The organism is Advenella incenata (assembly GCF_004217095.1).
In the GTDB taxonomy this organism is placed as follows: Bacteria; Pseudomonadota; Gammaproteobacteria; order Burkholderiales; family Burkholderiaceae_B; genus Advenella; species Advenella incenata.
Genome location: NZ_SHKO01000002.1, coordinates 115,343 through 173,013, shown reverse-complemented (window position 1 = coordinate 173,013; position 57,671 = coordinate 115,343). Strand labels below are relative to the sequence as shown.

The 57,671-nt window shown below is 57.0% G+C and carries 48 protein-coding genes (2 of these 48 running past the window's edge); 16 read left to right on the top strand and 32 right to left on the bottom strand.

Annotation, left to right across the window (positions count from 1 at the left end; all coding sequences use genetic code 11):
- A protein-coding gene (locus EV681_RS12005; RefSeq protein ID WP_130304143.1) for an FGGY-family carbohydrate kinase crosses the window boundary here: on the bottom strand, positions 1 to 1,086 show its 5' portion. The gene continues 471 nt to the left of window position 1, outside the view; the window shows 1,086 of its 1,557 coding nt (coding positions 1-1,086); its start codon is at positions 1,084 to 1,086; the stop codon falls past the left edge of the window.
- Between the two features lie 167 nt (positions 1,087 to 1,253).
- Here EV681_RS12005 and deoC point away from each other — a divergent pair, with 167 nt between their 5' ends.
- The 8 genes from deoC to EV681_RS11965 all read left to right on the top strand — a co-directional run bounded on the left by deoC (position 1,254) and on the right by EV681_RS11965 (position 10,869).
- Positions 1,254 to 2,246, top strand: a complete 993-nt coding sequence (deoC, locus tag EV681_RS12000; RefSeq protein WP_242612235.1) for a deoxyribose-phosphate aldolase — start codon at positions 1,254 to 1,256, stop codon at positions 2,244 to 2,246.
- A gap of 4 nt (positions 2,247 to 2,250) precedes the next feature.
- Complete coding sequence (locus EV681_RS11995) at positions 2,251 to 4,644, top strand: aldehyde dehydrogenase family protein (protein WP_130304142.1); 2,394 nt, start codon at positions 2,251 to 2,253, stop codon at positions 4,642 to 4,644.
- A 30-nt stretch (positions 4,645 to 4,674) separates the two neighbouring features.
- Entirely contained in the window at positions 4,675 to 5,130 is a 456-nt protein-coding gene (locus tag EV681_RS11990; RefSeq protein ID WP_128393243.1) for an RbsD/FucU family protein, read from the top strand.
- A gap of 24 nt (positions 5,131 to 5,154) precedes the next feature.
- Positions 5,155 to 6,090, top strand: a complete 936-nt coding sequence (gene rbsK, locus EV681_RS11985) for a ribokinase (protein WP_128393244.1) — start codon at positions 5,155 to 5,157, stop codon at positions 6,088 to 6,090.
- Positions 6,091 to 6,093: 3 nt separating this feature from the next.
- Positions 6,094 to 7,104, top strand: coding sequence for an ABC transporter permease (locus EV681_RS11980; RefSeq protein WP_128393245.1), 1,011 nt, complete (start codon positions 6,094 to 6,096; stop codon positions 7,102 to 7,104).
- Positions 7,105 to 7,182: 78 nt separating this feature from the next.
- Positions 7,183 to 8,187, top strand: coding sequence for a substrate-binding domain-containing protein (locus tag EV681_RS11975; protein WP_128393246.1), 1,005 nt, complete (start codon positions 7,183 to 7,185; stop codon positions 8,185 to 8,187).
- Positions 8,188 to 8,254: 67 nt separating this feature from the next.
- Complete coding sequence (locus EV681_RS11970) at positions 8,255 to 9,817, top strand: sugar ABC transporter ATP-binding protein (RefSeq protein WP_130304141.1); 1,563 nt, start codon at positions 8,255 to 8,257, stop codon at positions 9,815 to 9,817.
- Positions 9,818 to 9,852: 35 nt separating this feature from the next.
- Positions 9,853 to 10,869, top strand: a complete 1,017-nt coding sequence (locus EV681_RS11965) for an ABC transporter permease (RefSeq protein ID WP_242612234.1) — start codon at positions 9,853 to 9,855, stop codon at positions 10,867 to 10,869.
- Positions 10,870 to 10,987: 118 nt separating this feature from the next.
- On the opposite strand, the gene EV681_RS11960 is transcribed toward EV681_RS11965, so the two are convergent.
- From EV681_RS11960 to EV681_RS11900, 13 genes are all read right to left on the bottom strand, one after another.
- Positions 10,988 to 11,692, bottom strand: a complete 705-nt coding sequence (locus tag EV681_RS11960; RefSeq protein WP_130304140.1) for a DeoR/GlpR family DNA-binding transcription regulator — start codon at positions 11,690 to 11,692, stop codon at positions 10,988 to 10,990.
- Between the two features lie 80 nt (positions 11,693 to 11,772).
- Positions 11,773 to 12,705 (bottom strand): delta(1)-pyrroline-2-carboxylate reductase family protein, encoded by a 933-nt coding sequence (locus EV681_RS11955; RefSeq protein ID WP_128393250.1) that lies wholly within the window; start codon positions 12,703 to 12,705, stop codon positions 11,773 to 11,775.
- Positions 12,698 to 13,297: a helix-turn-helix domain-containing protein gene (locus tag EV681_RS11950; protein WP_128393251.1), complete on the bottom strand. Its 600-nt coding sequence runs from the start codon at positions 13,295 to 13,297 to the stop codon at positions 12,698 to 12,700. Before EV681_RS11950 ends, EV681_RS11955 begins: the two co-directional genes overlap by 8 nt.
- Position 13,298: 1 nt before the next feature.
- Positions 13,299 to 14,018, bottom strand: a complete 720-nt coding sequence (locus EV681_RS11945; protein WP_128393252.1) for an ABC transporter ATP-binding protein — start codon at positions 14,016 to 14,018, stop codon at positions 13,299 to 13,301.
- Positions 14,019 to 14,020: 2 nt separating this feature from the next.
- Entirely contained in the window at positions 14,021 to 14,845 is an 825-nt protein-coding gene (locus tag EV681_RS11940; protein WP_130304139.1) for an ABC transporter ATP-binding protein, read from the bottom strand.
- Complete coding sequence (gene livM, locus EV681_RS11935) at positions 14,845 to 16,332, bottom strand: high-affinity branched-chain amino acid ABC transporter permease LivM (protein ID WP_128393254.1); 1,488 nt, start codon at positions 16,330 to 16,332, stop codon at positions 14,845 to 14,847. Before livM ends, EV681_RS11940 begins: the two co-directional genes overlap by 1 nt.
- Positions 16,332 to 17,249, bottom strand: a complete 918-nt coding sequence (locus tag EV681_RS11930; RefSeq protein ID WP_128393255.1) for an ABC transporter permease subunit — start codon at positions 17,247 to 17,249, stop codon at positions 16,332 to 16,334. Before EV681_RS11930 ends, livM begins: the two co-directional genes overlap by 1 nt.
- 136 nt (positions 17,250 to 17,385) lie before the next feature.
- Positions 17,386 to 18,513 carry a branched-chain amino acid ABC transporter substrate-binding protein gene (locus EV681_RS11925; RefSeq protein ID WP_128393256.1) on the bottom strand — a complete coding sequence of 376 codons (1,128 nt, stop codon included), beginning with the start codon at positions 18,511 to 18,513 and terminating at the stop codon, positions 17,386 to 17,388.
- Between the two features lie 94 nt (positions 18,514 to 18,607).
- Positions 18,608 to 19,786 carry an NAD(P)/FAD-dependent oxidoreductase gene (locus EV681_RS11920; RefSeq protein WP_130304138.1) on the bottom strand — a complete coding sequence of 393 codons (1,179 nt, stop codon included), beginning with the start codon at positions 19,784 to 19,786 and terminating at the stop codon, positions 18,608 to 18,610.
- A gap of 227 nt (positions 19,787 to 20,013) precedes the next feature.
- The gene (locus EV681_RS11915) at positions 20,014 to 20,916 is read right to left on the bottom strand and encodes a transglutaminase family protein (RefSeq protein WP_128393258.1); all 903 of its coding nucleotides are present in this window, start codon (positions 20,914 to 20,916) and stop codon (positions 20,014 to 20,016) included.
- Positions 20,916 to 23,504 carry a circularly permuted type 2 ATP-grasp protein gene (locus EV681_RS11910; RefSeq protein WP_165393041.1) on the bottom strand — a complete coding sequence of 863 codons (2,589 nt, stop codon included), beginning with the start codon at positions 23,502 to 23,504 and terminating at the stop codon, positions 20,916 to 20,918. Before EV681_RS11910 ends, EV681_RS11915 begins: the two co-directional genes overlap by 1 nt.
- Before the next feature lie 207 nt (positions 23,505 to 23,711).
- A complete protein-coding gene (locus tag EV681_RS11905) occupies positions 23,712 to 24,659 on the bottom strand; it encodes an alpha-E domain-containing protein (protein WP_130304136.1) in 948 nt (315 codons plus the stop codon).
- A gap of 100 nt (positions 24,660 to 24,759) precedes the next feature.
- The gene (locus EV681_RS11900) at positions 24,760 to 26,193 is read right to left on the bottom strand and encodes a circularly permuted type 2 ATP-grasp protein (RefSeq protein WP_130304135.1); all 1,434 of its coding nucleotides are present in this window, start codon (positions 26,191 to 26,193) and stop codon (positions 24,760 to 24,762) included.
- Between the two features lie 624 nt (positions 26,194 to 26,817).
- Here EV681_RS11900 and amaB point away from each other — a divergent pair.
- Both amaB and EV681_RS11890 read left to right on the top strand, forming a co-directional pair.
- A complete protein-coding gene (amaB, locus tag EV681_RS11895; protein WP_128393262.1) occupies positions 26,818 to 28,323 on the top strand; it encodes an L-piperidine-6-carboxylate dehydrogenase in 1,506 nt (501 codons plus the stop codon).
- Between the two features lie 236 nt (positions 28,324 to 28,559).
- The gene (locus EV681_RS11890; RefSeq protein WP_130304134.1) at positions 28,560 to 29,774 is read left to right on the top strand and encodes an aminotransferase-like domain-containing protein; all 1,215 of its coding nucleotides are present in this window, start codon (positions 28,560 to 28,562) and stop codon (positions 29,772 to 29,774) included.
- A 70-nt stretch (positions 29,775 to 29,844) separates the two neighbouring features.
- Here the strand turns inward: EV681_RS11890 and EV681_RS11885 are convergent, their stop codons facing one another.
- The 13 genes from EV681_RS11885 to rpsL all read right to left on the bottom strand — a co-directional run bounded on the left by EV681_RS11885 (position 29,845) and on the right by rpsL (position 43,783).
- Positions 29,845 to 31,530 carry a DNA recombination protein RmuC gene (locus tag EV681_RS11885; protein WP_130304133.1) on the bottom strand — a complete coding sequence of 562 codons (1,686 nt, stop codon included), beginning with the start codon at positions 31,528 to 31,530 and terminating at the stop codon, positions 29,845 to 29,847.
- 428 nt (positions 31,531 to 31,958) lie between these two features.
- Complete coding sequence (locus EV681_RS11880) at positions 31,959 to 33,527, bottom strand: GMC family oxidoreductase (RefSeq protein WP_130304132.1); 1,569 nt, start codon at positions 33,525 to 33,527, stop codon at positions 31,959 to 31,961.
- 52 nt (positions 33,528 to 33,579) lie between these two features.
- Entirely contained in the window at positions 33,580 to 34,161 is a 582-nt protein-coding gene (locus tag EV681_RS11875) for a gluconate 2-dehydrogenase subunit 3 family protein (RefSeq protein ID WP_128393266.1), read from the bottom strand.
- A 363-nt stretch (positions 34,162 to 34,524) separates the two neighbouring features.
- Complete coding sequence (locus EV681_RS11870) at positions 34,525 to 34,872, bottom strand: ribbon-helix-helix domain-containing protein (protein WP_128393267.1); 348 nt, start codon at positions 34,870 to 34,872, stop codon at positions 34,525 to 34,527.
- A 225-nt stretch (positions 34,873 to 35,097) separates the two neighbouring features.
- Positions 35,098 to 35,493: a VOC family protein gene (locus EV681_RS11865; protein WP_130304131.1), complete on the bottom strand. Its 396-nt coding sequence runs from the start codon at positions 35,491 to 35,493 to the stop codon at positions 35,098 to 35,100.
- 359 nt (positions 35,494 to 35,852) lie between these two features.
- On the bottom strand, positions 35,853 to 36,641 hold the full coding sequence (locus tag EV681_RS11860) for a MetQ/NlpA family ABC transporter substrate-binding protein (RefSeq protein ID WP_128393269.1): 789 nt from the start codon (positions 36,639 to 36,641) through the stop codon (positions 35,853 to 35,855).
- 18 nt (positions 36,642 to 36,659) lie between these two features.
- The gene (locus EV681_RS11855; RefSeq protein ID WP_128393270.1) at positions 36,660 to 37,319 is read right to left on the bottom strand and encodes a methionine ABC transporter permease; all 660 of its coding nucleotides are present in this window, start codon (positions 37,317 to 37,319) and stop codon (positions 36,660 to 36,662) included.
- The gene (locus tag EV681_RS11850) at positions 37,316 to 38,326 is read right to left on the bottom strand and encodes a methionine ABC transporter ATP-binding protein (protein ID WP_128393271.1); all 1,011 of its coding nucleotides are present in this window, start codon (positions 38,324 to 38,326) and stop codon (positions 37,316 to 37,318) included. Before EV681_RS11850 ends, EV681_RS11855 begins: the two co-directional genes overlap by 4 nt.
- 608 nt (positions 38,327 to 38,934) lie before the next feature.
- Positions 38,935 to 39,246: a 30S ribosomal protein S10 gene (gene rpsJ, locus EV681_RS11845; protein WP_014752595.1), complete on the bottom strand. Its 312-nt coding sequence runs from the start codon at positions 39,244 to 39,246 to the stop codon at positions 38,935 to 38,937.
- A 99-nt stretch (positions 39,247 to 39,345) separates the two neighbouring features.
- Positions 39,346 to 40,536 (bottom strand): elongation factor Tu, encoded by a 1,191-nt coding sequence (tuf, locus tag EV681_RS11840; RefSeq protein WP_128393272.1) that lies wholly within the window; start codon positions 40,534 to 40,536, stop codon positions 39,346 to 39,348.
- 88 nt (positions 40,537 to 40,624) lie between these two features.
- On the bottom strand, positions 40,625 to 42,730 hold the full coding sequence (gene fusA, locus EV681_RS11835; RefSeq protein ID WP_128393273.1) for an elongation factor G: 2,106 nt from the start codon (positions 42,728 to 42,730) through the stop codon (positions 40,625 to 40,627).
- Positions 42,731 to 42,745: 15 nt separating this feature from the next.
- The gene (rpsG, locus tag EV681_RS11830) at positions 42,746 to 43,216 is read right to left on the bottom strand and encodes a 30S ribosomal protein S7 (protein WP_128393274.1); all 471 of its coding nucleotides are present in this window, start codon (positions 43,214 to 43,216) and stop codon (positions 42,746 to 42,748) included.
- 189 nt (positions 43,217 to 43,405) lie between these two features.
- Positions 43,406 to 43,783, bottom strand: coding sequence for a 30S ribosomal protein S12 (rpsL, locus tag EV681_RS11825; RefSeq protein ID WP_014752599.1), 378 nt, complete (start codon positions 43,781 to 43,783; stop codon positions 43,406 to 43,408).
- Between the two features lie 932 nt (positions 43,784 to 44,715).
- Between rpsL and EV681_RS11820 the strand changes: the two genes are divergently transcribed.
- The 3 genes from EV681_RS11820 to EV681_RS11810 are packed head-to-tail and all read left to right on the top strand — an operon-like array spanning position 44,716 to position 48,959.
- A complete protein-coding gene (locus EV681_RS11820; protein WP_128393275.1) occupies positions 44,716 to 45,465 on the top strand; it encodes a response regulator transcription factor in 750 nt (249 codons plus the stop codon).
- Entirely contained in the window at positions 45,462 to 46,580 is a 1,119-nt protein-coding gene (locus tag EV681_RS11815; protein ID WP_130304130.1) for a FecR domain-containing protein, read from the top strand. Before EV681_RS11820 ends, EV681_RS11815 begins: the two co-directional genes overlap by 4 nt.
- A 15-nt stretch (positions 46,581 to 46,595) precedes the next feature.
- The gene (locus EV681_RS11810) at positions 46,596 to 48,959 is read left to right on the top strand and encodes a CHASE2 domain-containing protein (protein ID WP_130304129.1); all 2,364 of its coding nucleotides are present in this window, start codon (positions 46,596 to 46,598) and stop codon (positions 48,957 to 48,959) included.
- On the opposite strand, the gene EV681_RS11805 is transcribed toward EV681_RS11810, so the two are convergent.
- The 4 genes from EV681_RS11805 to EV681_RS11790 all read right to left on the bottom strand — a co-directional run bounded on the left by EV681_RS11805 (position 48,919) and on the right by EV681_RS11790 (position 53,392).
- Entirely contained in the window at positions 48,919 to 49,728 is an 810-nt protein-coding gene (locus EV681_RS11805) for an HpcH/HpaI aldolase/citrate lyase family protein (protein ID WP_128393278.1), read from the bottom strand. The two genes, EV681_RS11810 and EV681_RS11805, sit on opposite strands and share 41 nt — an antisense overlap.
- A gap of 71 nt (positions 49,729 to 49,799) precedes the next feature.
- The gene (locus EV681_RS11800) at positions 49,800 to 51,002 is read right to left on the bottom strand and encodes a CaiB/BaiF CoA transferase family protein (protein WP_130304128.1); all 1,203 of its coding nucleotides are present in this window, start codon (positions 51,000 to 51,002) and stop codon (positions 49,800 to 49,802) included.
- Complete coding sequence (locus EV681_RS11795; protein ID WP_130304127.1) at positions 50,999 to 51,838, bottom strand: HTD2 family dehydratase; 840 nt, start codon at positions 51,836 to 51,838, stop codon at positions 50,999 to 51,001. The genes EV681_RS11800 and EV681_RS11795 overlap by 4 nt, the downstream gene beginning before the upstream one ends.
- Positions 51,839 to 52,414: 576 nt before the next feature.
- Complete coding sequence (locus EV681_RS11790) at positions 52,415 to 53,392, bottom strand: LysR family transcriptional regulator (protein ID WP_128393281.1); 978 nt, start codon at positions 53,390 to 53,392, stop codon at positions 52,415 to 52,417.
- A 115-nt stretch (positions 53,393 to 53,507) separates the two neighbouring features.
- On the opposite strand from EV681_RS11790, the gene EV681_RS11785 reads away from it, so the two are divergent.
- Both EV681_RS11785 and EV681_RS11780 read left to right on the top strand, forming a co-directional pair.
- Positions 53,508 to 54,668, top strand: coding sequence for an acyl-CoA dehydrogenase family protein (locus tag EV681_RS11785; protein WP_128393282.1), 1,161 nt, complete (start codon positions 53,508 to 53,510; stop codon positions 54,666 to 54,668).
- Between the two features lie 40 nt (positions 54,669 to 54,708).
- A complete protein-coding gene (locus tag EV681_RS11780; protein WP_130304126.1) occupies positions 54,709 to 56,061 on the top strand; it encodes an MmgE/PrpD family protein in 1,353 nt (450 codons plus the stop codon).
- A gap of 232 nt (positions 56,062 to 56,293) precedes the next feature.
- Here the strand turns inward: EV681_RS11780 and EV681_RS11775 are convergent, their stop codons facing one another.
- On the bottom strand, positions 56,294 to 57,253 hold the full coding sequence (locus tag EV681_RS11775) for a GlxA family transcriptional regulator (protein WP_128393284.1): 960 nt from the start codon (positions 57,251 to 57,253) through the stop codon (positions 56,294 to 56,296).
- Between the two features lie 171 nt (positions 57,254 to 57,424).
- Between EV681_RS11775 and EV681_RS11770 the strand changes: the two genes are divergently transcribed.
- On the top strand, positions 57,425 to 57,671 hold the 5' portion of the coding sequence (locus EV681_RS11770) for a VOC family protein (RefSeq protein ID WP_130304125.1). The gene runs 197 nt beyond the window's last position; only the first 247 of its 444 coding nucleotides appear in the window; it begins with the start codon at positions 57,425 to 57,427; its stop codon lies off the right edge, out of view.

The following is a 57,671-nucleotide window of genomic DNA, read 5'->3' as shown; positions in this document are numbered from 1 at the left end:
GCGCTCACCCATCAGGTACGGCAGGAACACCAACCCATGCGCGCCGGGCGGCAGCGGCGCCGCCTGCTGCTCCAGAAGCGTATAAACCGAAATGCCCTGCTGCTTGGCCTGGGCCAGTTCGGCCTGACAAAACTGTTCCACAAACCAGGTCACGGCGCCACCGGCCGTGGCCGCGCCACCAAACACATAGCGCTGCGTCAACCCCTTGTAGACGTAAGGCATACATACCAGATCACGACCACTTTCCGTTTCTGTCTGCAAATAGCCCCAGCACATGCTGGTGCCGAGCATGGCCACATGATTCCCGGGCTTGCGCACCCCGCCAGCGAATGTGGCAATGGCTGCGTCAATGCCGCCCAGCACAATAGGAATGCCATGCGCCAGCCCAAGCTGCGCAGCCTTGTCGGCTGTCACCGAGCCGACCACATCGGTGCTCTCAAGCAGCACGGGCGGCATTTTTGCAGGATCAAGCCCGACCATGCGCATGGCTTCGTCGGACCAGATATGGCGCTGCATGTCATAGACACCGCCGATATTGCCCGCAGAACTGTGATCCACGGCCAGTTTGCCCGTCAGATAATGAGCAATCCAGGTATTGGGGGGCAGAAACCACGCTGTTTTTTCCCAGATTTGCGGTTCGTGATGCTTAATCCACAACATTTTGGTGAAGCCATAATAACTGTCCACACCGTTGCCGGTAATTTCAAACAGGCGCTCCAGGTCCACCTGTTCTCGAATCGCATCGGTTTGCGCCGTCGCCCGCCGGTCCATCCAGATCAGGCACGGGTACAGGGGCTGGCAACTGGCATCGACAGGAATCCCGGCGCCACCGTACAGGCTACTGATACACAGGCCGGCGATCTGTTCCTGCTGAACGCCTTTTTGCAGCGCATGCGCAACGCATTCGCGCACACTGCGCAGGAACGCATCCAGCCAGACCCTTGCATCCTGTTGCGCCCATAGCGGCTCAGGTGTATCCGGGTGGTACGCGACACTGGCCTGGGCAAGGACACTGCCGTCGGTTCCGGCGATAAGCGCCTTGGTGCTCTGCGTGCCAATGTCTACGCCAATAATGTATTTGTCCATGGTCCTGCCTTTCGCGTCCTATCTTTCGTGTGTAAGCCAATATGCGGTATCGTTCAAGGGTATGCCGTAAGCAGCTGAAAATATTGGTTGTTATAAAATTAACATTATTGTTAGAATATTAACAATATCGTCATGCAACTACGCCTCTTTCAAGGAGGAGACACTTCGTGAGTCCCCCAAAAAATCCTGCCACCCACCCTGGTCAGTGGCAACCGGTTGCCCGCAACCAGATTATGCCATTGGATCTGGCGCTGATTGAAGCACAGCGCGCCAATCTGAGTGCTATTGAGCGACGCATCGCTTCCCTGCCTGGCCGCCGCACTGTCAAGAAGCAGGCGCAGGCTGCCTGGCTGCTCAAGGCGGTCAGTTGCATCGATCTGACCACACTCAACGGCGATGATACACCGGAGCGGGTACGCCGTTTGTGCGCAAAGGCTGCCCAGCCCGTTCGTCAGGATCTACTTGATGCCATGGGGTTTACCCTGCCACTGACCACGGGCGCCGTCTGCGTATACCATCGCTATGTGAGCACCGCCGTGAGCGCCCTGGCCCACACCAATATTGCAGTTGCCGCCGTATCTACCGGCTTTCCGGCGGGGCTCTCGCCGCACGAACTGAAGCTACAGGAAATTGCCGCCTCGGTTGCTGCCGGCGCCAGGGAAATAGATATTGTCATTACCCGCGAACACGTACTTACCGGAAATTGGGCCGCGTTGTATCAGGAAATGTGCGAGTACCGCCAGGCCTGTGGCGACGCGCATGTGAAGGCCATACTGGCAACCGGGGACATCAGGACCCTGCGCAATGTTGCCAAAGCGTCCATGGTGTGCATGATGGCCGGCGCCGATTTCATCAAAACATCCACCGGTAAGGAAAGCGTCAACGCCACCCTGCCGGTTTCGCTGGTCATGTTGCGTGCCATCCGCGCCTTCCATGAGCTTACCGGTTTTCAGGTGGGCTACAAACCGGCTGGCGGCGTGTCCACAGCCAAGGACGCCATCAACTACCTCATTCTGGTCAACGAAGAGCTGGGCCGGCGCTGGCTGGAGCCCGATCTGTTCCGCTTTGGCGCGTCGAGCCTGCTGGCCGATATCGAACGTCAGCTCGAGCACTTCGTGACCGGCCGTTATTCGGCCACCAACCGCCACCCGATGGGTTAACGCCATGACTGTCAACGATTACTTTATGACCATGCAATACGGTACCGCTCCTGAAAGCGACAATGCCGCCCGCCAATGGCTGGCCGGCCACCAGTCGCGTTTTACCCATTTCATTGCCGGACGCTTTACCAAGGCAAACGACAATGCGACGTTCGAAACGCTGGAACCGGCCACCGGCAAGGTGCTGGCCACCCTCAGTCAGGCCAGCCAGAGCGATGTGGACGCCGCCGTCAAAGCAGCGCGCAAGGCACAGAAAGGCTGGCAGGCCATGGGCGGTCACGCTCGTGCAAGACACCTGTACAGCCTGGCCCGCATGCTTCAAAAGCACAGCCGCCTGTTTGCCATACTCGAGTCACTGGACAACGGCAAGCCCATTCGCGAATCGCGCGATCTGGACGTGCCACTGGCTGCCCGCCATTTTCTGTATCACGCCGGCATCGCCCAGTTACAGGAAACAGAGCTGTCGCAGTGGCAGCCTTACGGGGTAGTGGGCCAGATTATCCCCTGGAATTTCCCGTTGCTCATGCTGGCCTGGAAAGTAGCCCCGGCACTGGCCAGCGGCAACACTGTGGTGCTCAAACCCGCCGAATTTACTTCGCTTACCGCCCTGCTGTTTGCTGAACTGGCCGCCGAGTCCCTGCCCGCCGGCGTGCTCAATATAGTAACCGGTGATGGTGCAGTCGGAGAATATCTGGTTGCCCACACCGGCGTCGATAAAATCGCCTTTACCGGATCCACCGAAGTGGGCCGCCTGATCCGCAGCCAGACCGCCGGCTCCGGTAAAGGATTGACGCTGGAGCTGGGTGGCAAATCCCCCTTTATTATTTTTGATGATGCCGATATCGACAGCGCAATTGAAGGCATTGTCGACGCGATCTGGTTCAACCAGGGACAAGTGTGCTGCGCAGGCTCTCGCCTGCTGGTGCAGGAAAGTATAGCGGAGCAGGTCTACACCAGACTGCGCGCGCGTATGAAAACACTGCGCGTGGGGTCCTCTCTGGACAAAAACATCGACATGTCTGCCATCATCGACGAGTCGCAATTGCAACGCATCCACAAGCTGGTCACCGATGGCGTCAGCCTGGGTGGCGAACTATGGCAGGCGTCGGAAACCACCCTGCCCGGCAAGGGCGCCTATTACCCACCCACATTGATCACCGGTGTACAGCCGGCCTCTACGCTGGCGCAAGAAGAAATATTCGGTCCGGTCCTGGTCAGCATGACGTTTCGCACCCCCCAGGAAGCCGTGGAACTGGCCAACAACACCCGTTATGGCCTGGCCGCCAGTGTCTGGAGCGAGAACATCAATCTGGCGCTGGATATCGCTCCGAAACTGCGTTGCGGCGTGGTGTGGATCAACGCCAGCAATCTGTTTGACGCCGCGGTAGGCTTCGGTGGTGTGCGCGAATCCGGTTACGGTCGAGAAGGCGGACTCGAAGGCATCTATGAATACCTCAAACCGATATCCTGGGCCAAAGCATCGCCACTGAAGACTGCCACCAGCAGCAGCGTGGCACCGGCCACCTCGGCCCGCGACAGCTTCGATCTGCCCGGCATCGACCGTACTGCCAAACTATATATCGGCGGCAAACAGACACGTCCCGACGGTGGCACCAGCAGCGCCATCACCTATAGCGATGGCAGGATCGCCGGCCACATCGCCCAGGGCAGTCGCAAAGACATCCGCAATGCGGTCTCGGCGGCGCGCAAGGCGGCAGGCTGGCAGAATGCCACTACCTTCAACCGCTCCCAGGTGCTGTACTACCTGGCGGAAAACCTGTCGTACCGGGCCGATGAGCTCGCGCAGCGTCTGGCCAGCCTGACGGGCTGCAGTAAAAAGGAAGCCGCACGCGAATTCGAACTGGGACTGGAACGACTGTTCACCTTTGCAGCCTGGGCGGACAAATACGATGGTCGCGTGCACACACCACCGATGCGTGGTGTGGCACTCGCCGTAAATGAAGCGATCGGTGTCATTGGCATCATCTGCCCCGACGAATCCCCCTGGCTCTCCATGATTTCCCTGATTGCCGCCGGCATGGCAATGGGCAATAGTCTTGTTGTTGTGCCTGGCGCTCGCAGCGCCCTGTTGGCGACTGACTTGTACCAGGTGCTGGAGACATCCGACGTGCCGGCCGGCGTGGTCAATATTGTGACCGGCGATAGCCTGGAGCTGGCCACCGTCCTGGCTGATCATGATGACGTAGACAGCGTATGGGCTTTCGGTAACGCCGGGTTGTCACAAACTGTGCAGCAACACTCGATCGGCAACCTGAAACGCACCTTTGGCAACGAGGGCAAGGCTATCGACTGGCACCAGTGGTCAAGCGCCGACATCCAGCTGTTCCTGCGCCAAGCGACGCAGGTCAAGAATATCTGGATTCCGTACGGTGACTGATTATAATACCCGCCTGAACAAGGACAGTTAATGCTCAAGAACATTGATCCACTGCTGAATGCGGACGTACTGCATGCCCTGCGCTCCATGGGCCATGGCGACGAACTGATTATCAGCGACGCTCATTTTCCCTCGGACTCTATTGCCCGCCACACCAGCATCGGCAAACTGCTGCGCATTGACGCCAGCGCCGACAGAGTGGCCCAGGCGGTGCTATCGGTCATGGCGCTGGACAGTTTCGTGCCCGAGCCGGCCTTGCGCATGCAAGTGGTAGACGACCCGGCACACATTCCCGAAGTGCAGCAGGATGTCCAGGCTTTGCTGGAAGATCCGTTGCGGCTGGCCCCCATAGAACGCCACGCTTTCTACGAACGGGCACGTCGTGCCTACTGTGTCATTGCGACCGCCGATACCCGCAGCTACGGCTGCTTTATCTTCAAAAAAGGCGTTCTCAATCCCACCCAGACCAACCGTCATCCTGCCTGATGCTTTAGCCGAGTTTCCGTTCATATGAGCCAATCACGTCCACGTATCGTTATTGTCGGCATCTATGTTGCCGATCTGCTGTTCAAAGCAACCCGCATGCCGGTTATTGGGGAAACCCTGCTGGGCAGCCACTTTGCCATGGGTCCGGGCGGCAAGGGCTCCAACCAGGCGGTGGCAGCCGCCAGGGCCGGTGCCGAGGTGTTTTTTTACACCCGGCTGGGCAACGACGCTTTTGCCGCAAACGCCCGGCAGACCTGGCAGGATGCCGGCGTGACTTCGCGCGCCACCCTGCATGATGATCTGACCACCGGCGCCGCCCATATATTCGTGGAGGACGATACCGGCCGCAATGCCATCATTGTTTACGCCGGCGCCGCAGCCCATATGGTACCGGCTGACCTGGACGCCATCGAACAGGATATTGCCGGCGCACATATTTTTGTCACGCAACTGGAGCAGCCACTGGAAGTCGCGCTGCATGGCTTGCGCCTGGCTCGCAAGCATGGCGTGACCACCATCTTTAATCCCGCACCGGCAAGGCAACTGCCCGATGAAGTTTTCCCGCTATGCGACTGGATCACGCCCAATGAAACCGAGGCCAGTCTGCTGACCGGGCTGCCGGTCGCAGATCTTGAACAGGCGCGACGCGCCGCCGACCTGTTGCTGGCCAAAGGCGTCCGTAATGTCGTGGTCACACTGGGCGAGCAGGGATCGCTGCTGCATACCGCAAGCGACAGCATTCATATTCCCGCCATCCGGGCGGGTAAATGCATTGATACGGCAGGCGCCGGCGACGGCTTTACCGCCGGACTGGCAACCGCGCTTGCAGAAGGCAAGTCGCCCGAGGCAGCCTTGCGATTTGCCTCGGCCCTTGCCGGTATTTCCGTCACCCGCAGTGGTACCGCGGCCTCTATGCCCGATCGCGGGCAAATTGACTCTCTGCTTTGCACGGGCGCGTAAATCATGACAACCCACCTATCCCCCTTCAAAGACCGGCAACTGACATTCCTTCTGGCGATCAATATCGTCATTGTGATGGCTGGCTATTTTCTGTCTTCGGGCGGTGACTTTGTCAGCGTGTTCAACCTGCAGTCCATGGCCATGCAATTGCCGCAAATGGGCTTGCTGGCCATGGCCATGATGCTCTCCATGATTTCGGGCAATGGCGGCATCGACCTGTCGGGCATTGCGCTGGCTAACCTGGCCGGGGTAATCGGAGCACTGCTGTTGCCGCAATGGATTGACGCCGAAGCCGCGCCCTGGCTGTTCACTTTTTCCTTTGTGGGGCTTATGCTGTGCGTCGGGCTGCTGGGCGGGATGCTCAACGGCATTATCATTGCACGCTTTAACCTGACTCCGATTCTGACCACGCTGGGCACCCAACTGGTGTTCACCGGCATTGCCACCGTGTTGTCCAATGGCTCTTCAGTCAATCTGCCCTATATTGAACCGCTATCGGCCATCGGCAACGACAACATCCTGGGCATTCCCATTGCTTTTTATCTTTTTGTCGCCGTGGTTCTTTTTCTGGGCTGGCTGCTCAAGCGTACGCCTTTTGGTCTGCGCCTGTATATGCAGGGCACCAATCCCAAAGCGGCTTTCTACGCCGGTATTCCCCGTAACACCATGCTGATCTGCACCTACACCATGTGCGGCTTGCTGGCCGCCTGCTCGGGGCTGATCTCGGCCAGTCAGGCTGCCAGCGCAAGTGCCAAGTATGGCGATTCGTATCTGCTGATTGCCATCCTGATCGCAGTCATGGGTGGTGTCAATCCTGCCGGCGGTTATGGGCGCGTGGTCTGCGTCTTTTTTGCGGCCACGGCACTGCAACTGTTATCGAGCATGTTCAATCTGATCGGCGTATCCGAGTTTGCCGGCAACTGCATCTGGGGCCTGCTGCTCTTGTTCTTCCTGGCCTATTCCAGACAGGAGCTGAAGCTGAAAATTAAACGGCGTCAGGCCCTGAAGGCCTGAGGCACTATTGAAACGATTGATCTGCGCCGCCCCATCCGGTTCCGATCACTGTCCGTTGATGGGATTTTGGAGACACGTATGAAACTAAAGACACTGCCAATGTGCCTGCTGGCTTGCGCAATCAGCACGGTGTTTGCTGCGGGCGCGCAGGCCGAAGAGAAAAAATCTATCGTAACGGTGGTCAAAGTCACGGGGATCAATTGGTTTACCCGCATGGAAGAAGGCGTCAAGGAATTTGCCAAGGCCAATCCCGATATCAATGCTTCGCAAACCGGCCCTGGCCGTGCCGATGCCGCCCAGCAACTGAAAATCGTTCAGGACCTGGTTGCCAAGAACGTAAGCGCACTGGCCATCGTGCCATTTGACCCGCCCACGCTGGAACCGATTCTGGCCCGCGCCAAAAGCCGTGGCATCAAAATCGTGACCCACGAAGCGGACAATCTGAAAAACACCGATTACGACCTGGAAGCGTTCAAGAATAATGAATATGGTGCCGACCTGAACGAGCGCCTGGCCAAATGCATGGCGAACAAGGGCGAATGGGCCGTACTGGTGGGTTCACTGGGCAGCCGCTCGCAAGTACAGTGGGCACAGGGCGGTGTTGACAACGCCAAAGCCAAGTATCCAGACTTAAAACTGGTCACGACCATGCAGGAAACCAATAACGATGGCGAGAAAGCCTATCAGGTGGCCCAGCAGTTGCTGCGCAAATACCCGAATCTGGCTGGCTTTCAGGGCTCCTCGTCTCTGGACGTCATTGGTATTGGCCGAGCCGTGGAAGAAGCCGGCAAAGCAGGTAAAATATGCGTATTCGGTACAGGCCTGCCCGGCGAGGCTGGCCCTTACATGGAAAAAGATGCCATTACCGGCATCGCATTCTGGGATCCGAAAGATGCCGGTCTGGCCATGAACAATGTGGCAAAAATGCTGCTTGAAGGCAAAACCATTGAAAACGGTACAGACCTGGGTGTACCCGGCTACGACAAGGTTACTGTCGAAAAAGGCCCTGGCAAAGGCATGATTATTCGTGGCGCCGGCTGGGTTCGCGTAGACAAGAGCAACTACAAGCAATATAACTTCTGATCGGTCGCCTCGACCACTACCGGGCCGCGCACTTGCGGCCCGCCATGGGATATCCGCCCGGACGATTATGACAACTACGACTAGCCCAACGCACAGCAACGCGCCCGTGCCGCCCACGCCAGGCGACAATGCCTTCCTGTCGCTTCGCCAGATCCATAAGCGCTTTACCGGTGTACATGCGCTGCGTGGCGTCAGCCTGGATATCCATCCTGGCCAGATTTATCACTTGCTGGGGGAAAACGGCTGCGGTAAAAGCACGCTGATCAAGATCATTTCCGGTGCCCAGCCGCCCGACGAAGGCGATCTGATCCTGGACGGAGAACGCTTCGAGCAATTTTCCGCCTTAAGCGCTCTGGGCGCCGGCATTGAAACGGTGTACCAGGACCTGTCCCTGATTCCCAATCTGAGTGTTATGGACAACATTTCCCTGACGGTGGAACTGGCTGAACATCAGGGCCGACTGGCGCGAGTGATCAGTCACCAGGTGCTGCGTGATCGCGCAGTGGGCGCATTGCGCCAACTACAGTTGCCGGATGACCGCTATTTTCTTCAGACAAAGATCGAAGATCTGCCGTTGGCCACCCGCCAACTGGTTGCCATCGCGCGCGCCGTAGCCAGCGATGCGCGTTTCATCATCATGGACGAACCCACGACCTCGCTGACCCAGAAAGAAGTGGATAACCTGATTCGCATCGTCAAGGGCCTGTGCGCGCGTGGCGTCGCGGTACTGTTTGTGAGTCACAAGCTGGACGAATGCTATGCCATCGGCGGCAATGTGATTGTGATGCGTGACGGGCAGGTTATCACCCAGGGCGAAATCAATCACTTCACCAAACACCAGATCAGCGAACTGATGACCGGCCGGGTACTGAGCGATCAGCGCTATCGCCGCAATACACCCCAGGCCGAAGTCATGCTGGGCGTGCACAATATTGGTCGCGACCAGGGGTTTGACGAGGTGTCCTTTGAGTTGCACAAGGGTGAAATTATCGGCATTACCGGCCTGCTTGACTCAGGCAGGAATGAGCTGGCGCGCGCCCTTGCCGGGGTAGCACCGCTGCAGCGCGGCAGCCTCACGCTCAATGGTAAGCCGATAGCCGTGAACAGCCCGGCGCAGGCCGCCGACCATCGCATCGCTTATGTCCCCGAAGACCGCCTGGTCGAAGGCCTGTTTCTGACCCGCTCGATCAGCGACAACACCATTACTGCCGTGCTGCCGCAAATGTGCGACACACTGGGACAGATTCAGAAAGACAAGGCGGCGCGTTTTTCGCAAGAGATGACCAACAGGCTGAAAATTGCCACGCCCAACGTTCAGAACCCAGTGCAAAGCCTGTCTGGTGGCAACCAGCAGCGCGTGCTCATCGGTCGCTGGCTGGCCATCAATCCGCTGTTGCTGATTCTGCACGGCCCGACCGTTGGCGTGGATGTCGGCTCCAAAGACACGATCTACCAAATCATTCAATCCCTGACAGATCAGGGCATGAGCATCATCATTATCAGTGACGATCTTCCCGAGCTGCTGGCCAACTGTGACCGCATTCTGCTGATGAAAAAAGGCCGGATCAGCGATGAGTTCCGGGCCGAAGGCCTGCAAGAAAATGCGCTTTACCATGCCTTATTGTCCTGAACCCTTTTGATTCTATCCCGCCTACCATGACCACAATGACTTCAGCCAGCCCGGCCGTACAGGACAGTACCACACCCAAGCGCCCACCGTATCTGATCAGGCACCCCGAGTTTTTTACACTCGGCCTTATTGTCGTTCTGTTCGCGGTAGTGGCTGTCATCAATCCCATGTTTTTCCAACCGGGTTCGCTGTTTGATGTACTTCGGGCGGCAACCAGATCGGCAATTTTCGCGCTGGGCATTCTGGTGGTGCTCGCCTCCGGCGGGCTGGACGTTTCCTTCACCGCGATCGCGGCGCTGGTCATGTACGGCCTGACCAAGCTCGTGCTGCTGTATTTCCCTGAGGCGCCTTTTGTGCTGATCCTGCTGGCCGGCGCCATGGGAGGATTGGCGCTGGGACTGCTCAACGGCTGGCTGGTCAAAAAACTGGCAGCCCCTTCCCTGGTTGTCACCATCGGCACGCAATTTCTGATCCGCGGCTTTCTGCTGGCGTTTATCGGGACCGAGTTTTTCATGAACATCCCTCCCTCCATGCTGGCAGTGGGGCAGGCAAATATTGTCAGTTTCCAGAACAACCAGGGGTTGCAAACTGCGCTGCCGTATACCACGCTGGCGATCCCCATTCTGGCGCTGCTCACCTGGTGGCTATTGAACAAGACGATGATGGGACGTGCGGTCTACGCCATGGGAGGCAGCCCTGCCATAGCCGAGCGTCTTGGCTATAACCTGACACGGGTCTATCTCTTTGTTTTCGGTTACGCCGGCCTGCTGGCGGGTATCGCCGGCATTATTCACGTTTCCAGTACGCGCATTGCCAACCCCTTCGATATTGTCGGCACCGAACTGGATGTGATTGCTGCCGTGATTCTGGGTGGCGCCCGCATTACCGGGGGCAGCGGAACCGTAACCGGGACACTGCTGGGCGTGCTGCTGGTCACGCTGATCAACAGCGTACTGATTACGCTGGGTATCCCAACAACCTGGCAAAAAGTAATCGTCGGCGCGTTTATCCTGGTGGCCGGCCTGCTGTTTTCGTTGCGCAGCAGGCAATAAATAGCCCCCTAACAGGCAGAGCACGATCTGAGAGGACTGCCACACAGTCCTCATGACATGCCAAATGGCGTCAGGCTGGATGGATGGATAGATAGGCCCGTCAAGCAGGCCTGTGGTATCAGCCTTGCTCCGTGAGTAAGGCGTCAAACTCGTTCAGGTCTGCAAAACGGATGTGTCTGCGCACGCCCAGCTTGCTGGAATCGACCACCAGATAACGTCGTTTTGCGCGCTGCATGGCGCGGCGCTTGATGTCTTTTTCATGCAGATTCCAGCAACTGACGCCGGTATGATCATCTACGCCCCCGGCCGACATAAAGGCCGTGTCAAAACTGAGCTGATCCAGAGCATTGAGCGCTTCCTGGCCGGAAAAAGAATCGGAAGACGGCATGTAGGTGCCGCCAAGCACAATCAGGCGCACAGCGGGCTTGTCTTTGAGAATTTCGGCCGTATTCAATGAATAACAGACCACAGTCACGGCCAAACCCTCAGGAATCAGCCTGGCCAGATGCAGCAGCGTGGTTCCGCAATCGATAAAAATAACATCATGCGGTTCGATTAACGCCAGCGCTTTTTGCGATGCACGTTTTTTTGACTGGGCAAAATGATCTTTTTCCTGGGCTACCGAATACTGAGCTGCGTTCTGAAGCGAATGCGCCGATACGATATGACCGCCCAGATAAGACAGATTGCCCTTGTGGCGCGCCAGATCCCGTCGCACCGTCATTTCAGAGACGCCCAGCAAGGCGGCGGCGTCCCGTAGTCGCAATGACCCCGACTGCTGCAGCGCCTGCTCCAGCTTGTGTAAACGCTCTGCTGGCGTCATTACCTGTTCCTGCCGTTAAATTGGAATATTATAAACTGTGGTGCCCTCAGGCGCTGCACCCACTCATGCCGCGCACGTGCTTATATCCCCGCTGCGGCCCTTGCGCAACGCGCTGCCGCCAGATCCCAGGCGGCGCAGCCGACGGTCTTGAACATGATGGGACGGGAATAGTCGATATCGCTTTCAATGGCTTGGGCCAGGGTGGTCACCTCGCTCCAGTCCTTTTTCGCCTGAATGTAATCGCCGGCTTCATGCTGTGCCCCGACCAGGTCGTCGACATAGCACACGCTGTTCATTACCGTTTCCGCTGCGACTTCCACCATGTGCGATCGAAAAGCGCCCACGCCGATAATCAGGCGTCCGGCCAGCGGTGGCGCATGATAAACCGGTTCAACAGCCGTGGTCAGCGTAATGACCGCGTCAAACTGTTCCGGCAACTGGTTCAGATCGGTCACTTGCAAGCGAAGGCCGAGGGCTGCGTGGCGTTCACAAAAGGCCTGTGCCTTTGCCCAAGATTGCTCGCGTGCGGCAATATGCACCGTGGCTTCAGGATACAGCTCGGCTATGGCCTGCACGTGCCCATCGGCCTGGCTCCCGGCACCAATGATCACAATGGTGCGCGGCTCATGTTCCAGAAAAAGCTGCAAACCGGCCATGGACAGTGCTGCCGTACGCCTTGCCGTCACGGTGGGGCCGTCCAGGACGAACAGCGGGACACCGGTGGCGCTATCGAGCACCGATACCATGCCCTGTATGGTGGGCCGATCCTGCGCAGGATTGTCCGGCAGCAGCGAAATCAGTTTGTGCGCGCAAATGTCCTGGGCAGTGCACGGCATGGACAGCAGCACACCATCCTTGCTGCCAGGCACTGTCAGCACCTGGCGATCGGGGCTGTGGATCTGGCCTGCCGCGTATTGCACGGCGGCATCCAGAATATGCTGGCGCAACGGTCCGAAAGCGATCAACTGGCGCGTTTCTTCGGCACTGAACACACGTGGCACCGGACTACTCATTTACTTCTCCTGATTCTGCCTCGGGGCGCTGGGTCGCCATCCAGAGCACTTGTGCATCTTCCTGGCTGACGCTGATGCAGCGATGCCCCATACGGCTGTCAATGTAAAAACTGTCGCCCGGCCCCAGCGTTGCCTCGGAATAAAATTCCGTATGCAATTGGATCTGGCCACTGATCACATAAACGAATTCTTCGCCTTCATGGCGATTCCAGTCACTGAATGCGGTCAGGTCCCGGGCTGTAATTCTTGTGAGAAACGGCAATATCCGCTTGTGCGAGAGCTGCGAGCACAGCAGCAAATGCTCATAGTACCGCGTCTTGTGGACTTTTCCCTGTCCGGCGCGGTCTACCACGCAACGACCTGCCCCCATCGGTTCGCGAGCCGGCGTAAACAGCTCGGAGACATCCAGCGACAGGCCGATGGCCAGCTTCTGCAGCACATCGTAGGTGGGCGACATCAGCCCGTTCTCGATTTTCGAGAGCGTCGAGGCAGCAATGCCACAGGCCCGTCCGGCCTGCTCCAGCGTCAGGTCATTGGCCTGGCGCACGGCACGCAGACGCTGCATCAGCGGCGTTTCCTCGCGGGCAGCCATCCTAATGGCTTCCCAGATAAGCGTCGCGAATTTCCGGATTGGCCAGCAGCTCTGCGCCGGTGCCCGTCATCCTGATCTCTCCGGTCACCATGACATAAGCCCGATCGGCCAGCTTGAGCGCGTGGTTGGCATTTTGCTCAACCAGGAAAATGGTTTTACCGCTTTTGCCCAGTTCACGGAGCACCGAAAATATCTGGCGCACGATCAGCGGCGCCAGCCCCAGGCTGGGTTCGTCCAGCAAAATCATATCGGGCCGGCTCATGAGTGCGCGGGCGATGGCCAGCATCTGCTGCTCTCCGCCCGATAAGGTCCCGGCACGCTGATTGCGCCGCTCTTTCAGACGCGGAAACAAATCAAACATATGCTGCCGGTCTTCGTCCAGATGCGCGTCGCCAATGGGCAGGGTCCCGATCATGATATTCTCTTCCACGGTCATCTTCGGGAAGATGCGGCGGCCTTCCGGCACCTGGGCAATGCCCTGGGTGGCGATCTTGTGCGGCGGCAGCCGCAGCAGGTTATTGCCTTTGTACAGGATCTGCCCGGTGCGCGCCCGCGGCGTGCCGAAAATGGTCATGAGCAGCGTGCTTTTGCCGGCGCCATTGGCGCCGATCAGCGTGACAATTTCACCCGGATTGATATGCAGGGACACGTTTTTGAGTGCCTGAATCTGTCCGTAGTAGGAGCTCACATCCTTGATCTCAAGAATTGGGGTGTCTGCCATGCTTAGTCCTCCACTTCGGTGCCCAGATAGGCAGCGATCACCACGTCGGAATTGCGAATGTGTTCCGGCGTGCCGGCGTCGATCACCTTGCCCTGATCCATCACAATGATATGCTCGGAAATTTCCATGACCAGGCCCATGTCGTGCTCAATCAGCAGAACGGTCACGCCATGCTCGTTGCGCAGCTTGCGAATGAGCGCTGAAAGCTCCCGGGTTTCACGCGGATTCAGGCCAGCGGCCGGCTCATCCAGGCAGATGATTGCCGGATCGGTACACATGGCCCGCGCAATTTCCAGGCGGCGCTGGCGCCCATAAGAGAGTTCGCCGGCCAGCCGATTGGCGTCTTCGGACAAATTGACGATCTCGAGCCACTCGAAGGCGCGTGCCAGGCTGGCCTCTTCCTTGTCAGAAAAATCAGAAGTGACCAGCAGCCCGGAAAACAGGTTACGGTTCTGCTTGCGATGTTGCGCCACCAACAGGTTTTCCAGCACGGTCATATCCTTGAACAGACGGATATTCTGGAACGTGCGGGCGATACCGGCCCGGGCCACCAGATAGGAACCACCGGTCACCTTGCGGCTTAGCAGTTCGCCGATTTCCACTTTCCCGTCGGGCTGGGTCAGGTAGATATGTCCAGCCGAAACCGTATAAAAGCCGGTAATGCAATTAAAGACCGTGGTTTTGCCGGCGCCGTTGGGACCGATCAGCGCTGTAATCGATCCCCTGCGCACATCGAAACTGACATCATTGTTGGCAATAATGCCGCCGAATCGACGCGTCAGGTGCTGCACCGACAGTATGGCGTCCTCTTTGACGTCCTGAGCCATTATGCCACCTCGCTTTTTCTGAATACGGAACGTTTGGGTCGCAGCAGGCCGTTGGGCCGCCAGATCATCATCAGAATCATGAGCAGACCGAAAAGCAGCACGCGGTAACCGGCAAATTCACGCAGGAACTCAGGCAGCAGCGTGAGCGTAAAGGCGGCAATGATCACGCCGATGGACGACCCCATACCACCCAGAACCACGATGGACAGAATCAGCACCGACTCGAAAAAGTTGAACGACTGCGGACTGATAAAACCCTGTGCCGTGGCAAAAAACACGCCGGCCAGACCGCCGATCATCGCACCCAGCATGAAAGCGGACAACTTGACCGTCACGTGATTGATACCCAGCGAGCGGCAGGCGATTTCGTCTTCCCGCAAGGCTTCCCAGGATCGCCCAATGGGCATGACACGCAACTGCGTAAAAAAGCGCAGCGCAATCATGCTGATCACAAACAGCAGCAGATACACAAAGAGATAGCGGTAATCACTGCTGTATGGCAAGCCGAAAAAGTCGTGAAACGGCACCGCGTCACCACGCGCGCGCCGCACGAATTCCAGATTGAAAATGGTCGGGGCCGGAACCGATGCGCCATTGGGGCCGCCGGTGAAATTGATCCAGTTGACCAAAACCAGGCGGATAATTTCGCCAAAGCCCAGTGTCACAATGGCCAGATAATCCCCATGCATCTTGAGCACCGGGAACCCCAGCAGGCCGCCGCATAAGGCCGCCAGCAATGGCGCGAGAAACAGCGCGGACCAGAAACCGATACCCAGATACTCGGCGCCCAGCGCCAGAAAATAGGCGCCAACCGCATAAAACGCCACAAAGCCCAAGTCAAGCAGGCCGGCCAGCCCAACCACGATATTCAGACCCAGCCCCAGCAATACATACACCATGGCCAGGGTCAGGTTGTTGATCCAGCTTTTGCCGAACCAGCCGAAATAGAAGAACACCAGCGGCAACAGCAACCCTACCAGGAACAATACCGGTAACGCGCCCTTCCATGGGTGCTTCTTGCCGCGACGCTTCGGGATTCGCACACCCATGGCAATCATGACAAACAGCACCACCAGCACCAGCGCAATGCCGGCACCCCGGTAGATGATGCCGGACAGGCCCAGCGCCAGGAACACCGCCATCAGGCCGCCGCCCCAGAGCAGTATGCGTCTTAAGCGCTTGCCGCCATCGGCATATTCATCTTCCACCTCGACACCGTGTTCGGTCTTGATAAAATTCTGAATGAAATTCTGCCCGGTCTGCGTCTGCGCGCCCACCGACACGAAAAAGCGCACGAACGCGACAATCAGGCCGATAGCCACACCATTCAGAAAGAACGGACTGCGGAACCAGTCCAGCGTGAACGAGTACTGCTTGAGAACGAAATTGGTAATCGGACTGAATACCAGCATGGTCAAGATGCCGGCAACCACAGCGTCGCGCAATGAATGGCCAAAATCGATGGTTGAGGTTTGCGTGGTACTCATTACACTTTCTCCACGGCAGGCCGGCCCAGCAGGCCACTCGGTTTGAAGATCAGCACCAGCACCAGCACACTGAAGGAAAACACATCCTTGTAGTCGCTGCTCACGAAGCCGGCGAACAGCGATTCGAGCACACCCAGGATCAGGCCGCCCAGCATGGCGCCGGGCAACGAACCAATCCCGCCCAGCACAGCCGCGCTGAACGCCTTGATGCCCAGAATAAAGCCGATATGAAAATCGAAGGAACCGTAATTGAACGTGACCAGTTCGCCGGCCACCGCCGCCATCACGGAACCGATGACAAATACAGTTGAAATAATCCTGGTCGTGTTGATGCCCAGGATGGTCGCCATCTTGCGATCCTGCTCAACCGCCCGGCATTGCCTGCCCAGGCTGGTTTTCTGGATCACCCAGGTAAGGATCATCATGGCAATGAAGCTGACAACCACAATCAGCAGATCGATATAGCGAATCTGGAAGAAGCCGGTATCAGACCCGATGGTAAAGCCGCCCTGAATAACCGAGGGCACGCCCTGTACATAGGGCCCCTGGCTCACCTGCACATAGTTTTGCAACAGCAGGGATACACCAATGGCCGTAATCAGCGGGGCAAGGCGGTTGGTTGTACGCAGCGGACGGTACACGGTACGTTCAATATACCAGCCATACAGCCCGGTAATAAACATGGTGACCATCAGGGTAAGCAGCAAGGAAAGCGCCAGCGAATCTATGCCAAGAAATGTGAATACGGCAAATGCAATTGCAGTGATATAGGCACTGATCATGTAGATTTCGCCATGGGCGAAGTTGATCATGCCGATAATGCCATAAACCATGGTGTAGCCAATTGCAATCAAGCCGTAAATAGCGCCCAGCGTGACGCCATTTACCAATTGCTGGCCCAGAATATACCAATCCATGATTGTACCTTTTCAGGGTGAAGACAAAGGTCTGGTGTTTTGCGAAAAAACAGCCGTCGCTTCTTGGAAGTATTGATGCAACAAAAGCAGACGGCGCATGGTGATCTCTGATCTCATGCGCCGTCCCGTTCAGACCTTATTGCTTGTACTCTACGTACTTGCCTTCTTTGTTCCAGACATACAGAACGAAGTCGTTAGATTTGAGGTCACCCTTCTCATCCCAGCCTTTGTTACCCGTTACTGTAGGAACCGGGTTGGCCTTGAGCCAGTCGGCCAGCTTGGTGCCGTCTGTCTCGTCTTTGTTGGCTGTCAGCGCCGCTGCGACAGCCTGTACTGCAGCGTAGGAATACAGCGTAAAGCCCTCGGCATCGCTGCCGGATTTTTTCAGCTCATCGACCACACCTTTGGAGGCTGGGTCATTACGTGGGTCTTTCAGAAAGCTCATGTAAACACCTTCTGCATTCTGCACACCGCCCGCTGCAGTCACGAATGCCGGGTCGGCAATGCCATCATCGGAAATGAATGGCGTTTTCAGACCCTGCTGACGCATTTGCTTGACCAGCACACCAGCCTCGGCATACAGACCGCCGAAGAAAACTGCATCCACGTTGGCGCCCTTGATTTTTGTGACCAGCGCATTGTAGTCACGTTCGCCGCGTGTCACGCCATCTTCCAGTACCACTTCGATACCCAGTTTCTTGGCTGCATCGCGCGTGGCATTGGCCAGACCGACACCGTAAGTGTCTTTGTCATTGATGATCGCAACGCGCTTGACCTTGAGCACATCCTTCATGAATTTCGCATCGACTTCACCCTGTTGATCGTCACGTCCGCAAGTGCGCAGAATCGTTGACAGATCACGCTCTGTGACCTTGGGATTGGTGGATGCAGGAGTGATGTTCAGGATATTGGCCTCGTCATAAATTTCGGAAGCCGGGATAGTGCTGGACGAGCAGAAATGTCCGATCACGGCCGTCACTTTTTCCTGATCGACCAGGCGGTTGGCGGCGGCTACTGCCTGCTTGGGATCACATGCGTCATCAGCAGTAACCAGCTTGAGCTGCTTGCCGTTAACCCCGCCCTTGGCGTTGATGGCGTCAATGGCTGCCTGCGCCCCTGTCTGCAACTGCTTGCCAAAAGCAGCACTGCCCCCTGTCATGGGCGCACCCAGGCCGATTTTGATTTCATCTGCAGCCAGCGCCGGCGTCCCGAAGGCAGCGGTAAGCGCGGAGGCCAGAAAAACTCTCTTCAACATTTTATTCATGCTTTTCTCCTGATCGACGAGCATGGGTCTTGCACGAGGCAAAACCAATTATGAATATGCGACAGACACACGCCGGCCACACGACTTACCACCATTACCACACATTCTGCTCCACAATGGGCTGGTTGTTCAAAACACGTTCCCAGCTCATGCGTGAGAGGTCAAGACTGCGATACTTTCCAAATTCGATAAGCTCTGCAAGCCCGCGACCAACAGCGGGTGATTGTTGCATACCATGTCCGCTGAAACCATTAGCGTAAACCATATTTTCTACAGCCGGGTGGTAGCCCAGAATCACATTCTGATCGAATGTGTTGTAGTCATAATGGCCCGCCCATGCATGTTCGCAGCGCAAGGCCTCGAAGGCCGGAACGCGTGCGGCCAGAATCGGCCACAGTAGCTCGTCGAACAGTTCATGCTGAACGTCATAGTCAAAGCACTCGGGATCCTGATCCTGCGGGGGCTGTATGCCACCAATGAAGCCTTCACCCTCTGGATGAAAATAGGCGCCGCTCGGATCAATCACCATGGGACAGTCGGCAATTTTTTCAGGGCAGGTGAAATAGAAAACGCTGCGCTTGCGCGACTCTTGCGGCAAGACCACGCCCACCTGCGCCGAGAGCATCGCCGCCCCGGTGCCTGCAGCATTGACCAGCGTGGCGCAGGCAATATGCCGGCCGCTTTTGAGGGTCACGCCTGTCACGGTCCTGCCGGTTTTATTGATAGCCACCACTTCATCTTCAAGATAGGTCACGCCCTGGGCGATGGCCTTGCGTCGGAAGGCACGCATCATGCCATAGGCGTCCAGCCAGCCTTCGCCCGTCACGCCATAGGAGCCAAGCGCCAGGTCATCCACATTCAGCCACGGCCAGGTCGCTTTCAGTTCGGCAGGCGTTTTCAAAATGATATCGGCCCCCAGGCTGCGCTGCAGCGCATTGTTTTCACGCATGACCGTCTCGCCCCCCGGGCTGGAGAGATACAGATAGCCTTTTTCCTGGAAGCCCACGTCCGGACGCTCGCCATCGACGGCCAGTGTGTCTCCGAAGTGACGCAGGAACTCGGTGCCAAATTGCGAGAGCTGAATATTCTCCGGCGTTGAAAACTGGTGCCGAATAGAAGCGGCAGACAAGGCCGTTGCGCATTTCTGATAACTGGCATCTTTTTCAATGACCAGGATTGAACCGTCGAAGGAAGCCGATGCGCTCAGGAAATAGGCCAGCGAACTGCCCGTGGCTGCACCACCAACGATCACGACATCATATTGACTATTCACGCCGAATTTTCCGGGAAGAAGTTAAGACATCTATCTAAATTCTCATAAGAAAAAAAATTCGTCAATAAATTTTTTAAGTTTAAACGTAAATTTTTAACAGGTATTTTTTATTGTTATAAATCAATAACTTACATTGCCTTAAAATCGACCGATTCCTATGGAAAACCCTTATCAAAAAATAATTCCGACAGGAAATTTGTAATTATCACAACTGAAATAGACGCAATTTAACGCGGCATTTCGCTTTCCGGCATGACAGTAACAGAGGTTTTCAGGCTATGTGCACTGCTTCCGTACATCATGCCCCGAATTGGTGAGACATCGGAAAAGTCGCGCCCCCAGCACAGGGTGATGTGCTCCTGGTCGGGAAACACATTATTGGTCGGATCCGAATCGACCCAGCCATGGCCTGGAATATAGACCGACACCCAGGCATGCGAAGCATCGGCGCCAATCAGCCTGGGCTGACCGGCTGGCGGATGGGTCAGCAGGTAGCCGCTGACATAGCGCGCCGCCAGGCCGATGGCGCGCAGGCAGGAAATCATGAAATGCGCAAAGTCCTGGCATACGCCACGACGCTTCTCGAAGACTTCAAGCACAGGTGTGGAGATGGTGGTGGCCTGCGGATCAAAAACAAATTCGTTGAAGATCCGCGCTTGCAGCGCCGCCACCGCAGCCAGCACCGGCATGCCCGGACGAATGGCCTGGCGTGCCCACTGGGCAATGGCCGGCAGCAGCCGGATGTGATTCGATTCAAAGCGAAACTGGGTGGCTTCAAAATCATAAGGCAGATACGTCTTGCCCGACATATAACGTAAATGGTTCACGACCTCTTCCCAGGGCGGCGTGGTCTCGCTGTCGGGCAGCCGGCGCTGGGTCAGGCTGACCACGGAATGCGCGCGTACGGCCAGCCTGTTGTGATCGCCCATCAGGGTGAAATACTGCAGTGGATTGCCAAAGCAGTCCAGCAGAAAATCGATCTTGTCCGGACACGGATCGATATTGATAATGTGGGACTCGGGCCCCTGCCAGGGCAAAATGCGCGGAGATAGACGCAGTATCTGCCGTGACTGGGTCACCGGCGAGTAGTAATCGTATTCCGTGTCATGCTGGATGTGATAAGTCACCATTACAGGAACTCCTTGTTGGCCGTCTCAAGACCGGTATCGCTCGTGATGGTCTCGGTAACAAGAAAATACTGATGACTAATGCTATTGGCGAAAATGGACAGCGCATAAGAAATATCGGCGCATACACTGCCCAGTTGCTGGTAAATCTGCCCAGCAGCGGGCGTTCCCACGGCGAACCGCGCCAGATCAACCGCGTCCAGATCGCCTAGCGCCTTTTGCAGGATTTGTCTGCTTTGCGCTTCCTGGACATTGAATGCAGCGCTGTTGTCCAGCAGGCTCTGGCACAGGTAGCGCAGCGAATAAGGGTTGCTGCGGTCAAACACCAGCAGATACAGCACTGCCAGCATCTCTTCTTCGCGATGGTAGCGGGCGCGATAGGTCACGATGCTGTAGGCAATTTCCAGCAGAGACTCGAGCATAATGGTTTTGTCATGCTCGCTCTGCTTGAGAAAAAATCCCAGCGTGTCGCTCATGCGACCCAGCTTTTCGATCAGGCGGCCAAGCAACAAAAAGCTCCAGCCCTCGTCACGCGTCATCTGTTCATGCGTAAAGCCCGAGAGGATCGAGCAACTGGCGAACAGCTCCTGCATGCGCTGCTGCACCACGGTCAGATCCAGTTCGGCGGAGCCCAGATAGGCAGGCATGTAATTGACGACCCACCATACATCCAAAGACAGCTTTTCCCGTATATTGAACGCGCACTGATGCAGATAGTTCACATTGTTGGCCAGCGCGCCATTTAGCGATGAGGGCGTCAGTGACGCGCCCAACTGATGACGAATGAAATTGATGTCATAGGTATCGTCTGCGCCAATGGCTTGTGCCGACGGCACAGGCAACACATGCAGATGCGTACCCAGTTTGTACAACAGCGTGATCAGCGTTTCCTTCTCGGTCACGCGTTCGGTCAGGTTGCGGGTGATCGTGCGCAGCAGCAGTACCGACAACTCGGCGCGGATGCCATAACGCCCCATCCAGAACAGATTCTCGCCGATGCGAGCCGGGGTGGTCGTATGTGCCGCCAGCAATTGCTCAAGCGTCAGCGGCTTGGCTTCAAACGCATCCGGTACACTGCGCACCCGGGCGCGGTCAGGCGGTATGGTAACCACTGTCGGCACAGCCGGACGGCCCACTCGACAGACCCATAGATCCTTGTTGATCTGCCGGTTGCGCGAAGACAGTACCGGCGTATTGCTTTTGTCTTCGACCCGCACGACACCGCCGGGCATGACCTGATAGGAACCATCCGAGGTCAAGGTGGCAAAAACCCGCATGGTAAAGCGACGCATCTGCAACTGCTGCGATTCAAAATCAATTTCCGGAATGCGGGCCAGCGGCATCACCTCGTGCGCCACCAGCGAACGCGGACTGGTTTGCAGCCGCTGCAACAGTGCCTCACGCTGCGCCTGATTCACGTCAGGCACATATTGCGGGCTGGCGCGCATCGACGAAAAGCTGGATTTGAACATCAGCGAATCAAAGTGCTTGCGGGCATAATCCAGATTGGCCTCGTCACCGCACCACCAACTGCGGATCGAATCCATCAGCAAGGGTTCGCCGCGCAGATGCTGGCAGATGCCGGGTAAAAACTCCAGCATGCCTGCCGATTCGAGCACACCCGAGCCCAACGCATTGCATACCGTCACATTGCCTTTGCGGATAGCCTGCAACAAGCCTGGAATACCGGGATAGTCGCTGCCATACAGCTCCATCGGATCGCATTCGCTGTCTTCCAGGCGCCGCAGCACCACATGCACCCGCTGCAGACCCCGCAACGTCTTGAGGTACAGCAGATCGTTGCGTACAGTCAGGTCCAGGCTTTCGGTAATGGGCACACCCATTTGCCGGGCGAGGAAAACATGTTCGAAATACGCCGGGTGTTTGGGGCCGGGCGAGAGCAACACCGTGACCACGTTGCCGTCTTCGACCGACATGCTCGACAGCAGGGTGTGGCGCAGGGCGCGAAAATAATCGGTTTGCGGATGAACCCGCAACTGGTTGAACAGGGCCGGCAGTGCCGTACTCATGATCTGCCGGTTCTGCAGGGCATAGCCCGCACCCAGCGGTCCCTGGGTGCGATCCTTCAGCACCCGCCATTGTCCATTTTCATCGCGGGCAATATCGACTGCGTACATGTGAAGGTGATTTTCGTGCGCATCCAGGGTATTGATGCAAGGCCATAGAAAGCCCCGCTGCCCGAAAATGAGCGAGGGCGGAACCAGGCCCCGCCGAATCAGTTGCTGCGCGCCGTAAATATCGCGCAGCGTGTCGTTGATCACGGCCGCGCGCTGGGCCACCGCAAGCTCAATGAAGTCCCATTCCTGGGCAGAAATCACATATGGAATAACGCTGAGTGATTCCCAGGGCTCGGTGCTGCCGTCTTCACTGTAGGCGTTGTAGATACTGCCCCGGTTCTGGATGTTTTCGGAGATATACGCCAGAAAGCCCTTGAGATCATCGGGAGCCAGGTTCCTGAGCGCCGACAGCACATAATCCCACTCGGGCGCCAGGCGTCCGGCCTGGTCCCGCAGCTCGGAAAACGCTCCGTCCGGGGAAGGGCTCAGTAATTGATCAAGGGAAAAGTCCATGCAACCATTGATGATGACTTTACAATGGGTCATTGTACGCAATTTCGACCAGACGCCTACCATTGTGTCGACGAATCGGCGACAACGATGCACATGCGCCACACCCTTTGCCAATTGGGGCGCTGGCCAATACTGCGCCAGTAAATTGCACCCATGCGCGCGCCGGCACCTGGCGGTTCACCTGGCGCTGCGGGGCACCCGATGATGCTATTGAACCGGCTGCCACAGAAAATCGTCGGTGATGCCCTGCCCAATCACCTCCATTTTCTCCAGGTACCGGGTCAGCCAGTCGTGCAGACCCGCCTTGAAAATTTCATCGATCGTGGTGTAGCGCAGGTCCGCATCCAGCCTTCCCGCCAGGCGCAGCGTTTCGTCGGATTTGGCATTGCGCACTTTTTGCAAATGGGCCAACAGTTCGCGCGAGGAATGCGCCAGAGAATGCGGCATATCCGGGTGCAAAACAATCAGCTCGATCACCCGTTTGGGGTCGACGGTTTCGCGAAACACCTGACGATAGATTTCCAGACCGGAGAGCGAGCGCAGGACCGCGGTCCAGTGGTACAGCTGGGTGACCAGCTTGCGCTTGTCGTCGGCCGCATTTTCCAGGTAAAAGCGAATTTCCAGCATGCGCGCAGTATTATCGGCCCGCTCCAGATAGGTGCCCAGGCGCATGAAGTTGTATGTTTCGTTGCGCAGCATGGTGCCTTCCTGCGCGCCCAGCGTCTGCAGGGAACGGGTCTTGATCCACTCGAAGAACCGCGTCGGGTTACTGGTCAATATCGGCGTCTTGAGCAGTCGGTTTATCTCCAGCCAGGTAAAGTTGATGGTTTCCCATATTTCGGAGGTCACGGTACCCCGGATCGCCCTTGCGTTTTCCCGCGCCAGCCGGATGCATGAGGCGATGGACGAGGTGTAGTTCTTGCTGTTGACCACAAACTCAATCACCCGCTCTGCACTGATGGCGCCGCATTCGGCCTCGTATTGCTCCAGCGTTTCCAGCGTTGCCAGCACGCTGCGCCAGCTATAGTCCGAATGATCCTCGTCATTGGTCATGAGGGTCGTCTGGTAACAGACCTCCAGCAGGCGCACAGTATTTTCTGCCCGCTCCAGGTAACGGGACATCCAGTAAATATGATCAGCGGTACGACTTAACATGATTGTTCCTTATTTTCATTCGACGATAACGCGGTCTGCTGCGGCGCAATGGCGCACTCATGCAGACGGCATTGACCCGCTATGGGCCCGGCCGGCGCCCCTAGCCGCGCCGGTTGATGACCCAGGTATCCTTGGTGCCGCCCCCCTGCGACGAATTGACCACCAGCGACCCCTCTTTGAGCGCCACGCGAGTCAATCCGCCCGCCGTCATGCGGATCGTCTTGCCAGACAGCACGAACGGTCGCAGATCCACGTGGCGTGGGGCAATTCCGGCATCTACAAACGTCTGGCAGGTGGACAACGCCAGCGTGGGCTGGGCAATATACTTGGCCGGATCCTTTTTGATCAGTTGCTCGAATGTGGCCAGCTCATCCCGTGTCGCTGCCGGTCCGACCAGCATGCCGTAGCCGCCGGCGCCATGCGTTTCCTTGACTACCAGCTCCTTCAAATTGGCAAGCACATAGGCCTTGTCCTCTTCGTTGCGGCACATATAAGTGGGCACGTTGTTCAGCAGCGGCTTTTCGCCCAGATAGAAACGGATCATTTCCGTGACATACGGATAGACCGATTTGTCATCGGCAATGCCGGTGCCGATGGCATTGCACAGCGTCAGATTGCCCGCTTTGTAGGCCCGCATCAGGCCTGGCACGCCCAGCGCCGAATCCTTGCGAAACACCTCGGGATCCAAAAAGTCATCGTCCAGGCGGCGATACATCACATCGACACGCTGCGGCCCTTGCGTGGTTCTCATGTAGACATAATCGTCCTTGACGAACAGATCCTTGCCTTCGACCAGCTCCACGCCCATTTGCTGCGCAAGAAACGTATGCTCGAAGTATGCGGAGTTGTACATACCGGGAGTGAGCACGGCAATGGTCGGCTTGTCGATGCCTTCGGGCGCTGACTCGATCAGGGTTTCAAGCAGCAGATCCGGGTAATGTGCTATCGGCGTCACCTTGATTTTGCTGAAAAGATCCGGGAACAGCCGCATCATCATCTTGCGGTTCTCCAGCATATAGCTCACGCCGGAAGGCACCCGCAGGTTGTCTTCCAGGACGTACAGCTCGCCCTTGCCGGCACGCACGATGTCAATTCCCGCAATATGCGCATAGGTGCGATGCGGCACATCCAGACCGACCATCTCAGGGCGGTATTGTGTGTTATTGATGATCAGGTCGGCAGGGATGAGCCCGGCGCGAATCATGTCCTTGTCGTGATAGACATCATGCAGGAACATATTCAGGGCCCTGACGCGCTGCTCGACGCCGCGCTGCAGCGCGTTCCACTCTCTGAGCGGAAATACCCGGGGAATGATGTCAAACGGAATGGTCCGCTCCGTGCCATCGCCATCGCCCGATACCGAGAAGGTAATCCCCACCTGCTGAAACAGCGCCTCGGCTTCTTCGCGCTTGTTCAACAGCAAATCGGCTTCCTGTCGCTCCAGCCACTTGAGGTATTCTTCGTAGTGCTTGCGGGGGACCGGCTTCTTTTTCGCCTCTTCCAGCCATATCTCATTATAAAACTTGGGAGCCATAAACCTGTTTCCTTTGTTAACTGATTGCGCAGGGTTGCCAAAGCAAAAGTGATGCCACTTTCGGGCTGCAGCTAGCGGGTGTGGCAGCGCCAGGGCAGTATTCGGTCACGACGAACAGGGAAAGTACGAATGGGACGACACCTCCGTTAATGTTAAATTTCCTTTAAGAAATTTTTTGACTTTAAGAAAGGATGGCAGTACGCTACACAATTGAAAATGCAATGTTGAACAAGCATTGCCTGTGCTATACGCACCCGGCCACTGCCAGCTCTGTCCGGCATTGTGCTGGCATTGGCCTACGTCAGTGGCAGCAATTCAAGTGTGATAGCACCTCCCGTTCAAAGCTGTGGCTAAAGCATGGGTTCAAGTACGGGTTAAAGCTCAGATTGCAGCAAATGTTGAAGCTCTGACCAAAGTTTGGTCAAACAGTATTGGTTGAAAATTTCATTCGCAATTATTTTTATGTTAACAATAGCATATAGGACAGAATCATCGTCAAGCTGCATTGCTTAAGGTTCGTTGGCAATTATTGACAGTTCAGGCTCACTCGCCTGTGTATCTGTTCTGCATGCCTATTGTTACCGTCATATATCCCGGTTCTGCCGGCAAACAAGGAAACCGAAAATGGATTCAGTCAAGGAATTATTCAGCGCGCTGGGCATCGCCCAGGAATCGGTCACCGGTGGCTCTCTGCCGGTTCACTCGCCGGTAGACGGTGCACGCATCGCCGATGTCAGAGAACACACGACACAGCAAACGAATCAGGCGATTGACCAGGCCGTCGCAGCCCAAAAGGCATGGCGCAATGTTCCGGCGCCACGCCGTGGCGAGCTGATCCGCCTACTGGGTGAAGAGCTGCGTGAACACAAGGCAGCCCTGGGTCGCCTGGTGTCGGTCGAAGCCGGCAAGATCACCGCCGAAGGCGAAGGCGAAGTGCAGGAAATGATCGACATTTGTGATTTCGCGGTCGGCCTCTCGCGCCAGTTGTATGGCTTGACCATCGCCTCGGAGCGCCCCGGTCACCGCATGATGGAAACCTGGCACCCGGTGGGCGTGGTCGGCGTGATCACCGCCTTCAATTTCCCGGTAGCCGTGTGGTCATGGAATACCGCTCTGGCGCTGGTATGCGGCAACGCGGTCATCTGGAAGCCCTCGGAGAAAACCCCGCTCACGGCACTGGCAACCCAGGCGCTGTTTGAGCGCGCCCTCAAGCGCTTTGGCGATGCGCCGGCTCATCTGGCCCAGGTGGTCATCGGTCAGCGCGATGTGGGCCAGGTGCTGGTAGACAGCCCCAAGGTTGCCCTGGTATCGGCCACCGGTTCGACCCGCATGGGTCGCGAAGTCGGGCCGCGTGTGGCAGCCCGTTTCGGTCGCAGCCTGCTGGAGCTGGGCGGCAACAATGCCATCATTGTCAGCCAGTCGGCCGATCTGGATCTGGCGGTGCGCGGCATTCTTTTTGGCGCTATCGGCACCTGCGGCCAGCGTTGCACGTCCACCCGCCGCATCATTGCGCATCGCGATGTGGTGCAGGAACTGACGGCCCGCCTGAAAAAAGCCTATGCATCGGCCACGATCGGTAGCCCGCTGGAAGCTGGCACGCTGGTCGGACCGCTGATTGATAAAGCCGCCTTCGAGGCCATGCAAAACGCGCTTGGCCAGGCCGCAGAACAGGGCGGCACCGTAACAGGGGGCGAACGCGCGCTGCAAGAGCGCTTCCCCAATGCATTCTATGTCCGGCCGGCACTTGTGGAAATGCCCGGGCAGACAGACGTCGTGCGTCACGAAACGTTCGCGCCCATTCTGTATATCATGAGCTATGACACGTTCGAAGAGGCCATCGAGATGCAGAATGACGTCCCGCAGGGTCTGTCTTCTGCTGTCTTCACCACAGACCTGCGCGAGGCAGAGCAGTTCATGTCTGCCTCGGGCTCCGATTGCGGTATTGCAAACGTGAATATCGGAACTTCCGGTGCAGAAATCGGCGGCGCCTTCGGCGGTGAAAAAGAAACCGGCGGCGGTCGTGAGTCGGGGTCTGACGCATGGAAAGCCTATATGCGTCGCGCCACCAATACCGTGAACTATTCACGCGAACTGCCGCTGGCGCAGGGTATCCGCTTCGGCGAAGACTGAGCACCAGCGCATACGATGGCCAATGAGAAACTGCATCGCTAACATCCGGGCTTAAAACCCGGTTTTCGGCGATGCAGCTTCATGCCATGTATGCCATAGGCAATAAGTGTCCCACTGCCCTGCCCGCTATATGCTGATGTCTTGCTGTAGCTTTTTCTGCTGTTGTCAATGGGCCGGCTGCTGAATCTGTCTGACCGTTACGCCGTCCAAACGTTACGTTTACCGCGAGCACTTTTATGGCATTTACCTTCCGCTTTGCCGAACCCTTTGCACAGGTCAAGGGCTCGCCCATTCGTGAACTGTTCCGCTACCTGTCACAACCGGGCATGATTTCCTTTGCGGGTGGCTACCCGGCGCCGGAGCTGTTCGACGAGGCTGGTCTGCAGACCTCATTACTTGCAGTGGCCCACAATCTAGGCACAACGTTGTCCTATGGTGCGACAGAAGGCTGGCCCGCACTGCGTGAGTCCTTTGCTCGCCTGACAACAGCGCGCGCAATACCTACCCAGGCCGAGCAATTGATTGTCACCAGTGGCTCTCAACAGGGTTTTGATCTGCTGTTGCGCGCCTTTATCCAGCCCGGCGATACGGTGGTCGTGGAACGCCCCACCTACCCTGCCGCCCTGCAGGGGTTGCGCCTGGCCGGCGCGCACATTGTCACGATTGGCAGCGACACTCAGGGCCCCGATCTGGCAGAGCTGGCCGCAGTGTTCAAGCAACATCAGCCTAAACTGCTTTACCTGGTACCCACCTTTGCGAATCCGACCGGTGCCACCATTGACCTGCAGGGCCGGCGACGCTTGCTGGACCTGCTTGCCGGCACGTCCTGTGTCCTGATTGAAGACGACCCCTATGGCCAGTTGCGTTTTAGCGGAGCGCCGGTTCCAACGCTTGCTCAGTTGGCTCACGATACGCCCGTGGCCGACCAGGTCGTGTATTTGTCCAGCCTTTCAAAAACCATCGCCCCGGGCCTGCGCCTGGGCTGGATGCGGGCGCATGCCGATATTCTGCGCAGGTGTGTCCTGGCCAAACAGGTTGATGACCTGTGCTCGGCGCCCTATTTGCAGGCCGTGGCTGCCCATTATCTGGATTCGGGCCGTTATGAGACTCACCTGCCGAATATCGCCGCCTCCTATGGCGAACGCGCTCGCCTCATGATTGCGTCGCTACGTCAGCACTTTGGCGACAATCTGACCCTGCTTGAGCCCGAAGGCGGCATGTTCCTTTGGGGACGTCTGCATGACGGCCTGGATGCCGCCTCGCTGCTGCCGCTGGCCATACAGGAAAACGTGATGTTTGTTCCGGGCAGCGCTTTTTATGCAGCGCAACCGGATCCACAGGCCTTCAGACTGAGTTTTACCATGAGTACACCGGAGCAGATTGTTCAGGGGTGCGAACGCCTGTTTCGCGCCACGCAGCGACTTGCACAGGGCGAAACCGCCGGCCAATAGGGGTGCGCAGGCAGGGGCTGGCCGTGGCTTTGCAGGCTCGCAGTCACGACCTTGAGGCTGCCTGATCGGCCTACTCGGCTTGCCCTGCCGGATCGCTCTTAGCCGGATCGGCCATGCCTGAGCGCGCCGGCGTCAAACGCTTGCCCGTGCTATCGGTAGCTTGCGGGCCCGGCGCGGCATCGCCACCTTCAACGAGCGGGTCCTGCAACGATGCCGGATCCCTATCAAGATTAGCGTCGTGATCGGCATCCGGCGTTGCCTGCAGCGTCCCGGACAGTCGATGCACATCAACCTCGGTGGTGACCGGCTGCAATGCCGGGATGGTCTTGGCAGCCTTGGCCGACAGGCTCTGGAAACGGTCTACCTTGCCAGTCAGCCCTTGATTGCCCGCGAAACTGCGCACGACGGCATTGTAATGCGTGCTCAGCGTGCCGATTGTGCCGCCCAGTTTGCCCAGGTGCTCGGCAACGCGGGCCACCTGGTTGTACACATCGCTGGCGCGTTCGCCGATAGCCTGCGCCTGCTCATTGCTGTCGGCCATCATCCACAAATACGACACAGTGCGCAGAATCGGCATCAATGTCGTATGTGATACCAGAATGACGCCGCGCTCATACCCATACTGAAAAATATTCTGGGCATGACGCAGGGCCTCGATATAGGCGCCTTCTATCGGCATGAACATCAGGACAAAGCCCGGGCTTTTCATGCCGGCCAGCGCGGTATAGTCCTTGGCAGAAAGCTGGTCAATATGCGTGCGCACCGCCCGCAGATGCGCGTCCAGAAACGTCTGTCGCGCCGGCTCTTCGGTGGCATTCACGGCCTGTTCGTAGGACACCAGCGACACCTTGCTATCGAGCACGATCTTCTTGCCATCTGGCAAAAAGACGATGAAATCCGGGTAGTTGGCGCGGCCGTCCTCGCTGCGAAACAGCACCTGCGTATCAAAATGAGCACCCTTGTGCAGCCCGGCCGCTTCCAGCGCGCTTTCCAGCTGCATTTCCCCCCAATTGCCCAGAGCCTTTTTATCACCCTTGAGCGCACGCGCCAGCGCCTGTGCATCATGAGTCATTTTCATGCCCATGTCCATCAACTGGCCGATCTGTGAGCGCAGCATGCTGTGTCCCTGCAGCGATTGATCGTGCACTTCGTTGACCCGCGTCTGAAACCGGTCGATCTGTTCGCGCAGCGGTTGCAGCAGCCCTTCGATGGACTGGCGGCTGTTGCGCGAGAAGGTCTGTTCCTTTTCCTCGAAGATGCGGGTCGCCAGATTGCGGAACTCGGTGCCCAGTTGCTCGCGGGATGCGTCAAACTGTGCCCGCATGGCTTCCAGACTCTGCGCCTTGTAGGCGTAATCGGCCTGTAGGGAAATATGCTGTTTTTCAAGTGTATTGCGCGCCGCTTCCAGCTCATGCACTTGTGCTTCGAACTGTGCCAGCCTGTCGCTGTGTTGCTCGTTCTGCTGCCGCGCATGGCTCACGTCGCTGCGCGCGGCCGCCAGCAGAGCAGCGAGCTCATCCTTCTGCGTATCCAGTTCTCGATATTGCATCTGCAATTGTTCATAGCGCTGTTGCTCCTGCTCGTGCAGCCGGTCCCGCTCGGCCAGCAGATCCTCCAGGCCGGCTGCCCGCGCCCGCGCAGTGGCAAGCCGATAGTTCATGAACAGGGCGCACAAGAGCACGCCCGCGATGGCGCCAGCGGCAACCAGGATCCACAGCAGAGGCAACGCCTGCAGGGCGGCGACCACTTCATTCATGCGCGCACTCCGACTGCGACCATGGGCAATAGCGCCTGACCGCGACAGCAGGCGCACGGCACCTGCTCACGTTTGAAGCATGAACGACAGACAGAGCGGACAAACACATAACGACAGAACCCCGGAAAGCTGCCCGACAATCTGGGCATGTCCTGCATTCTAGCGCAAACGCACAACAGCCGCACCCGGCCCAGAGGCTATGCTATGGCCCTGAAGGTCCGCAACGCGGGTGGAACGCAGGGTTTGCGCGCCTGGCGCCCGTTGAATCTGCCGCCGCTACCTTGCAAGGGCAGACGGGGCCGACTACGGTTCCTTGTCGCCAATGAACGCTGACACGCCTGTTGGCATACCCTGCCTTTGCGTTGCGGCAACGCCTGCGCCGGAGTCTGCACTCCGGGCTTTTGTTGCCGCTGATTCTGTTTCCCTTGCTACAGTTGCCGGCGTTGCATCTGATCGGCGATGTATTCGGCCTGGCGAATGGCCAGCGAGACAATCGTTAACGTGGGGTTCTCTGTTGCGCCGGAGGTGAACTGGCTACCGTCGGAAATAAACAGATTGGCAATGTCATGCGTTTGCCCGTGTTTATTGCAAACGCCATCTTCGGGCCGGGCGCTCATCCGACAGGTGCCCAGGTTGTGCGTAGAGGGGAACGGCGTCGAGCGAAACGTCTTGCGGGCGCCTGCCGCTTCGTACAGGGCAACCGCCTGGCCGAATGCATGCTCGCGCATCGCCTGATCGTTGGGGTGATCATCAAAATGCACATTCGGCACAGGCAGACCATACTGGTCTTTCTGGTCATGATTCAGGGTAATGCGATTGGTTTCACGCGGCATGTCTTCGCCCACGATCCACAACCCCGCTGTTCGTGTATAGGCATCCATGTACGACGCAAAGTCGCTGCCCCAGCCGCCGGGGTTAAAAAACGCGGCATAAAACGGCAGGCCAAGCGCGATGGTTTCCAGTTCATATCCGCCAACAAAACCACGCTTGTCATTATGTCCGGCCTCATCCTGTACGATGCCGGCCATGGTGGTGCCGCGGTAAAAGTGAACCGGCTCGTCAAACACCGCATAGACCGTGCCGGTCGTGTGTCGCAGGTAATTGCGCCCGACCTGGCCGGAACTGTTGGCCAGCCCATCGGGAAATTTCGACGAGGCCGACAGCAGCAACAAGCGTGGCGTTTCAATGGAATTGCCGGCGACACAAACAACGCGGGCAGACTGGCGCTGCTCGTTGCCGTCCTTGTCAAAATACACCACGCCATTCACCTTGCCTTGCGCATCGTGCTCAATGCGCGCCACATGACACTCGGTGCGCAGTTCCAGTTTGCCGGTTTTTTCTGCCTTGGGAATTTCGGTATATAGTGTTGACCACTTGGCGCCCATCTTGCAGCCCTGAAAACAGAACCCTTGCTGGACACAGGCGCCGCGACCATCACGGGCCCGACTGTTGATGGCCATGTGCCCGGTGCTGACTTTTTTATAGCCCAGGCGGGTCGCGCCGTTGTACATGATCTTGAAGTTATTGTTGCCGGGCAGGCCGGGAATGCCGTTAGTGCGCGTTACCCCCATTTTGTCTTCGGCTCGCGCATAATAGGGCTCCATATCCTTGAGCGTGATGGGCCAATCGAGCAAGTTGGCATCCTTCAGTTGCCCATAATGGGTCCGCGCCTTGAACTCATGCTCCTGGAACCGCAGGGAGGCGCCCGCCCAGTGCGTGGTGGTGCCGCCTACCGTCTTGCAGATCCAGGCAGGCAAATTGGGAAAATCCTTGGCAATGCGCCAGGTGCCGGATGTCGTGCGCTTGTCCAGCCAGGCCAACTGGCTGAACGACTTCCATTCATCCTGAACAAACGATGCTGTACTTTGCCGTGCGCCGGCTTCCAGCAACACAACGCTGATTCCCTTTTGACATAATTCATTGGCCAGCGTGCCACCGCCTGCGCCCGAGCCGATAATGACAACAACTCTGTCGTCCTTGTGATCAAAACTTGTCATAATGCTTATCTCCTTAGTCCTGCCTGTCTCTGTCTGTTAGCGCCGGTGCGCTTTATGATTGCATGGAAGGGCTGGCGCTCTGGGGCGGGTCGGGCAGCCACTTCAGATCATCAAAGCCACGTGCCAGATAGCCGCCTTTGCTCCAGACTTCCCCCTCGTAGCCAAAGTGACGGTAGGCCATATCGTTGTCGTATATGGATGTGATGCATTGGCCTCGTACCGCCTGAAAGAACGGATCGGCTTGCATTTTCTGCAACAGCGCCGTTTGTTTATCCAGCGCAAGACTTGAGAAAGCGCCTGCCGCCTGCTGGTTAAGTTTTGCCACGCCGTCGGCCACCAGCGTGGCCTGCGCGCTATCGCTCATTTGTGCGTCCATGTCCTTGACCAGCAAGGCGTAAACCGCATCGGGCAGATCCTTGTGCGGATACAGCGCCTTGCCCATTGCCAGCAGCGTCTCGGCCTGTACCTGGTCCAGGTGCTTGGTTTCCAGCGCCCAGGCACGCGACGGTGCAAAGACGGCCAGCGTGGAGCCGGCGGCCAGCACCCCCGTTAGCACCGCAGCGCCGCGCAGAAATTCGCGCCGGGTCAGGGCGCCATTGGGACTTGTTTTTCTTAATAGGATCGGTGTATCCATTATTCCTCCGGGTAGCATTCGCATTGATCCGAAGCACAACCGAAGGCTGATGCCAGGGCCTGCTTCGTTTAGTTATGCAAACATTATGTGCTTTACCGATAGGCCCGGGTAATACCCATTTACTACATGGCTAGAGGAAAACCCCAATGCCCCTTATAATTTTCAGAATACAGATGGGCAATCAGGCAGCCCAGCACCTCTGTCAGGCCAGGACAAGGCCATGGCAAGCCCACAGGACGCGGGTACATACCAGAAGGACCTAATCGGAGAATAACGGGTTGCAAAGCGATACTGGTGCCGGGCTAGATTGTTTAGCGGCAGTGGCCCACGGGCGCGATCAACGTCGCCGTTGGGGAAACGCGATCAGCCAACCAGCGCAATTTTCTCGGCATGGGCCATCTTCAGCGGAGGACAGGGGGTCACGGCTGCCGGCTCTGCGCCAGTCGTGGCGTAGCGCACAGCCTGGTAGCGCATACAGGTAACGCGCAGAAAAGAGGTAAAGTTCGTGGCTTCGCCGCGATAGGCGTAGACCTCATCGTAAAGCGTGGCAATGAGTTGATTGGTGGTCGTGCCATCGCGGCGCGCCAGTTCCGCCAGCACTTCCCAGAACATGTTTTCCAGCTTGATGCTGGTTACCACTTTGGCGATGCGTACCGAGCGACTGCGGCACTCGTACATGATGGGATCAGTGTGAGAATAAATGCTGCACATTAATGTCTCCTGCTGCAGACGGCCGACTGGCAGGGCCGGTACAAAACCCGGTCTTGCCTGCGTACCGGATGGAATATGGCATCCGCAATATACGCAGTGGCGCTGCAATTGTTATGGACCTGACCACGGTCATCCGTGTGATTATATAGTACCACTTTAGCAGAACCGTCAGCCGGGCAAGGCACGACCGCCTGCCCGAGCATCGAAACCGCCGCTATCCATGCGCTACTGATAGTGCCCGTGCCGTTGCAGGACTTCGATTTTATAGCCGTCCGGGTCCAAGATAAAAAAGAACTGGGCCAGCAAGGTGTCGCCATCTTGGAAACGCTTGATCTCCAGGGGGGACAGGCCTGCCTGCACAAGACGCACATGTTCGGCCTCCAGGTCATCTACACAGATCGCCACGTGACCATAGCCATCGCCATGCGAGTACGGTTCCTGGCGGCCCTTGTTCCAGGTCAGTTCGATCTCCATATCGTTTTCTGCGTTTCGCAGGTACGACAGCGTAAAGTCCGGGAAATCCAGCTCATGCGCCGGCTCCAGACCGAAAGCGGTTTTGTAGAATGCCTTGGATGCTGCCAGATCAAGACAGCGCAACATGACGTGTATGACTTTAGCCAAATCGTGGTCCCCCTGTAACCTTATATAAACCGATGCGCAAGCCCGGCGTTGATGCCGCAGTTGTCGCGGTCCTTTGATTATGCAGGAGAGTAACCGGGCGGGGGTAATAGCGGATTACTACAGCGCTCCGACGGCGCGCACACGCGCGTACATAGACAGGCGTGCCAAGCTCGCCTGTCGCCAGATACCCGGCGTTGCGGGTATCCGTCGAGGCTAAAGAGACAGAAGCTAAAGAAACCGAAACGACAGGGACCGCAGCTGCAGATGTCCGATGCTGACATCATCAGCAGACATTGAGGCTGCATGCGCCGGATCTGCCACCGCTGCAGCCTGCTTCTCAGGCTTGCGAAGCGCCGTTATCAGAATGCAGGTACGATCGCGCCCTTGTATTTCTCTTCGATGAATTTTTTCACATCATCCGTCTGCAGCGCCTTGATCAGCTTCTCGATTGCAGCAGACTTGGCTTTGTCTTCCGTAGTAGCCACCAGATTGGCGTAAGGCGAGTCGGCGCCTTCAATAAACAGGGCGTCTTTGGTCGGATTCAGGCCCGCTTCCAGCGCATAGTTGGTGTTGATCAGCGCCAGATCCACGTCATCGAGCACACGTGGCAATGTGGCTGCTTCCAGTTCCTTGAACTCCAGGTTCTTGGGGTTTTCTGTTACATCCCTTGCGGTGGCCAGCAGATTGGCGGGGTCTTTCAGTTTGATCAGGCCCTGCTTTTGCAGCAACAGCAAGGAGCGCGCGCCGTTGGATGGATCGTTAGGAATGGCAACGACTGCACCGTCCTTGATCTCGGAAGCATTTTTGATTTTCTTGGAGTAAGCGCCAAACGGCTCAACATGGACCAGGCCGACTGAAACCAGTTTGGTGCCCTTTTCCTTGTTGAAGGTGTCCAGATACGGCTTATGCTGGAAGAAGTTGGCATCCAGTTGCTTGTCGGCAACTTGCTGGTTGGGCTGCACGTAGTCGGTAAATACCTTGACGGTCAGGTCAACCCCTTCCTTGGCCAGCGCAGGCTTGATATGCTCTAGCAGCTCGGCGTGCGGTACCGGCGTAGCGGCCACAGTCAATTTTTCATTGGCCACGGCTGACAGGCTGAACAGGGAACTGGCCACTAGCAGGCCACCCAGAATGTGTTTTAAGTTCATTTGCAATACTCCTTATTGCTATTTTCGGTTGAAATGTTGAACCAGATAATCACCCAGGGTCTGCACCAACTGCACCATGAGGATCAAAATAACCACAGTAATAATCATGACTTCGGTCTGATAGCGCTGATACCCGAAGCGGATGGCCAGATCGCCCAGGCCGCCACCGCCAATCACCCCAGACATGGCCGAATAGCTGATGAGCATGATCGTGGTCACCACCACGGCACTGATGATGCCGGTTGTGGCTTCGGGCAAGAGCGCCCACAGCACGGTCTGACGTGAGTTGGCGCCCATAGCCCGGCACGCTTCGGATATGCCCGGGTCCAGTTCGCGCAGAACGTTCTCGACCAGACGGGCAAAGAACGGCGCGGCGCCAACGACCAGTGGCGGTATTGCCCCGCCCACCCCAAGTGCACTGCCCATGATCAGGCGGGTAAACGGAATCAGCACAATCAACAGAATCAGAAACGGTACCGAACGCAAAATATTGACCAATAGCGATACTGACTGGTAAATGGGCTTGTTGGCCAGCAACTGGCGGTCACTGGTGAGAAATAAATACACTCCCAGCGGCAGCCCGATCACCACGGTCCACAACAGCGACCAGCCGGTCATCAGCAAGGTATCGATCGTGGCCTCCCCGATCAGGGGCCAGTCCAGCGTACTCCAATTCATGCTCTCAATACCTCGTAATTGACCTGATTATCCCGAAAAAATGCCTCCAGCGGCTCATAGCGCGACGGATCGGCATCAACGGCCAACACCAGTTGCCCATAGGGCGTATCCTTGATTTTGCCAACCGCTCCCTGCAGAATGCTCAGATTCACGTCCAGATCGCGACTGGCCTGGCTCAGCAGCGGACGCGCCGTGCTGTGCCCGCGGTATGTCAGGCGCACGATGCGGCCCGCCACGCCTTCGATCAATTCTTTCCAGCCTTCGGCATCCACCCCGCTTTCCGAGAGCAGCGACAGTGTTGTTTCATGCTGTGGATGCAAAAAGACCTCGACCACCTCGCCCGATTCAGCAATACGGCCGTTGTCGATAATCGCCACGCGATCACAGACACTGCGGATCACATCCATGCTGTGGGTGATCAGCACCACGGTAATGCCAAAGCGCCGGTTGATATCGAGCACCAGGTTCAGGATCGACTGTGTCGTTTCCGGGTCCAGCGCACTGGTGGCCTCGTCACACAGCAGCAGCTCCGGTTCGTTGGCCAGTGCCCGCGCAATGCCTACCCGCTGCTGCTGGCCACCCGAGAGCTGTCTGGGGTACTTGTAGGCATGGTCTTGCAGTCCGACCAGCTCCAGCAAGGCCAGCGCCCGCTCGGTCCTTGCTTTTTTATCCATCCCTGCCAGGCGCAAAGGAAACGCCACATTCTGCAAAACAGTGCGGCTGGTGAGCAAATTGAAGTGCTGGAACACCATGCCGATCTTGTGGCGCAAGGTCCGCAGCGCGGCTTCACTTATTTTGGTAATGTCCTGTCCATGCAGCAGAACACTGCCGCTGGTGGGACGCTCCAGCAGATTGAGCATGCGTATGAGGGTGCTTTTGCCTGCACCGGAACGGCCAATAATGCCGAAAATTTCGCCCTGGGCAATGTCCAGACTGACGCCAGCCAGCGCCTCGACCACTTTGTCGCGGGAAGCATAGGATTTATGAATATTCTTTAGCTCAATCAACGTGCATACTCTGAGAAGCGTTGTGGTTTAAACGAATTTTATATTACCTGTATAAATTTGTTTTTATTTGAATATTGCTTTTAGGAATATAGAATTGACGAAAAAAGCAGGGCATCAACATGGCAATAGAGCACCACATCCGGATCTTTCACGCGAGTGGCCCGTTGGTACGATCGACCTACCCCAGCTGAGGCGCGAAGCCATGCCGACACGGCGGCGCGTCGAACTGCCCGACGCGGGCCGCATACCGTCACCGATTGCGTGATGCCGATTGCTCAATGCCGATAGCGGTTTACCTATCGCGGACTGCATATTGCATGGCGCAAAGTACCAAGTACAGATTGCCTATTGCGCTATTCTGCCACAATCGCGCTGACCGCAGGATTGTCGCATGACCATTGGTTATCAGCCATCTGCAGCGAGGCGCCCATTGCGCGCAACGCAGTCCGGTGCACCCAAGGTGCCCTTTGCTTGCCGTATGGCACGATTGCCGAGCCGTTCATCGTTGCCCTGAAAAGAAAATACCGTGCCTGGGCACGGTATTTTTTATGGCCAGCGAGCCATCGCCAAAGCGGCAGATCAGACCGGCCAATGAACAACCATATGTCTTATTGCAGTGCGATTTCTACATCAACACCAGCAGGCAAATCCAGGCGCATCAGCGCGTCAACGGTTTTATCTGTAGGATCAACAATGTCCATCAGACGTTGGTGCGTACGGATTTCGAACTGGTCACGTGATGTTTTGTTCACGTGAGGTGAACGCAGTACGTCGTAGCGTTTGATGCGCGTTGGCAGTGGAACTGGGCCACGGACAACAGCACCGGTGCGCTTTGCTGTATCCACAATTTCAGCAGCTGACTGGTCGATAAGCTTGTAGTCAAATGCTTTAAGGCGAATACGGATTTTCTGGTTTTTCATGGGAATTCCTAAAGAACAATTATAAAGAACGAACTACCTGATCAGGGTAGCGACAAAGACGCCCGACAGTCCGAAGACTGCCGGATGCATCTGTACATATTACTTCGTGATTTTAGCAACCACGCCGGCGCCGACAGTACGGCCACCTTCGCGAATCGCGAAGCGCAGACCTTCTTCCATGGCGATCGGTGCAATCAGCTCTACGTCCATTGATACGTTATCGCCGGGCAGAACCATTTCTTTGTCTTCTGGCAGCTTGATCGTACCGGTTACGTCCGTTGTACGGAAGTAAAACTGGGGACGATAGCCCTGGAAGAATGGTGTGTGACGACCACCTTCGTCTTTAGACAGAATATACACCTCGGCTGCAAAGCCGGTGTGCGGTTTGATTGAACCGGGCTTGGCCAGAACCTGACCACGCTCAACGTCTTCACGCTTGGTGCCGCGCAGCAAAATACCCACGTTATCGCCCGCACGACCTTCGTCCAGCAGCTTGCGGAACATTTCCACGCCCGTGCAAGTGGTTTTGACAGTGTCTTTGATACCGACGATTTCAATCTCTTCGCCAACTTTGACGATACCGCGCTCGATACGACCTGTAACAACCGTACCACGACCGGAAATAGAGAACACGTCTTCTACTGGCATCAGGAATGTGCCGTCAATCGCACGCTCTGGTGTAGGAATATACGTATCCAGTGCGTTGGCCAGTGCCATAATGGCTTGCTTGCCCAGCGGACCTTCGTCGCCTTCGAGCGCCAGTTTGGCTGAACCCTTGATGATCGGTGTGTCGTCGCCCGGGAAGTCGTATTTGGACAGCAGCTCGCGCACTTCCATTTCGACCAGTTCCAGCAACTCTTCATCGTCAACCATGTCCGCTTTGTTCAGGAACACAACGATGTAAGGCACGCCAACCTGACGCGACAGCAAAATGTGCTCACGTGTCTGAGGCATCGGGCCGTCAGCGGCCGAACATACCAGGATCGCGCCGTCCATCTGCGCCGCACCCGTGATCATGTTTTTAACATAGTCGGCGTGGCCTGGGCAGTCTACGTGCGCGTAGTGACGCGCTTCGGTTTCGTACTCTACGTGTGCCGTGTTGATCGTGATACCACGCGCTTTTTCTTCAGGCGCCGCGTCAATCTGGTCGTAGCCTTTGGCTTCGCCGCCAAACGCTTTGGACAATACCGTTGTAATCGCCGCTGTCAGCGTTGTTTTGCCATGGTCAACGTGACCAATCGTACCTACGTTTACGTGTGGTTTGGTACGTTCAAACTTACCTTTTGCCATAATATCTATCCAATACTTAATCTATCTGAATATGAAAACGTTGCGCCTGTCTGAATCTTTTGCAGAACAGGCGCAACACCTGTTGTGTTTATTTGCTGCGGGCGCTGATGACTTCTTCGGCAACGTTCTTCGGAGCTTCAGCGTATTGCTTGAATTCCATCGTGTACGTTGCACGACCCTGTGTCAGAGAACGCAGATTGGTTGCATAACCAAACATTTCTGCCAGTGGCACTTCGGCTTTAATCACTTTACCGCCACCAACCATATCGTCCATACCCTGAACCATACCACGGCGTGAGGACAGATCGCCCATCACAGTACCGGCGTAATCTTCAGGTGTTTCCACTTCTACAGCCATCATCGGCTCCAGCAGAACCGCCTGGGCCTTGCGCATCCCTTCCTTGAAGGCCATGGATGCGGCCATGCGGAAGGCATTTTCGTTCGAGTCAACGTCATGGTAAGAACCGAAGAACAGGGTTACCTTGACATCAACAACCGGGTATCCGGCGACGACACCGGCACCCAGGGTTTCCTGAATACCTTTGTCAACAGCAGGAATGTATTCACGAGGAACCACACCGCCCTTGATCGCGTCAACGAATTCGTAACCGGCGCCACCAGGAGGCAGGGGCTCCAGTTTCAGTACAACGTGACCATACTGACCACGACCACCGGACTGTTTGACGAATTTGCCTTCAACTTCTTCACATACCTTGCGGATGGTTTCACGGTAGGCCACTTGTGGTTTACCCACGTTGGCTTCCACGTTGAACTCGCGCTTCATGCGATCGACCAGAATTTCCAGGTGCAGCTCGCCCATACCGGAAATGATGGTCTGGCCTGATTCTTCGTCACTGCGCACGCGGAAGGACGGATCCTCTGCGGCCAGACGAGACAGGGCCATACCCATTCTTTCCTGGTCAGCCTTGGTTTTTGGCTCGACTGCCTGTGAAATCACGGGCTCAGGAAATACCATGCGTTCAAGCATGATATGCGAATCCACGTCACACAGGGTTTCACCTGTTGTCACGTCTTTGAGGCCGACCACAGCGGCGATGTCGCCTGCCAGCACTTCCTTGATTTCTGCACGGTTGTTTGCATGCATCTGCAGAATCCGACCGATACGCTCTTTTTTACCCTTGATCGGGTTGTAGACTGTATCGCCAGAAGCCAGAACGCCTGAATAAACACGCACGAAAGTCAGCTGACCAACGAAAGGATCGGTCATCAGCTTGAATGCCAGCGCAGAGAATTTTTCCTTGTCATCGGCCTTGCGGGTGATAGGGTTGCCCTCATCATCTTCACCGGTAACAGGAGGAATATCGGCCGGTGACGGCAGATAGTCGATCACTGCATCCAGCATGCGCTGCACGCCCTTGTTTTTGAACGCGGTACCACAAAGCATGGGTTGAATTTCACATGCAATGGTGCGGGTACGAATCGCCTGGTGGATTTCCTCTTCGCTCAGCTCGCCGCTCTCAAGGTATTTTTCCATGAGTTCTTCGGAAGCTTCGGCAGCGGTTTCAACCAGTTTTTCGCGCCATTCATTGGCCGAGTCCATCAGTTCAGCAGGAATATCCAGGTATTCAAACTTGGTACCCTGGCTGGCTTCGTCCCAGATGATGGCTTTCATCTTGATCAGATCGACCACACCGGTGAAAGTGTCTTCAGCACCGATAGGAATGACGATAGGCACAGGATGGGCGCGCAGGCGCGTTTTCAACTGGTCATAAACCTTGAAGAAATTAGCACCGGTACGGTCCATTTTGTTCACAAAGGCCAGACGCGGCACTTTGTACTTGTTGGCCTGACGCCATACGGTTTCGGATTGGGGCTGAACACCACCTACTGCACAGTAAACCATGCAGGCACCATCGAGCACACGCATGGAACGCTCAACCTCAATCGTGAAGTCAACGTGTCCGGGCGTATCGATAATATTGATGCGGTGTTCCGGATAGTTACCCGCCATGCCCCGCCAGAAAGCGGTGGTCGCGGCTGAAGTAATGGTGATACCGCGTTCCTGTTCCTGCTCCATCCAGTCCATCGTTGCTGCACCATCGTGCACTTCACCGATTTTATGGCTCACACCGGTATAAAACAGAATGCGTTCTGTTGTTGTCGTTTTACCGGCGTCAATGTGGGCAGAAATACCGATGTTGCGGTATCGTTCGAGCGGGGTTTTGCGGGCCATGGTTGTGTCCTTAAATTACCAGCGGAAATGGGAGAAGGCTTTGTTGGCCTCTGCCATTTTGTGTGTGTCTTCACGCTTTTTCATTGCAGCGCCGCGGCCTTCGGCCGCATCCATCAGCTCCCCGGCAAGACGAAGGTCCATGGATTTTTCACCGCGTTTTTTCGCGGCTTCACGTAGCCAGCGCATTGCCAGCGCGAGGCGACGAACGGGACGGACTTCGACGGGTACCTGATAGTTGGCACCACCCACGCGACGGCTTTTGACCTCGACGATGGGTTTGATGTTGTTGATTGCCAGGTTGAACACTTCAATAGGTTCTTTACCTGTTTTGGCCTGAACTTGATCAAGCGCGCCATAAATGATACGTTCTGCGACGGCTTTCTTGCCTGCCAGCATGACAACGTTCATGAATTTTGCAAGATCAACACTGCCGAATTTTGGATCAGGCAGGATCTCGCGTTTTGGTACTTCGCGACGACGTGGCATTGTACTTCCTTAGAGTGTCTGTTTCAGTTGAACCACTTGCGTGGCCGTGGCTGCCTATATGAGAGGTCAGCCCCTTACGTACCGCAGATAATTTTTTCTCGCAGCTGCGGCTGCACGCTTACCAACCGGTGGGAAGGAAGCATTTTTGTGCGTGAGCACCAAACCGGATAAAACCGTTCAAAAAGCGAATTACGCTTTCTTCGGACGTTTTGCACCGTATTTGGAACGCGATTGTTTACGGTCCTTGACGCCTTGCAGGTCAAGTGAACCGCGCACGATGTGATAGCGCACACCCGGGAGATCTTTTACACGACCGCCACGAACAAGAACCACGGAGTGTTCCTGCAGGTTGTGACCTTCACCACCGATATACGAAATAACTTCGAAACCGTTGGTCAAGCGCACTTTGGCAACTTTACGCATCGCAGAGTTAGGTTTTTTAGGTGTGGTGGTATACACGCGAGTGCATACGCCACGACGCTGAGGGCAGTTTTCAAGTGCAGGACTTTTGCTGCTCTCATGGCTGCTTACGCGCGGTTTACGCACGAGCTGGCTAATGGTTGGCATGACCTTCTATCCTATTTCATGTACAGGAAACCTGTACCGATTTATATTTGCGTCTGTTTTACGTACTGACGTTAATGTACGCCCGGGGAAGAATGGACAGCAAAGTCGCGATGGTAGCGCCGGCATATGACCGGAGCGTGTCGGGACTGTTCGGACAGGTTTTTCTCTTGCTGAAAAAACCTGCACAGGCTTTGTGCGCAGTACAGATGACCAACACGACTGTTGCTTTTATGCACGTTGCTGTGTTGCCCGCCTGCATGTTGCTTTGGCACGACATTCTGACCAGGATACTGCTTTTAAAATTGTGCTCCCGAAGATGTCTTCGCGCCGGATTGTGAAAGGAAAGTTCCAGAGAAGTTTGCGTGAAACGTTCAATGAAATATTGCTTTGCCACAAATTACCGGGGCCAGCCGCGTTACATGCTCTGCTTCCTGATTGATGCGCCTTGCGCTCAGCGCATGTATGCGCCAGGCTGCGACACCAACTCGAAACCAGTATCATTTCGCCGGCAAAGCCAGAGGCTCTCCATAAACCCAGAAGCCACGCGCAAGCTTCACGCACATGCAACTGAAAGCGTCAAAAGGCGCCTTTCACAAAGCGCCTGTCGGCGAAACGACCATATAACAGAGACCTTAAAACAACCAAAGAGCAACAAGTCTTACTGCTATTACCCAGCACTATTTCCACTAGGTAGCCCGTCACATTAACACAATCCTCATAAAACGTCAAGAAAACAGTACGTTGCAACCGCGGAGAATCGCCTCGCAAGCGATAGGGAAACGGCCGACAAACGGGTCGGCATTTACGCTCTTTGGCGAAATAGTCCATAAAAAACAACGGTTTTGCTATAATTGCCGACTAAATTCCCGCTGCGCGGGGCCATGTGCTGGGGTCAGCGATCCTGCGCCTCGCCATACTAGGAAAAAAATCACATGAAGATTGCCATACTAGAAGATGATCTCGCCCAGGCGGCTCAAATGGTGCAGGCTGTAGAAAAGATGGGGTATGGCTGCACGCATTACAGCAGCGGCAAAGAACTCATGACAGCCCTGCGGGATCCCGAAATGTTCAATCTGCTCATTCTCGACTGGGAATTGCCCGAAATTACCGGCAAGGATGTCCTGACCTGGGTGCGTAGCAACATCGGCTATTCCCTGCCGGTGCTGTTCCTGACCAGCCGGACCAGCGAAGAGGATCTGGTCGAAGCCATCGAGGCCGGCGCAGATGATTACATCGCCAAACCCTATACGCCACAGGCCTTGCGTGTGCGCATACTGTCGCTACTGCGGCGCGCCAATCCGGCCGATATCGACAATACAGTGATCGAAGTGGGCCCTTATCACATCGACACGCAAATGCGCTCGGTGCGCCTGCACAACGAAGTGGTTGCACTGGCGCCAAAGGAGTTTGACCTGGCGGTGCTGTTTTTCCGCAACATGGGGCGGCTGTTCTCGCGCGATGCGCTCAGCGCATCCATCTGGAATCGCGAAATTCCGGCCACTTCCCGCACCCTGGACACCCATTTGTCCAACGTCAGGCAAAAGCTGCAAATTCGCCCGGAAAACGGCCTGCGCATTGTGTCATCGTACGCCCTGGGCTATCGCCTGGAAATGGTGACCGAACCCACAGGCACGGACGCACCGGCCCAGCCAAAACAGACCAACAGCCCCGGTCTGACATGATCGTATCCAGAGCAATCCTGATCTACCTGCTGACCTTTCTTATGACCGGTACGTTGGTTAGCGGCCCCGCGCTCGCTCAGGCAACGGGCGCGCGTGGCGATTACTTCACCTACCGGTTTGTTCCCGGCGATATTCTGCTGACGCTGTCCCAGCGCTTTACCCAGAATCAGGAAAACTGGAAAACCATCCGCCAAATCAACGGCATTGCCGATCAATACAAAATTCCTGTCGGCTTCGAGCTGAAGATTCCGTTCTCCCTGATTGACGAGGTTCCTGCCAGCGCGACCATCTCGCACTTGCGCGGACAGGCGTTTATTAACGGCTCGCCGATTGCCCAGACCGGTGGTCAGGTCAGCGAGGGCTCGGTCATTACCACGGGTGCCAACAGCAACGTTACCCTGACCCTGCCAGACAACAGCAAGGTCCTGGTTCCCGTCAACAGTACGGTCACCGCCAAACGGCTGCAGCGCTTTTCGGGCACCGGGTATATAGACGCCATCTTCACCATCGACCGCGGTGAAGTCCAGAGCCATGTCAATCCCGGCGGCGAAGGCGTGGGACGCTTTGAAATCCGGACCCCAGTCAGTGTTACCGGGGTTCGCGGCACCATTCTGCGTGCGGGAACCCGCCAGGACCAGAACCAGGGCGCCTACAGCACCATTATCAAGGGTCAGGCAGATTTTTCGCCGGCCGATGGGGTCTTGCTCACTCGGCTTGGCAGCAACCAGGGCGCGGTAACCGATGGAGCCGGAAAGCCGTCGGGTACGCACGCATTGCTGGCGCCCCCGGTGTTGCATCCCATGGAGGCGCAATCACAAAACCGTCAGCTGCGTTTCGATCCGGTTCCCGGCGCCGTTGCCTATGAGCTGGTCCTGGCCGAAGACAGCGAGGGCTATGATGTGCTCTGGAGCCAGCGCATTACCGGGACTTCGGCCACCCTGCCAGCGGTACGTAACGGCACCGTTTACGTGCTGGTGCGCTCCGTTGACCAGCAGATGCTGGCCGGCAGCCACGCGATGCTGCAAATCGAGCAAACCATGAACACAATCAATGACGGGCAGGGATCGCCCGTCGGCGTCGGCAACGGCAGCTTCCTGCTGCAGTCTGCGTTTTAACCGGCGGCAGGCGCAATGCTGGGTTCGCTTGGCCGACGCTTTCATCGGGAATGGATTCTGGTTACGCTGCTGATCCTGACCGTAACCGCGCTGTGCAGCCAGTTTTCAATTCTGTCGCGTTTCAGTTTTGCCCTGTACGATGTGGCTGTCAGCTATACGCAAGAGCGGCAGCCGGACCCGGATATTGCGATTGTCGTGATCGACGACAAGAGCCTGGCGCAAATCGGTTTCTGGCCATGGGAGCGCAAAGTTCACGCCAACCTGCTGGCAACGCTGCGCAACGCACGCGCCGTCGGATTCGACATTCTTTTTACTGACGCCGATCCACATGACCCTCTGGTCGATCAACAACTGGCGCAGGCCATCGAACACAATGGTAAGGTGGTGCTGGCCAACTTCCTGACCGATCCCGGACGGCAGGTGCCGGTCAACCCCATTGCCAAACTCGCCGACGCCGCCCGCGCGCTGGGCTTTATCAATATTGTGCCGGACACCGACGGCATGGTGCGCCGTATCCGCCTGACCGCCCCCCAGGACAACACGCAACAGCACTTTGCCCTCTCGATGTTGGCCGCTGGGGGCGATACCGCGACAGTCGCCGCGCTCAGCGCCCGCAGCGAGGAACAACCCTATCTGATCCCCTTTGTGGGTGCCCCGCTCACCTTCCCCATGATTTCGTACAGCGACGTGCTGTTCGGCCGCATCCCAGCCAAGTATTTCGATAACAAATATGTGTTGATCGGCGCATGGGGAACCGGAATGGGCGATCGTTTCCCAACGCCGACCTCCACCAGCACCGTTGACAATATGTCGGGCGTTGAGATCCTGGCCAATGTGTTACAGTCGGCGCGCGAAGATAACTGGATCAGCAGGCCCGGAAAATGGGCGCACACCCTGATCTCGCTGATACCGGTCCTGTTGCTGCTGATTGCGATCAGGCAACTGTCGCCCCGCCGAGTCCTGTTTGCCACGCTGGTCGCGCTGTTGCTGGTGCTGGCCGGTTCCCTGCTGATGCTGGCCCTGGGCAACTACTGGATTACTCCTGTCGCAGCCATGGGTGGGATTGCACTGACCTACCCCGTATGGAGCTGGCGCACACAGGAAATTGCCCTGAACCAGATGAGTTGGGAAATGAGCGAACTCAATCGCGAGTACCCCTTGCTGGGGGCAGAGATGGCGCTGGCCGATGCCCCCCAGAAATTTCACTTGTCGTTAAATGAACGAATCATGGAGTTACGCTTTGCGCTGAACCGGGTGCGTTCGCTGCGCCAGTTCATCAGCGACAGCTTCAATGCCATTCCGGACCCGGCCCTGGTCTTTGACGCCAACCATCGGCTTACCCTGTGGACCAGCAGCGCCGAACGGTACATGGCCAGCCTGGGCGATCTGGCGTTGACCGAAGGGCTGCCGGTGCAGACTTTGCTCAATGCCATTATTCCCGATGCACCGACATGCCGAGAGCTGGCCGCTGCGATCGAGTACCCTGAGCGCACCGCATCTGGACAGACGCCAGAGACAGGCAGTGCGGCGGCAAGCATCCATGCCGAAGACGGCTTTGAAGTGCGTGATCACGCCGGTAATGACTTGCTGCTCAAATCCATGCCCACCTATACCGCTGGTCGTCGCCGCTCGGGATACATTCTGAACCTGATCGATATCAGTGCGTTGCGTCAGGCCGAACGCAAGCGTGATGACACCTTGCGATTCATATCCCATGATATGCGGGCGCCACAGAACTCCATTCTTGCACTGATAGACTTGCAGGCGGATGCGGCCCGCGCCCTGCCCACCGACGAGCTGCTGCAGCGCGTCAGCCATCTGTCGGCAAGAACCATCGGCCTGGTGGAAGACTTTGTACAGTTTACGCGGGCTGAAAAAGCCGACATCGAATTTGTGCCGCTTAATCTGAGTGATCTGCTGCAAGACGCAATCAATGAACTTTGGGTCGATAGCCGGACACGCAATATCACCATTGTGAGTAACATCACACCGCTATGCGCTTTTATCAAGGGGGACCAGTCATTGCTGATGCGCTGCCTGGGCAATTTGCTGGACAACGCCTTCAAATACAGTACAGACAACACAACGGTCACATGCAGCCTGGCCTCGGCAGGCAACTTCTGGGAAGTCAGCATCCACGACCAAGGCTGTGGCATCAGCGAGCAAGATCAGCAACACCTGTTCACGCTATTTACCCGCGTAGGTGCGGGCCGTGAACAAGACCCGGGGGGCCTGGGCCTGGGCCTGGTTTTTGTCAAAACCGTGGTCACACGCCATCATGGGGATGTCCGCGTACAGTCGGCGCCAGGCCATGGGTCTACTTTTATTATCCGCCTGCCTAAAGATGAGGCTGAAGAATCCGCCGGGCCTTCTCTATAACCGGCATATCCACCATCTGGCCGTCCAGCTTGAACGCAGCCCGCCCGCTTTTCTGGTGCTCATCCAGCACCCGCTGGGCCCAGTCCTTTTCCTGCGCCGTTGGTTCGAATACTTCGTGGATCACCGCCAACTGGGCCGGATGGATGCATAGCGCGCCCGCAAACCCCATGCCTTTGGCCAGCGCGACCGATTGCCTGAGCCCGTCAGTATCTGAAATATCCGGAAATACGCCATCCAGTGGCGCATCAATGCCCGCAGCCCGGCTTTGGATCACCAGTTGAGGACGCACCGCTGCCAGCAATTGCTGCGCCCCTTGCGAATCGCGATCCATGTTCAGGTCCAGCGCCAGATCCAGCGCGCCAAAAGACAGTCGCGCCACACCCGGCGCCTGGCACAGTTCAGGCATGCGCATGATGCCCATGGCGCTTTCAATAATCGGGTAGACCGGTTTTTTGGCCATCCCCGCGGCCTTGATCTGCGACTCGCTTTCAGCCTTCGGCAGCATCACACCTGTGATATTTGCAAGCTTTGCGCAAACGGCAATATCATCGTTGAACCAGCGGCTGCGCGCATCATTGACGCGCAACAGAAATTGCTGCTCGGGATTGGCGGTGGCAAATTCGCGCAGCGCATCGCGTGCGCTTTGCTTGGCATCCTGCTCCACCGCATCTTCCAGATCAACGATGACAATGTCGGCGCCACTGGCCAGCGCCTTGGGAATTCTGTCAACCCGGGTGGCAGGGACAAACAGCGCGGATCGCATTTTCATGACTGGCAAACTCCTTGATTATGACGGGTGGCGGCGCTCATGCGGCCCCGCCTGTGTGTATTTACTGGCAGTCAGACGATACCGGCAGACTGCCACTGACTGACCGTGTCCTCATCATAGCCCAGTTCATCCAGGATCGCGGCCGAATGCTCACCAAGCGCGGGGACCGCATCAATGCGAAAGTCATAGCTGTTGTTCACGCCTGGCGGCAAAAAGGTAGGCAGTGTCCCCACCGGGCTGCCCATTTGCGTCCAGCGATTGCGCGCCTTCAATTGCGGATGCTCCCATACTGCCTTCATGTCGTTGACGCGGGCGTTGGCGATGCCAGCTTTTTCCAGACGCTCGATAATCTGCTCGTCATCATAGGCAGCGAAGGACTGGATAATCAGATCACGCAAGGCATCGCGATTGGTCGTGCGCATCGTGTTGGAAGCGAAGCGAGGGTCGGTGGCCAGCTCGGGTTTTTCCAGCACCTGTTCGCAGAACATTTTCCATTCGCGTTCGTTCTGCAGCCCCAGCATGATAGTCTTGCCGTTGCCGGCCAGAAACGGGCCGTAGGGATAAATAGCGGCGTGCGCAGCGCCTGCCCTGACCGGTGGCGGGGCGCCATCATAGGTGTAATACAACGGAAAGCCCATCCACTCGACCATGCTCTCCAGCATGGTCAGGTCAATATGGCTACCCTTGCCGGTCTTGCCGCGCTGCAGCAGCGCCGACAGAATATGGGTATACGCATACATGCCGGCTGCAATATCGGCAATGGAGCAGCCGGCCTTGGCCGGCTCATTGGCGCTGCCAGTCACGGAAACAAAGCCGCTCTCGCTCTGGATCAACAGGTCATAGGCTTTTTTATGCTCATAAGGGCCACCGGCGCCATAGCCCGAAATATCACACACCACCAGGCCCGGATACTGTTCGTGCAAGGCATCAAACGAGAGTCCAAGACGGGCTGCCGCGCCGGGCGCCAGGTTTTGCACCAGCACATCCACCTGGGGCAACAGGCGGGCTAGTACTTCTTTGGCCTGCGGGCTTTTCAGATCCAGGGTAAGACTTTCCTTGGAGCGATTAGTCCATACAAAATGAGACGCCATGCCGTTGACGCGTTCATCATAATTGCGGGCAAAATCGCCCACGCCAGGCCGCTCCACCTTGATAACGCGCGCGCCCAGATCGGCCAGTTGCCGGGTGCAAAATGGCGCGGCAATCGCATGTTCCAGGCTCAGGACAGTAATGCCGTCAAGCGGGCGAATGCCGGTCGATTGTTCTGTTTTCATTTGAAGGTTACCTCTGCTGTCTGGGCCACAGTGCCCTCTTGTTCGGCCCATAGGCGGGCGCGGCCGGCTTCGGTGATCACGCCCTGCGCACGAAACTCGGCCGGGGCGATCAGTGGACGGTGGCCACGAAAGGAAAAGCCGGTTACGGTTTTATCGGGATTGGCCTGACAAAACGCCTGCAACAGACGGGTGGCAATCATCGGGCCGTGCACCACCAGACCGGGATAGCCTTCGGTCTGCGTTACATAGGGGTGATCATAGTGAATGCGATGGCCATTGAAGGTTACCGCAGAATAGCGAAACAGCAGCGTGCTGGTCGGTGTGATGGGCTCGGACCAGGCACCGGCGCCGGCCGCTTCGGTGCCGCCCAGCTTGGGCGCAGCAGGCTCGCGATAAACGATATCCTGTTCCTCATGGATACACCGCTGGCCATCCTGTTTATATTCATGCGTCACAGTCACAAAAAGCAGTTTACCGGTAGTGCCCTGTTTTTCGCGAATAGCAGAAATGGTCGAAATGCGTTCGCCGTCTCGCCCGACCAGCAAAGGTTGGTGAAACTGCAAGCGACCGCCGGCCCACATGCGGTTGCGATCATCGGCGGGCGGCAGAAAGCCGCCCCGCTTAGGATGACCATCCTGGCCAAGCTGGTCCTGCGGTGCCGGCTCAATGAACAGCGCCCATTGCCACAAGGGTGGCAGCGCCAGCCCGGCAGCAGGTGCGCTCGTCTCCAGCGAGGCCGCTATTTTTCTTACATGAGAAGGATTGATAAAATCCTGCGCCACTTCCTGGCGACCGATCCAGTCGGAAAGGTTGGACTGCTGAGCATCCTGAGTCATTCGCACTGTTTCCTGACAATAATAAAATAATAAATTCTTCGGCAACGGGCCGGGCGTGTCATGCACGCAGCTAAAAGCGGCGCAGGTCGCGGCCTGCGCCCGCACCCCGGTAACACGGCGGGTGCTGCGCATCGCGTGATCCTGCCTCGCCCCTCATGTAAGCACTCTTATGCAAACACTCTTATGCAAACACAACTGCGATAGCACAACTGCAATAGCGCCTGCGCGCGCCGCCATTGGGTTCGCTACATGGTCTGGCCCTGCGCCTCTAGCTGGCCGTTCATGAAAAACCGGCGTGCCTGTTGGGCGCTGAAAAAGTGCCGCCTGCCAAAACCTGACAGCCATGAGCATAACCGTTAGGGCCACAGCAGGGAATTATTAATCCTGAAAGGGGGACTTTACCTGACCCTATGGCCGGCGTTCTTGGTCATTATCTGAGCAACGCTCGGACGCGCTTAGGCATTGGCCGGGCAATTGGCGGGGAGCCGACGGCCGGCACAAACAGGCGAGGCAAGAGACGCGCGCCACCCGGCGCGGCCGGTGGTACCGCGTCGCCGACAGCCCGGGACCCAGGGGTTAGCGCTTGCCGCGCTTGAGATTGCGCAAGCGCCGTTCCTCTTCGGCGCAACCGGCCTCGCCCGAAATGCCTGCATCGGCCTGCATCAGCGCCACCAGTTCCTGAGCAAAAGACGGCAAATCTTCCAGCCGGCGCACGCACACATAGAGGCGGCGCAATGCCCAACTGTCGCTCAGATGAATAATCTTCAGCGGCATGTTGGCCACGTAACGCATCGCAGCCGTTTCGGGGATCACGCCAATACCGGCGTTGGCCGCAATCATCCGACAGGCCGCTTCAAAGCCGCCCACCTCGACACGAAAGCGCAAGGGGCTGCCCAGCGTCTCTGCGGCCTGCTTCAGAAACGCATGAATCGCGCTCCACTCGGACAGCCCGACAAACTCGTAGGATAGCGTTTCTGCAAATGCCAGTTCATCGTATGCCGCCAGCCGATGGTTTTGCGAGGTGACCAGCACCAGGTTGTCGGACCGATAGGGAATGAAGCGCACGCCATCGTCAGAGGCGATCTGGTCTTCGTCAATGCCGGCCACCACTCCGATATCGGCCAGTCCCTCACTGACCAGCTTGACGATGCGATAACTCAGACGCTCGCGCAGTTCAACGCTCACATCCGGGTGCAAGGCCAGATAGCGGCTCAGAATGTCGGGCATGAATTCGTTCATGGCGGTGGTATTGGCATACACCCGCACCTTGCCCTTGATTCCTTCGGCAAATTCGCGGATATCGCCGCGCAGATGCTCCAGCTGCCGCAGCACAATATGGGCATGGCGCACAAAAGCCTCGCCTGACGGGGTAAGCGTGACGCCCTGGCTGTTGCGGTACAGCAAAGCCGTTCCCAGGTTGTTTTCCAGGTTTTTCACCCGGTTGCTGGCCGCTGGCAGCGACAGGTGCGAGCGCTCGGCGCCCTTGGTCAGGCTGTTCACTTCGCTGATATGCACCATCAGTTGCATGTCCGTGAGGTCAAAATGCATCGCCATCTGCGGTGCTCCTTAATAAACGCTAAAGTCTTTGTTAAGCAAACATCAATATTCAGAACCGGTGCAATCTGTCAAAGTACAGGCTGTTACTGTTAACATTTCCGAGACTTCCATCATGCAACATCAAGCTGACGCCTACCAGGACATTCGCGATGCCATTCGTGATTTGTGCGCCCAATTTCCTGCTGAATATTTTCGTGATATTGACGAGAAACGCGCCTACCCCGAGACCTTCGTCAATGCCCTGACCGAGGCTGGCTGGCTGGCCGCCCTGATTCCCCAGGAATATGGTGGTTCGGGCCTCAGTCTAACTGAAGCGAGCGTCATCATGGAGGAGATCAACCGTTGTGGGGGTAATTCCGGAGCGTGCCACGGCCAAATGTATAACATGGGCACGCTACTGCGCCATGGGTCGGACGAGCAGAAAAACCGCTACCTGCCCAAGATCGCCACCGGCCAGTTGCGTTTGCAGTCCATGGCCGTGACCGAGCCGACAACCGGTACCGACACGACCAAAATCAAAACCACAGCCGTCAAAAAAGACGGCCGCTACGTGATCAATGGCCAGAAAGTATGGATTTCCCGTGTCCAGCATTCCGATCTCATGATTCTGCTGGCGCGCACCACCCCGCTGGACCAGGTCACCCGCAAGTCCGAAGGCATGTCCATTTTCCTGGTCGATATTCACGCCGCGCTCAAGGGCGGCATGACCCTGCAGCCCATTCCCAATATGGTGAACCATGAAACCAACGAGCTGTTTTTCGACAATCTGGAGCTGCCTGAAGAAAACCTGATCGGCGAAGAAGGCAAGGGGTTCAAATATATCCTGGACGGCTTAAATGCCGAACGCACGCTGATTGCGGCCGAATGTATCGGCGACGGTTACTGGTTCATCGACAAAGTCAGCGCCTACGTCAAGGAACGCAAGGTGTTCGGCCGCCCGATCGGCCAGAACCAGGGCGTACAGTTTCCTATTGCCAAGGCCTTCATCAATATCGAGGCCGCCAGCCTGATGCGCTATGAAGCGGCGCGCCGTTTTGATGCCAAACAGGCATGCGGCACGCAGGCTAACATGGCCAAGCTGCTGGCCTCGGAAGCCTCGTGGGAAGCGGCCAATGCATGTTTGCAGTTCCACGGCGGCTTCGGCTTTGCCAATGAATACGATGTAGAGCGCAAATTCCGTGAAACCCGCTTGTATCAGGTTGCACCTATTTCAACCAATCTGATTTACTCCTACGTTGCCGAACACGTTCTGGGCCTGCCCCGTTCGTTCTGATCCGGCTCGTTATTACTGTTTTTTGTCCAGGAAGCCTGTTATGACGCAAACACCCAGCGCCACCCTCGCCGAATTTTCCGCCACGCTCAGCTATGAGATGATCCCCCCAGCGGTCATTGCCCGCTGTGAAGATTTTCTGCTGGATACCTTTGGTTCCATGCTCGCTGGCTATCCGGCGCGACCGGTCAAGTCGATCCGCGATTTTGCACGGGCCATGGGCCCGGCCCAGGGCAGTGCGCAAATCATCGGCTCTACGCAGACCACCTCGCCGCTGTTTGCAGCACTGATCAACGGCGCAGCGGCGCATATGGTGGAGCAGGATGATGTACATAACGGCTCGGTATTTCATCCGGCAGCCGTGGTGTTTCCTGCCGCGCTGGCCGTGGCCCAGGAGACAGGCGCTTCCGGACGGGATCTGTTGACCGCCTGCGTGGCAGGCTACGAGGTCGGCATTCGTGTGGGCGAGTTTCTGGGTCGCTCGCATTACCGCATTTTTCACACCACCGGCACAGCCGGCACCATTGCAGCCGCCGTGGCTGCCGGTCGGCTGATGGGGCTGTCTCCTGCGCAAATGCTTGACGCCATAGGCTCTGCCGGCACCCAGGCCGCGGGCTTGTGGGAGTTTTTACGCACTGCCGCCGATTCCAAGCAACTGCACACCGCCAAAGCGGCAGCCAACGGCCTGACGGCCGCCTGGCTGGCGCGCGATGGGTTCACCGGCGCCAAACAGATTCTCGAAGGCGCACAGGGCATGGGCGCAGGCATGTCCAGCGATGCCGATCCGGCCCGCCTGACCGACCGACTGGGCTCGCGCTGGGCCCTGGCTGAAACCTCATTCAAGTACCACGCCTCGTGCCGTCATACACATCCTGCCGCCGATGCGCTGGCCCGGGTCATGCAGGACCATAAACTGGCGGCGGCCGATATCAGCCGTGTGATTACGCATGTGCATCAGGGCGCCATCGACGTGCTGGGCGCGGTCATCCGCCCTGAGACCGTACACCAGTCCAAATTTTCCATGGGCACCGTGCTGGCGCTGATCGCCCTGCGTCAGCGCGCCGGCATGCCCGAGTTTGACGCAGCCCTTAACGACCAGGCAGTCGCTGATTTTCGTGACCGGGTCACCATGGAGCTGGACGAAGAAGTCGATACCGCCTATCCACAGCGCTGGATCGGCAAGGTATCGGTCGTGACCCAGGACGGTCGTACGCTACAGGGTCGGGTCGATGAACCCAAGGGAGATCCGGGCAATACCCTGTCACGCGAGGAAATTCGCGCCAAGGTTCGAGGACTCGCGCAATACGGCAAGTCACTATCTGAGAACCAGGTGCAATCAGGCATGCATGCCATCGAGGAAATCGGCAAACTGGCGCGCGTCGGCGCCATTTATTGAGTTTGTCAGGACATGTCCCCCCGTACTGTCCGGGGGGCGGCAGGTCACGCTAGGGCTTGATGTACATGAAGCCGCCAGAGGGGGCACTTCCAGCGCCGGCGATAAGCGGTAGCGATACCTGCGATAGCGATATGGCCTGACGATGGCGCCGCGCAGATGGCGGCCCATGGCGCTATTGGCGCTAATGGCCGTACCCGTGTCACATCCTGTCTGGTCTGGCCCCGCCCACGTGCTACTGGTACCGTTCGCGATAGGCCAGCGGCGATAAGCCGCTATATTTTCGAAAGGTATCGCGAAAGGCCTTGGCGTCGTTGTAGCCTACCCCGTACATCACATCTGAAATCGTACTGCTGGTCATCTCAAGCTGCCGCTTGGCCGCTTCCACCCGAATACGCTGCTGATATTCCAATACCGATTGCCCGGTGGCCTTGCGAAAACGCCGCTCCAGGGTGCGGCGCCCCATGGCGAAAGAATCGCACAATTGTTCGACGGTAATTTTTTCGGAGTAATGCCGCTCCAGAAATGATTGTACCGGGGTGATGCTTGAGTCGCCATGCGCTTTCCAGCCATTGAAAATGGAAAAGGGCAACTGCGAATGGCGTTCATAATCGAGCTGGAATACCTTGGCGCAATAGATGGCGGTAGCCCGATCCGAATGCATTTCGATCAGGTGCAGGATCAGGCGGCTGGCCGAAATGGCGCCGCCGCTGGTAAAGATGCCCCCATCAAAATCCATGGTTTTCTCGGCATTCCAGCGCACCCTGGGAAAGACCTGCTGCATGGCCTCCAACGCCTGCCAGTGCGTGACCGCCCGCAGCCCGTCCAAAATACCTGCCGCCGCCAGCAGGGAGCTGCCCATGCACAGGCTGGCTACCGGCGCGCCTTGTGCAAATTTGGCGGCGATCCAGCCGATCAGGGCGGCATTTTCACTTAAGGCCGCCGGCGATGGTGTGGTTGGCGGCACAATGTACAGATCCGCTTGCGGGATATCCGGCAACAGATGATCCGGATGGATCGTGTAATGTCCGTTACCGGCGCGTATATCGCTTTGCGCACCCGCCAGCGATACCTCGAATGGCATGGGCAGGTTTTGCTGCTTGCGATAGCTGCAGGCTTCTGCAAGCCCCAGCCTGGCCTGTTCCAGACCGGCAAGATTGACGCCTTGGGGTACAAGAAAAACAATCTGCTTCATGGCACACTCCGCTTGCGGATTTCCGGTAGCGAACACGACCGGATACGCGCTCACTATACGGCAGAATGTTGTCGCAATCAACCCGCTCAATTGCCGTTATCTGCACTTTCCAACGTGCATGCCGCGCCACTATAGTGTCAACATGTCAATGACAGCCGACCGGAGGCACCCATGCGCGTCACGCTATCACCGTATCTGAATTTTGATGGTCAGTGTCGTCAGGCATTGACGCTGTACCACGCCTGCTTCGGAGGCGAACTTAAGTTCCAGACCGTAGCCGACAGCCCGCCCATGCCTTCCGGTCCCGATTGCGCTGCTGCCGCGTTGCTTCACCCCCAGGCAATCATGCATGGACATCTGGTCAACCAGGACTTTATGATTCTGGGGACCGACATGAGCGGTCCGGCAGGCTATCGTC

Excerpts from the sequence above, each read along its gene's own strand:
- EV681_RS11995 (WP_130304142.1), top strand. The coding sequence starts at position 2,251 with ATGACTGTCAACGATTACTTTATGACCATGCAATACGGTACCGCTCCT.
- EV681_RS11990 (WP_128393243.1), top strand. The coding sequence starts at position 4,675 with ATGCTCAAGAACATTGATCCACTGCTGAATGCGGACGTACTGCATGCC.
- rbsK (WP_128393244.1), top strand. The coding sequence starts at position 5,155 with ATGAGCCAATCACGTCCACGTATCGTTATTGTCGGCATCTATGTTGCC.
- EV681_RS11980 (WP_128393245.1), top strand. The coding sequence starts at position 6,094 with ATGACAACCCACCTATCCCCCTTCAAAGACCGGCAACTGACATTCCTT.
- EV681_RS11975 (WP_128393246.1), top strand. The coding sequence starts at position 7,183 with ATGAAACTAAAGACACTGCCAATGTGCCTGCTGGCTTGCGCAATCAGC.
- EV681_RS11970 (WP_130304141.1), top strand. The coding sequence starts at position 8,255 with ATGACAACTACGACTAGCCCAACGCACAGCAACGCGCCCGTGCCGCCC.
- EV681_RS11965 (WP_242612234.1), top strand. The coding sequence starts at position 9,853 with ATGACTTCAGCCAGCCCGGCCGTACAGGACAGTACCACACCCAAGCGC.
- EV681_RS11960 (WP_130304140.1), bottom strand. The coding sequence starts at position 11,692 with ATGACGCCAGCAGAGCGTTTACACAAGCTGGAGCAGGCGCTGCAGCAG.
- EV681_RS11955 (WP_128393250.1), bottom strand. The coding sequence starts at position 12,705 with ATGAGTAGTCCGGTGCCACGTGTGTTCAGTGCCGAAGAAACGCGCCAG.
- EV681_RS11950 (WP_128393251.1), bottom strand. The coding sequence starts at position 13,297 with ATGGCTGCCCGCGAGGAAACGCCGCTGATGCAGCGTCTGCGTGCCGTG.
- EV681_RS11945 (WP_128393252.1), bottom strand. The coding sequence starts at position 14,018 with ATGGCAGACACCCCAATTCTTGAGATCAAGGATGTGAGCTCCTACTAC.
- EV681_RS11940 (WP_130304139.1), bottom strand. The coding sequence starts at position 14,845 with ATGGCTCAGGACGTCAAAGAGGACGCCATACTGTCGGTGCAGCACCTG.
- livM (WP_128393254.1), bottom strand. The coding sequence starts at position 16,332 with ATGAGTACCACGCAAACCTCAACCATCGATTTTGGCCATTCATTGCGC.
- EV681_RS11930 (WP_128393255.1), bottom strand. The coding sequence starts at position 17,249 with ATGGATTGGTATATTCTGGGCCAGCAATTGGTAAATGGCGTCACGCTG.
- EV681_RS11925 (WP_128393256.1), bottom strand. The coding sequence starts at position 18,513 with ATGAATAAAATGTTGAAGAGAGTTTTTCTGGCCTCCGCGCTTACCGCT.
- EV681_RS11915 (WP_128393258.1), bottom strand. The coding sequence starts at position 20,916 with ATGGTGACTTATCACATCCAGCATGACACGGAATACGATTACTACTCG.
- EV681_RS11910 (WP_165393041.1), bottom strand. The coding sequence starts at position 23,504 with ATGGACTTTTCCCTTGATCAATTACTGAGCCCTTCCCCGGACGGAGCG.
- EV681_RS11905 (WP_130304136.1), bottom strand. The coding sequence starts at position 24,659 with ATGTTAAGTCGTACCGCTGATCATATTTACTGGATGTCCCGTTACCTG.
- EV681_RS11900 (WP_130304135.1), bottom strand. The coding sequence starts at position 26,193 with ATGGCTCCCAAGTTTTATAATGAGATATGGCTGGAAGAGGCGAAAAAG.
- amaB (WP_128393262.1), top strand. The coding sequence starts at position 26,818 with ATGGATTCAGTCAAGGAATTATTCAGCGCGCTGGGCATCGCCCAGGAA.
- EV681_RS11890 (WP_130304134.1), top strand. The coding sequence starts at position 28,560 with ATGGCATTTACCTTCCGCTTTGCCGAACCCTTTGCACAGGTCAAGGGC.
- EV681_RS11885 (WP_130304133.1), bottom strand. The coding sequence starts at position 31,530 with ATGAATGAAGTGGTCGCCGCCCTGCAGGCGTTGCCTCTGCTGTGGATC.
- EV681_RS11880 (WP_130304132.1), bottom strand. The coding sequence starts at position 33,527 with ATGACAAGTTTTGATCACAAGGACGACAGAGTTGTTGTCATTATCGGC.
- EV681_RS11875 (WP_128393266.1), bottom strand. The coding sequence starts at position 34,161 with ATGGATACACCGATCCTATTAAGAAAAACAAGTCCCAATGGCGCCCTG.
- EV681_RS11870 (WP_128393267.1), bottom strand. The coding sequence starts at position 34,872 with ATGTGCAGCATTTATTCTCACACTGATCCCATCATGTACGAGTGCCGC.
- EV681_RS11860 (WP_128393269.1), bottom strand. The coding sequence starts at position 36,641 with ATGAACTTAAAACACATTCTGGGTGGCCTGCTAGTGGCCAGTTCCCTG.
- EV681_RS11855 (WP_128393270.1), bottom strand. The coding sequence starts at position 37,319 with ATGAATTGGAGTACGCTGGACTGGCCCCTGATCGGGGAGGCCACGATC.
- rpsJ (WP_014752595.1), bottom strand. The coding sequence starts at position 39,246 with ATGAAAAACCAGAAAATCCGTATTCGCCTTAAAGCATTTGACTACAAG.
- tuf (WP_128393272.1), bottom strand. The coding sequence starts at position 40,536 with ATGGCAAAAGGTAAGTTTGAACGTACCAAACCACACGTAAACGTAGGT.
- fusA (WP_128393273.1), bottom strand. The coding sequence starts at position 42,730 with ATGGCCCGCAAAACCCCGCTCGAACGATACCGCAACATCGGTATTTCT.
- rpsG (WP_128393274.1), bottom strand. The coding sequence starts at position 43,216 with ATGCCACGTCGTCGCGAAGTACCAAAACGCGAGATCCTGCCTGATCCA.
- rpsL (WP_014752599.1), bottom strand. The coding sequence starts at position 43,783 with ATGCCAACCATTAGCCAGCTCGTGCGTAAACCGCGCGTAAGCAGCCAT.
- EV681_RS11820 (WP_128393275.1), top strand. The coding sequence starts at position 44,716 with ATGAAGATTGCCATACTAGAAGATGATCTCGCCCAGGCGGCTCAAATG.
- EV681_RS11815 (WP_130304130.1), top strand. The coding sequence starts at position 45,462 with ATGATCGTATCCAGAGCAATCCTGATCTACCTGCTGACCTTTCTTATG.
- EV681_RS11810 (WP_130304129.1), top strand. The coding sequence starts at position 46,596 with ATGCTGGGTTCGCTTGGCCGACGCTTTCATCGGGAATGGATTCTGGTT.
- EV681_RS11805 (WP_128393278.1), bottom strand. The coding sequence starts at position 49,728 with ATGAAAATGCGATCCGCGCTGTTTGTCCCTGCCACCCGGGTTGACAGA.
- EV681_RS11800 (WP_130304128.1), bottom strand. The coding sequence starts at position 51,002 with ATGAAAACAGAACAATCGACCGGCATTCGCCCGCTTGACGGCATTACT.
- EV681_RS11795 (WP_130304127.1), bottom strand. The coding sequence starts at position 51,838 with ATGACTCAGGATGCTCAGCAGTCCAACCTTTCCGACTGGATCGGTCGC.
- EV681_RS11790 (WP_128393281.1), bottom strand. The coding sequence starts at position 53,392 with ATGGCGATGCATTTTGACCTCACGGACATGCAACTGATGGTGCATATC.
- EV681_RS11785 (WP_128393282.1), top strand. The coding sequence starts at position 53,508 with ATGCAACATCAAGCTGACGCCTACCAGGACATTCGCGATGCCATTCGT.
- EV681_RS11780 (WP_130304126.1), top strand. The coding sequence starts at position 54,709 with ATGACGCAAACACCCAGCGCCACCCTCGCCGAATTTTCCGCCACGCTC.
- EV681_RS11775 (WP_128393284.1), bottom strand. The coding sequence starts at position 57,253 with ATGAAGCAGATTGTTTTTCTTGTACCCCAAGGCGTCAATCTTGCCGGT.